The following is a 57,671-nucleotide window of genomic DNA, read 5'->3' on the forward strand; positions in this document are numbered from 1 at the left end:
AGACCGGTCTCCAAACCAGCGGACAGACCGCCACCCAGGCTCGCACCCGCATCAACTGCTCCGCCAAGACCGGTCTCCAAACCAGCGGACAGACCACCACCCAGGCTCGCACCCGCATCGACGGCCCCGCCCAGACCGGTCTCCAGGCCACCGGCCAGACCGGCACCCGCCTCGGCCCCGGCATCCAGCGCGCCACCGAAACCAGCGGCAAAATCACCGCCCAGGTCGGCACCGGCATCGACCGCACCGCCAAGACCGGTCTGGAGACCGCCGGTCAGACCGGCACCCGCATCCAGCGCACCATCGACATCGGCGACAAGACCACCGCCGAGGTTCGCGCCCGCATCGAACGCCCCACCCAGACCGGTCTGGAGACCGGCACCTACCTCAGCGCCTGCATCGAACGCGCCCTCGAGCCCACCGGCGACAGCACCAGCTCCGAGCGCACCCTCAACGCCCGCACCAAGATTCGCGCCCGCCTCGGCCCCACCGTTGAGTGCACCCCCGACACCGGCAGCGAAATCACCGCCGAGATTCGCACCCGCGTCGACCGCACCACCCAGACCGGCGCCAACTTCCGCGCCCGCGCCGACCGCACCTTCCAGACCCGCGCCCAGACCAGCACCCGTATTCAGCGCGCCACCGAGACCAGCGGCAAGATCGCCCCCCAGATTCGCACTCCCGTCGACCGCACCCTCAACGCCCGCAGCAAGATTCGCACCCGCCTCGGCCCCACCGTTCAGCGCACCACCGACACCGGCAGCGAAATCACCGCCGAGGTTCGCACCCGCGTCCACGGCACCGCCCAGACCCGCCTCCAGGCCTCCGCCGAGGCCAGCGCCCGCCTCGGCGCCGACGTCCAGCGCGCCACCGAGACCGGCCGACAGGTCACCGGCGAGTTCGGTACCCGCACCGAAGGCACCTTCGAGCCCTGCACCCAGGTCCGCGCCCGCACCCAGGCCGGTGTCCAGTGCACCGTCCAGACCCGCGCCTACGCCGGTCGCGAGATCGCCGCCCGCGGAAACAGCGCCACCCACACCGGTGGACAAATCGCCGCCGAACTCGGCACCCGCGCCGAGGCCCGCGTCCAGCGCACCTTCGAAGCCACCGGCAACGTCGCCACCGAACTCCGCACCCGCGCCCAGCGCACCATCCAGACCCGCACCGACACCGGCGGCCAGATCGCCACCCGCACCGATCGCAGAGTCGATTCCGGCGGAGAGATCGCCGCTCAGTCCCGTACCCGCACCGATCGCGCCTTCCAACCCGGCACCAAGGCCCGCACCCGCGCCGAGGCCCGCGTCCAGGGCACCTTCGAAACCACCGGCTACATCGCCGCCGAACTCCGCGCCTGCATCCAGCGCACCGTCCAGATCCGCACCAACACCGGTCGCGAAGTCGCCACCCACGCCGATCGCAGAGTTGATTCCGGCGGACAGATCACCGCCGAGCTCGACACCCGCGCCAACCGCACCTTCCAGCCCCGCACCAAGATTCGCGCCCGCACCGAGACCCGCGTCCAGCGCGCCTTCCAGACCGCCGGCCACATCACCACCGAACTCCGCGCCCGCATCCAGCGCACCGCCCAAGCCCGCACCCAGACCGGCACCCGCACCCAGGCCGGCGTCCAGCGCACCTTCGAAGCCACCCGCTACATCACCGCCGAACTCCGCACCCGCATCCAGCGCACCATCCAAGCCCGCACCCAGACCGGCACCCGCCTCTGCACCCGCACCGACCGCGCCGCCGAGACCAGCGGACAGATCGCCGCCCAATTCCGCGCCCGCACCGACTGCACCGTCCAGGCCCGCACCGACTCCGGTCGCGATGTCGCCGCCCGCGCCGATGGCGGTGTCGATTCCGGCGGACAGATCGCCGCCGAGCTCGGCGCCCGCGCCAACCGCGCCTCCCAGCCCCGCACCCAACGCACCTTCCAGTCCGGCACCAAGATTCGCGCCCGCGCCGAGGCCCGCGTCCAGCGCGCCGCCCAAACCGCCGGCCACGTCACCGCCCAATTCGGCTCCCGCGCCGAGCGCGCCGCCCAAGCCCGCGCCCAGACCGGCGCCCGCGTCGACCACACCACCGACACCGGCGGACAGATCGCCGCCGAGCTCGGCGCCGGTATCGATCGCGCCTCCCAGACCTGCACCGGCCTCGGCGCCCGCACCCACGGCGCCCTCCAAACCAGCGCCGAGCCCAGCACCGACGCCGAGCGCACCATCCAGTGCGCCGCCGAGACCGCCGGTCAAACCGGTGGTGAGATCGCCCACACCGTCCAATGCACCTCCGACGACACCCGTCAGACCGGCGCCTGCACCGAGCGCACCCTCCAGACCCGCGCCGACACCCGCATCCAGACCTCCGCCGACACCGGCGGCGATATCGGTGACCGCGCCGAGCGCGCCGCCGACACCCGCGCCCGCGCCGAGGACGCCGTCGAGGCCCGCGGTGAGGCTGCCGCCGAGATCGGCAACGGCCTGTGCGCCCGCGCCGACGGTCGTGCCAAGCGCGCCGCCCAGGTCGGCGGAGAGGTCGGTGCCCGCGTTCACGACGGCCCCCAAGCCCGCGCCGAGATCGAGGCCGGCGCCGAGATCGCCGTTCAGTCCGGTGTTCAGGCCGAGGCCGAGGTCGATGTCGGTGTTCACGTCGGTGTTCACGTCGGCGCCCAGGTCGACGCCTGCGTTCGCCGCCGCGCCGACCGCCGCGTTCGCGCCCGCCGAGGCGGCGGCGCCGACACCGGCGGCCGCACCGGCGCCTGCCGCGGCCGAGGTGCCCGCCGCGACGATCGCCGACAGCTGCGAGCCGCCCGCGACCAAAGCCGACTCGGCCACCATCGGGGCGACCGCGGCGATGTCCTCCGGCGTGACCGCGGAGAGTCCCGCGGCCGCCAGCGCGCCTTCCGGATTGGCGCAGTAACCTACCGCGGCCTCGCGGTCGCGCAGCAGGCCGAGGATGAACTCGAGAATCACGTTGGGGGTCATCGAGGATCGTCTCCTGGGATCGGCGGACCACGCGATCCGCACTCGTTGGAATGAATTTCACGCTAGGCACGCCTCGCGTTACGGGGGAACGGGGCGGACCCCTACCAATCTCGGGAGCGGCACGTTAGGGGCCGGACGGCCATTAGGGGAATTTCCCCGCACCTTCCCCCACCCGGTAACGGCGGCTCCCCAGCAACCGACAGATCTGACAGGTCGGCCGGATCACACGGCTATCTCGCACCACGAACAACCCAGCAGCGACTACCGGATCACACGGTTTTCCCTAACGAGGTCACCAATGACACAGCGTCTGGCGCTCGGCATCAAGGTCGGGGCGTCGAATTCGGTCGCCGTGGCGACGACGGGAGAGATCGGCGACACCCAGGCGGGCCCTGCCTCGGGTGGCATCGTCGCGAACCACCCGAGTGTGTTGCGCCTGAGCCCGGACGTCCCGCCTTCCTTCGGGAACGGCGCGCGGCGCACCGGACGACACTCCAGTGACGCGGTGCTGGAAGGGTTTCTGGCTCGCGTCGGCGATCCGGTCGACATCCTGGCCGAAAACGGTTCCGCGCATGCGGCGGAAGACTTGGTGGCCACGGCCGTCACCTGTCTGATCGACGAAATCGCCGACGGCACAGGGCAAGAGCCCGGCGCCGTCGTCGCCTGCCATCCGGCGTGGTGGTCGCGACACACGATCGACGTGCAGCGCAGCGCGTTCGACGCGGCGGGCCTGAACGATGTGACGCTCGTCCCAGAGCCGACGGCGGCGGTGCAGTGGCTGGAGGCCGCGCACGGTCCGCTCGGCGACGGCGCGCTGGTCGTCTACGACCTCGGCGCGACCGGGTGCACGGTCTCGGTGGTGCGCACCGGAAGTCAGACAGCACTGCTCGCCTCGCTGCGTTCCACCGACGTCGCCGGTTCGGAATTCGATCTGCTGACCATGCGTTACATGCTGGCTAACGCATTGCGTGGAAATGATTTCGATCCGTTCGACCCGGTCGTGGAACGCGAATTATCGGTATTGCGAGAGCGCTGCAAAAAAGCGAAAGAAGAGCTTTCCATAAATACCGCCACGGTCGTCCCGGTCCGGCTCGACCCTGCTTCCGGTGCGGGCGACCAGATCCGGCTGGTGCGCGGCGAACTGGAAGAACTGATCCGCGGCCCGCTGCTCACCTCCATCGACCTCATACGCGACACCGTGCACCGCGCGGGACTCGACGTCGGCGACATCGGCCGGGTTCTGTTGACGGGCGGCGGCGGCGCGATCCCGTTGGCCGGCGAGCTGATCTCGGGCGAGTTCGGTCTCCCGGTCGTCGCCGCGCCCGAGCCCGCCATCACCAGCGCTCGTGGGGCGGCCGCGCTGGCCGCGGATCTGATGGACAGTGCGATCGACACCGCCCCGGTCGCGGCGCTCGCCGAAGTCCCGGCGGCCGCCGTCGCACCGAAGACCAAGGAACTGCCCGCCCTCGACCGTCCCGGCCGCTCTGGCCGCGGTGCCGAGAACGAGCTGCCGAAGTCCCGGATCCGCAGGCTCACCGGCCGCCAGCGCGCCGCGATCGTCGCGGGTGCGGCCGTGGTGATCGGCCTGCTCGCCACCGGCACCGTCGCGATCGGCACCGGAGCGCAATCCCCGGCGAACTCGCCCGCTTCCGAGCAGTCCACGTCGCCGGGGCCCGCCGATGTGGCGGCGCCCGGCGCCACCGGCGCTCCTGCATCGGACGTTCCCGCGGCGGATCCCGGAACCGGCGCCACGCAACAGCCGAAACCCGGTGCACCACAGCCCGGTTCCGCGTCGAACTCGACCCCGGGCTCGAGCACGGTCGCGGTGGTGAACAGTCAGCCCGCGCCAGGACAGCCCACTCAGGGCCAGCCCGCCCCCGCTCCCGGGGAGCAGGCCGCGCCGCACCCGGTGCCGCAGCCGACACCTGGACCGAATCCTCCCGCCCCTCAACCACAACAACCTCAGCCGCACCAACCGCAGATGCCGAACGTCCCGACCGAAGTGCTGACCGAACCCCTTGGCGAGGTGGTGGACGGAGTCGGCGGCGCCGTCGGCACGGTACTGCGCGCGCCGGGCGAGATCCTCGGGGGCAACGGTGGCTGACACTGCGTTCGACACCCTGCCGAGCGCCCGTGACATCCTGCGCGAACTCGACAGTGCCGAGCAGGAACCCGCCGCCTACCTGATCCGCGGCCGCTCGGGCACCGGCAAGTCCACCCTGCTCTCGGTGATCCGCACGCGTCTGCGCGGCCGCGGTATCGCCTTGCAGGACAACGTTTCCGCGTTGGGATCGAAGGTGTCGACGAACGGCCGGGCGGAGAGCGTCGATCCGGATGCGCCCAGCCAAGCGCTGATCATCGACAACGCCCACACCCTAGGCGCGTCTGAACTCGAAACTCTCTGCACCGCAGTCGAATTCGGCAACTGCACGGTGGTGATCGCGGTGCAGCCGCGCCCGCACGCCCCGCAGCTGCGCGCCCTGGCCGAGGCGGTGGCCCGGCGCGGGCGCATCGTGGACCTGCGACCGCTCGGCGTCGCCGACATCCTGCCCTTCGCCAGGGAATTGGGGATGATGGTGCCGCGTCCCGTCGCGCAGCACATTCATCAGCAGACCGGCGGTATCCGCGGCGGCGTCGTCGCCGCGCTTTCCGCGGCCTGCGCGGCACGCCTGGACGCGGGGATCCGCGCCGTCGACGAGGCGGTGGCCGACTGGTCGCGCTCACAGCTGGACAACCTCGAACCCGATCTGCTCGAGACCCTCGTCGTCGCGACCACAGGAACCGGGCTGGATTCCAGCGAACTCACCGAAGTGCTCGGCGTCGAATCGGCTGCCGCGCAAGCGCTCATCGACCGGGCCCGCGCGACCGCCCTGGTGACCGACGCCGACCTGTTGCTCGCCCCCGCCGTCGCACCGCTGCGCACCATGCTCGGCGACCGCAGGTTCGTCGCGGTGCAGCGCAGGCTACTCACCGCCCGCCTGGACGCGGGCCTGCTACGTGACCACACCGCGTTGCTGCTCGCCGAATCCGGCGTTCGCGACCCGAGCCTCGCCGAATTCCTGTGCACCGCAGCCGAACACGCCGGGCGCGAGGCGGTCCGCTACTACGCCGCTGCCGCCGCGGCAGGCGCCGATCCGAACGAGATCGGGCTGCGCTGGGCCGAAGCCGCCGCGCACACCGGTGACGGCGAGACCGCAATGCGTCTGGCCGAACCAGTGCTGGCCAGGGCGGGCGTGGACGGATCCGATCTCGCCGACGCCGTGCGGATCTGCGCGGGCGTGCTGACTCGGCGCGGACTCGTCGGCCGCGCCGCCCAGCTCTACGGCTGGCTCGGCGCGCACCGCGTCGGCCCGGACTGGGCGGTGGGCGCGACGGTGCTGTATCTGGCGGGCAACGTGCCCGCCGCGACCGAACTGTCCGGCGCAGCGGGCAATTGGCCGCCGACCGAGGCGGGCTCGCACGCCCGGCTGATCGCGACCGCGCTCGCCAACTCCCTCGCCGATCACGGAAGCGGAACGCCCACCGCGGTTTCCGCGCTCATCCAGGCCGCGCACGCCGACTCCGGCGTCGATCGCTTCCTGCCGTGCACGGCCGTCTCTATCGCGACCCTGCTGTGCCTGAGCACCGGTGAGCCGCGCCGCGCGGGTGACGCGCTGCGCCGGGCCACCACCAGCGGGCTGCGCTGCCATCAACTCCAAGTACTCGCCGCGTGGGCCGCCATGCTCGGCGGCGACGAGCAGGCCGCGGCGAACACCGTCGCCGCCCTCGACTGGGACCAGCTCGACATCCGCGACCGGTTGCTCGCGCACGGCGTCGCGGTCGGTCTCGCGCGCCGCGGCGGCGACCACGCGGCGCTCACCCGCGCCTGGCAGGCCGCCTACCCGCTGTTCGACGACGTGGACGCCGATCTGCTCACGGTGCTGCCGATCGGCGAACTCTGGCTCGCGGGCATCCGGCTGCGTGACGAGCGCCGCGTCACGCCGCTGGTCGACGCGACGCTGAGCCTGCTGCATCGACTCGACCAGCCGCCCGCTTGGGCCAACGCCTTCCACTGGTACGGCGTGCAGGCGGCGATCGCCAACGAGAGCCCCGCGCAACTGCTGCCGCACGCGCGCCTGCTCAAGTCGGCGGCCGAGGCGGGCGACCGGCACGCGGCCGTGCTGGTGGACGCGGGCCGCACCTGGGTGCTCGTACTGCGCGGGCAGGTCGAGGTGAAACCGGTCGAGGTGGCCGTCAACGGACTGCGCGAGATCGGCCTCACCTGGGACGCGGCCAGGCTCGCCAGCGAGGCCGCCTTGTCCGCGGCCGATTCCGCGACCGCGACCGCGCTGCTCAAGCTGGCCCGCATGGTGCGGGCCGAGTCGAAACCGCAGGAGCAGCCGGTCCCGCAGTCCGCCGCCGCGCCGCGCGCGTCCAACGCGCCGGATCCCGCAGGGGACGGCGCCGCGATCCTGAGCGAACGGGAAAGGGAAGTCGCCGAACTGGTGCTGCTCGGACTGACCTACCGCGAGATCGGTGCGCGGCTGTACATCTCCGCGAAGACCGTGGAGCATCATGTCGCGCGGATCCGACGTCGGATCGGTGCGCGATCCCGCTCGGAGTTATTGTCAATGCTCCGCGCCATGGGACACGGCTCGTTGCTCGTGTGATCGCCCGGGGCGGGCCGATCGAATCCGAAACGAGGAATGTGATGGCCACAGGGGTGGGCCTGCGGATCGCCGACGAGGACTGCACCGCCGCGATCGTCACCGACTCGGGCGACTTGCACTACGTCGTCCGGGAGTCGGTGCTGCACATGTCCGACGACGGCGACACCGTCCTCGGCGGTGACGCGCCGAAGGACCACGCGCACTCCATCACCGGTTTCGTCGGGGCGGTCGGCAATCCCGCGGGTATCTCGGTCGACGACGGTGAGGCGTACCGCGCCGAGGACCTCGTCGCCACCGCCCTGTTCTGCCTGATCAACCTGACCACCGAACACCTCAGCGGCGCGGCGGAGTTCTACGCCACCCATCCCGGCGCCTGGCCCGCCGCGCAGGTGCAGTCGCTGCGCGAGGCGCTGGACTACCTCGGCCTGAAATCGGTGGTGCTGGTCAGCGAGGCCGATCTCCCCGCGGTCGACACGGCCGAACCGGGCAAGTCGTTCGCCTACGACGCCGCGCGGGCCGCACTGGCCTCCGTGCTCGCCACCCCCGCTGGCGCGACGCCGCCCGATCCGGGCGCGGCCGAGAACTCGACCGTGGTGACCGACGTGATTCCCGCGGTGCCCGCGGAAACGAAGGTGCAGGCCTACTCCGCGGCGATGCCGGCCGCGAAGCCGTTGCCGACCGAGGTGCTCACCGAAACGCCTGCCACCGAAACACCAACGCCCGCACCACGATCCGGCGACCGCCGCCGCGTCTCGGTGCTGATCGCGGTTGCGGCGCTGATCGGGCTCGCGCTCGGTGGCGTCGGCGTCGCCGTGCTCTTCCGCGGCGAGGAGTCCCCACCCGTTCCGTCGGTGCGCGACGCGCAGTCGGGCACGTCGAGCAGCGTCGCACCGCCGCCACCGCCGCCGGTCGCCGAGCCGCCGGTGGTGATCACCGAGTCCACCGAAGCGGAGCCGACCGTCGAGCCCTCGCCGACGCCCCCTCCGACGACCGAGCCGACCACCACGCCGCCCGCGGAGACCACGACGGCGCCCCCGCGTCCGACCACCGCCCGCAACACCAACCCGTGGTACCCGTACCCGTCCTACGACCCGTACGAATGGTGGAACCCGCAGTGGCAGACACCCGGTAACACACGGCCTCGCTGATTAGTCGCGAACGGAACGGGTTTGTGCCCTAGAGTGAAGCGCTGACCGGTTCGTCCGATGTATCGCGACAACAGGTCGGTCGCTGAACGAGGACTGTGCGCCAACGGGTTCGCCGCCGACGGCCCACGGATTTAGCTGGCACTTTCGTGCCGACGAAGGGACTTCATGCGCAAGTTGGTGGCGCGTCGCGCCGCGGTCAAGGCTGCCTCTCTCACGGCCGCGGCGACCGTTCTTCTGGCCCCCTTGTCCGGCACGGCGACAGCGGAACCCGCGCCGCCTCAGCTCGCCGCCGATACGCTGCCCGCGGAACTGGTGCAGGCGATCGCGCGCGATCTGAAGATGACGCCCACCGAATACCTCGACCGCGCGGCCCGCGCCCAGCAGCTTCGCGATTACGCCCGCGACTTCCGCTCCGAACGCCCGGATTCCTACGCGGGCGCGTGGATCGCCGCCGACGGCAAGGCCGTCGTCGCGGTGACCTCGCCCGACGCCGCCCGCATCGCCGCGGCCGACGGTTACCAGACCAGCATCGCCCCGGTCTCCGCGGACAGCCTGGAGAGTTCGCTGATGCAGCTCAACCAGTGGATCACCGCGCTACCGCGCGAACTGTCCGAAGCGATCAATTCGGTGGCCGTCGACTTCCTGAACAGCCAGCTGGTGCTCAGTGTCGCGAACACCCCCGCGGGCCACGTGCTGAACCTGCCGACCCTGATCGCCAACGTCAAGGTCATCCTTTCCCCCGGCGGCGGCGGTCCGGTCGAGCGCAGGCCGTTGGGCGGCGACACCTACATCAGCGCGCCCGGCTCGCTGCACGACTCCTCGCTGCGCAACGTCGACGTGTGCTCCTTCGGTTTCAACAGCGTGGATTCGGCGGGTAACGCGCTCAACATCAGCGCGGGCCACTGTGACCCGAACCTGGGCAAGGCGAACCAGCAGGCCGGTGTCTACCTGCCGAACCTGAAGGATCTGCCGAACAGCCCCGAGCTGGGCACCTTCGTCCAGGCCACGCTCGGCGGGCCGAACGCGCTGGACTACTCGGTGATCAAGCTCAACGACCGCGCCGTCCGGGCGGGCATGGACCAGCCTTCGGTGCGCGGCGCGAACGGCACCACACTGTCGATCACCGGCACCGCCGACCCGATCACCGGCGCACCGGTGTGCAAGTCGGGCCAGTCGTCCACGTTCACTTGCGGTTTCGTGGTCGCGGACCGGGTCGAGACGCAGCTCTACACCGCCGAGGGCGAGAGCAAGACCATCCGCGGCTTCGCCAGCTCCGCCTGCACCCTCGGCGGCGACAGCGGCGGCGCGATCGTCTCCGGCACCCTGGCGCTCGGCATCACCAGCGGCTCCAACGCGGCCGACGCACCGGACTGCAACGAGGCCAACGTCGCGCTCGCGCCGTACGGCGGCACGGCGACGCTCGGCATTCCGATCCGCGCGATCCTCGCCGAAATCGACGAGTCCGCGGGTGGCGGGCTCGGCAGCGGCATCCAGGTTCGGACCCGCCCGAACGCCGGATGACCGACGCGTCGCCGGATAAGTCCGAGTTGGGCAAAAATGAGGTCCCCGCTCGGGTGGGAATACCGGCCCGGACCCCATATAGTCTGGACATGCTCCTGCCACGTATGGGTCAACCCCGATCAGCTGCGCGACAGACCAAGTTCCGGAAGTCAGTAATCGCCGCCTCGGCGGCGATCATGCTGTTCGGACCGACGGCGGCAGTGGCGAATGCGGACCCCGCCCCGGCCCTGCCCGCGGATCTCATCGCCGCGGTCACCCGTGACCTGAAGATCTCGCCCGAGGAATACCTGCGCCGCGCCGAGCTCGGCCAGCAGGTCGCGGCCTTCGCCACCTCGGCGCAGCGCCAGTACCCGCAGGTGTTCGGCGGCGCCTGGCTCGACGACGCGGGCAAGGCCGTCGTCGCGGTGGCGCAGGGGCCCGGCGCGGACGAAGCACGCAAGGCGGCCGAGTCGGCCGGGTTCGAGGTGCGCAACGTCGCCAAGAGCGAAGCGGCGCTGCGCGGCGAGAAGAGCGCGTTCGAGCGGTGGCTGGAGAGTCAGCCCGAGGCGGTCACCGCCTTGGTGCGCGGCGCCGTCATCGACACGGTCAACAACAGCATCGCGGTGCGGGTGGACCAGGCAGGCCTGCCGATGCCCAGCTTCGTCGACCCGGCGCGGGTCATCGTCGTGGCGCCGCCGGTGGCGGGTGAGCAGCTGCCGCAGGGCACCGCCATCGCCGAGGGCGACAACCGGGCCGCGCTCGCGGGCGGCGACGGCTACGCCTCGGTGGGCGGCGGGAGCCAGCTGCGCTGCTCCTTCGGCTTCAACGGCACCGACCGCGCGGGCAACGTCGTGAACATTTCCGCGGGCCACTGCAACCCGGACCTCGGCAATGCGTCGGCCGTGCACGAGCTGCTGCCCCAGGAGCGGCGCGGCGCGCAGCTCGGCGTGTTCCAGAAGTCGGTGCTCGGCAACCAGGACTACTCGATCATCCGGATCAACGACCCCTTCGCGGATCGCTTCTCCAACAACAGCGTGCGGGTGCCCGGCGCCGCGCCGATCGCGGTCGACGGTGTGGCCACCCCGGTGGTCGGCGCCCCGGTCTGCAAGTCGGGTTCGCGCACCGGATTCAGCTGCGGCATCGTCAACGCCGTCGACCAGACCGTGCAGGTCGGCGATCGTGAACTGACGCAGAGCTTCTCGGCCAACATCTGCGCCCTGCCCGGCGACAGCGGCGGCCCGATCGTGACCGGACGTCTCGCACTGGGCATCTCCAGCGCCTCGTCGGTGGCCGACTACCCGATCTGCGAGATCCCCAACCTGATCGGCGCGCTCACCGGCAACACACCGCAGCTGTTCGCGCAGCCGGTCAGCGTGGTCCTCTCCGACAACCCGGGGCTGCGGATCCGCACCAACTGAGCATGTTTCCCCGAAAAGGCCGTCTGCGTTCGCGCGGGCGGCCTTTTCGCTGTCTCGCATCGCTTTTCCGCTGCCCTTTCCGATGACCGCGCGGGGCGTCTTCCGGCATTCTGGACCACATGTGTTTGGTGTTGATCGGTTGGCGCGCACACCCGGATTACCGGTTGATCGTGGCCGCCAACCGCGACGAGTTCTACACCCGGCCGACCGAATCGATGCGGTGGTGGCCGGAAGTGCCCGGACTGCTCGCGGGGCGCGACACGGGCGCGATCGGCAAGCTCGAGGGTGATCCGCCGGGCACCTGGCTGGGGATGACCGTGGCGGGCGCACACAATCGCTTCGCCGCGGTGACCAACGTCCGAAATCCGAACGACCAACGCGTGGACGCACGTTCACGCGGGGCGCTGCTGATGGATTTCCTGCGCGGCGGTGACGACAGGCAACCCTCCGGCGAATTCCCGAGCCCGGAGAAATACGCTCGCGAGGTCGCCGCGGCTCCGGACGACTACAACGGCTACAACCTGGTTGTCTCGGATCTGGCTGCGCTGTGGTGGCATTCGAATCGCAGTGCGAATCCACCGCAACCGCTCGCCCCCGGCTTCCACGGGCTGTCCAACGGCACTTTCGTCACCTCGGCCGAGGCGACGCCGGGCGCCGAACTCGAAGCGCCCCAGCGGATCTGGCCCAAGGTACGGGACGGCCTGACCGAACTGCGCAAGGTGGTGGAATCCGATCCCGGTGCGCTGGACCGGTATTTCGACGTGCTCTCCGATCGCACCGAGGCCCCCGACGATCAGCTGCCGCACACCGGCGTCCCGCTGGAGATGGAGCGGGCGCTGTCGGCGCGGTTCATCGCGAACAGGATGCACGGCACCAGGGCGAGCACGGTGCTGCTGGTCCGCGAGAACGGCACGTTCGAGATGGCGGAGCGGTCCTACGGTGAAGTGGGAACCCGCTTGGGGGAGGTCGCTTTCCACGGCTCGCTGGAGTTGCCGAGCTGAGCCGCTCGGCACCGCGTCCGGGGCGCTGGCGCTTCGGGCGCTGGGCGCCGCGGTCCGAGGCGGATGATGCTGGGGCGCTGGGACTCTACGACCCGAGGCGCGGCCGTAGGGTGCCCATCCAAGGCGCTCAGCGCCTGACTGCAGGCATGAATACCGCGAAACGACGACCGGCCCGCCCCCAGAAGGGAACGGGCCGGTCGTGCGCGAAGAGCAGGATCAGTTCGCGGCCTGCCCGGCCTTCGGCTTGTCGGCCCACTTGGTGGTGCCTTCCGGAGCCTGCAAGGTGTTGAGCAGGTCCATACCTGCGAGGGCCAGGGCTGGTCCGCCGAGCGCGATGGTACCCAGGATGCCTCCGATCCCAGCGAAGGCAGCGATCGTCGGAATCGCCGCGATGCAACCGACGATCGTAAGGCACTCGACGAGGCCAACCGCCACGCCGATCACGCCGCCGGCAACCACACCGAGAGCGGTGCCGAGGAAGCCACCGACGGCCGTCGCGATGCCGAACTGGCTAGCGAACTCGTTCTGCGCGCGCTGGTTCTCCATCGGGGAGGCGACCGGCTTGAGGGCCAAGCTCACCGAGTCGACCTTTGTGTTCTTCTTGTCGGCCGGGATGGCGTTCTGGTCCGGCGTCAGCTCGAGCACCTTGCCGTCGTTCTTGACCTCCGGCTTCACCGGCACCGGGATGTCGGCGACCTTGAAGTCGAGGGGCAACTCGATCACGGTGTTGCCCGCCTCGTCCTTGACGAGGTAGATGTCGTTTTCCTTGACATCATCGGACGACTTGGCCAGCTCGAAGGTCCCCCCCTTGAGCGTGGTCACCACCGTCTTGTCCACCAATTTGACCGAGTAGTTGATGGCATCGGCAGGTTCGGCGGGCTCGGCGTGAGCAGTACCCATACCGATGGTCATCGCGCCGATGACCAACGCGGCGGCCGCGGTGGTTCTGCGGAGATTCAATGCAGTTTTCCAATCCATCATCAGGGCTGTTGTCTGCTCGCCGCTTCGACACGCGAGAGCTCATTCAACCCGAAAGACGGTCGGCCCCTACGGATTCTCCCCGAGCGGGTGCGAAGACAGGCGTGGCAAACAGAACGACGTGAGCCTAATCGAACGAGCGCCCAGATGCGAGATCCCTAATGGAATCCGCCGAGTAAGCCTGTCCTTACCAATTGGTGCGGCTTGCTCGGTGTTTACGGTGGTTACCGGCCGATCTCACGACTAACCCTCGAGGGTGTCTGTGAGATTGATCACAGGTAAATTTCTGGTCAAGCCCCAGCAAGTGGGGTCGGACCTGAAATACCGATCGTACGATGGACACCAGAAGTTACCGGCGAGTAACTTACTGGCGGTTACGATACGAGCCAACCGGTACGGCAGGCCTGCCGTACCAGAACGCTCGTGTTGCCTCAAAGAAAGGTCGCGACATGAATGCCCTGACAGTGACGCTGGGCACGATTGGGGCGACGCTCAGCCTCCTGTGCTGGGCGTCGTTCTTCGGCGGCGTCAGGAACATCGCTCGCACCATCATGCTCGGACAGGGTGCGCCCGATCGGTGGCGACCGTTCTTCCCGCGCTTCAAGCAGATGTTCGTGGAGTTCATCGCGCACACGCGCATGAACAAGTTCCGCACCGTCGGCTGGGCGCACTGGCTGGTGATGATCGGCTTCCTCGCCGGCTTCATCCTGTGGTTCGAGGCGTACGGACAGACGTTCGACCCCGAGTTCCACTGGCCGGTCGTCGGCGGCTGGGCTATCTACCACCTGACGGACGAGATCCTCGGCATCGGCACCGTGGTCGGCATCGTGACGCTGATCGTCATCCGTCAGTTGAACCACCCGCGGGTGCCCGAGCGCCTTTCTCGCTTCGGCGGCTCGAAGTTCGCCCCGGCCTACATCATCGAGACGATCGTGCTGATGGAAGGCCTCGGCATGATCTTCGTGAAGGCCGGCAAGATCGCGACCTACCACCACTCCAACGCCGCGACCGACTTCTTCACCATGCAGGTGGCCAAGCTGCTGCCCGCCAGCCCGGTCATGGTGTCGATCTTCGCGTTCGTCAAGCTGATGTCGGGTATGGCGTTCCTGTACCTGGTCGGCCGCAACATCACCTGGGGCGTGGCCTGGCACCGTTTCTCGGCCTTCCCGAACATCTACTTCAAGCGCGAGGACGACGGCGGCGTCGCCCTCGGCGCGGCCAAGCCGATGATGTCGGGCGGCAAGGCGCTCGACATGGAGAACGTCGACCCCGACACCGACACCCTCGGTGCCGGCCGGATCGAGGACTTCTCGTGGAAGGGCATTCTCGACTTCACCACCTGCACCGAGTGTGGTCGCTGCCAGTCGCAGTGCCCCGCGTGGAACACCGGTAAGCCGCTGTCGCCGAAGTTGCTGATCATGTCGCTGCGTGACCACACCTACGCCAAGGCGCCGTACCTGCTGGCGGGCGGCCGCAAGGACATGGGCGGCGAGGAGGTCGGCCTGGTCGACGCCGACGGCAAGCCGGACGAGGCCGCGCTGGCCAAGATCTCCGACGCCGCCAGGGCCGAAGCGGCGCGTCCGCTGGTCGGCGGCGAGGACGTCGACGGCATCATCGATCCCGAGGTGCTGTGGTCCTGCACCACCTGTGGCGCGTGTGTGGAGCAGTGCCCGGTGGACATCGAGCATGTCGACCACATCATCGATATGCGCCGCTACCAGGTGCTCATCGAGTCGGAGTTCCCCTCCGAGCTGGCGGGTCTGTTCAAGAACCTGGAGAACAAGGGCAACCCCTGGGGTCAGAACGCCAAGGACCGCCTGAACTGGATCAACGAGCTCGACTTCCAGATCCCGGTCTTCGGCCGGGACGCGGACAGCTTCGAGGGCTACGAGTACCTGTTCTGGGTCGGTTGCGCCGGCGCCTATGAGGACCGCGCCAAGAAGACCACCAAGGCCGTGGCCGAGCTGCTGGCCACCGCGGGCACCAAGTTCATGGTGCTCGGTCAGGAGGAGACCTGCACCGGTGACTCGGCTCGCCGCGCGGGCAACGAGTTCCTGTTCCAGCAGCTCGCGGCGCAGAACATCGAGCTGCTGAACTCGGTGTTCGAGGGTGTGGATGATCGCAAGAAGAAGATCGTGGTCACCTGTGCGCACTGCTTCAACGCGCTCAACAACGAGTACCCGCAGGTCGGTGGCAGCTACGAGGTGGTCCACCACACCCAGCTGCTCAACCGTCTGGTGCGGCAGAAGAAGCTGGTGCCGGTCGCTTCGGTGACGCAGAACGTCACCTATCACGATCCCTGCTACCTGGGCCGACACAACAAGGTCTACAACGCGCCGCGTGAGCTGATGGAGGCCTCGGGTTCGACCCTGGTGGAGATGCCGCGGCACGGTGAACGCTCGATGTGCTGTGGTGCCGGTGGCGCGCGCATGTGGATGGAGGAGCAGCTCGGTAAGCGGATCAACATCGACCGGGTCGACGAGGGTCTGAGCACCCTGGCCGCGTCGAACGGTCGGGCGGGCTCGGCGCCGGGCAAGATCGCGACCGGCTGCCCGTTCTGCCGGGTGATGCTCAACGACGGTGTCACCGCGCGTCAGGAGAAGGGTGAGGGCGAAGGCGTCGAGGTCGTCGACGTGGCCCAGCTGATGCTCGATGCCATCGAGCGCGTCGAGCCGGCCACGCTGACCGAGAACCTGACCGTCATCCAGGAGCCCAAGGCCGAGCCCGAGCCGGAACCGGAGCCGGAACCCGTCGTCGTGGCGGCCGAGACCCCGGCGCCGGCCAAGGCGGCTGCGGCCGGTGGTGGCCTGGCCATGAAGGGCCCGGCCAAGGCTCCCGGCGGCCTGGGTATGAAGGGTGCGGCCAAGGCTCCCGGTGCGAAGGCGGAAGCGGCTCCGGCCGCGGAAGCAGCCGCGCCCGCCAAGGGCCTGGCCATGAAGGGTCCGGCCAAGGCTCCCGGCAAGGGTCTCGGTATGAAGGGCGCCGCCAAGGCACCCGGCGCCAAGGCGGAAGCGGCTCCGTCCGCGGAAGCTTCGGCCGTTCCTGCCGCGCCCGTCAAGGGTCTGGCCATGAAGGGTCCGGCCAAGGCTCCCGGCAAGGGTCTGGGCATGAAGGGCGCCGCGAAGGCGCCCGGTGCGAAGGCGGCGGCTCCGGCTGCCGATACCGCGCCTGCCGAAGCTCCCGCCGCGGAAGCGCCCGCCGCCCCGCCCGTCAAGGGACTGGGCATGAAGGGCGCGGCCAAGGCGCCCGGCGGCAAGGGTCTGGCGATGAAGGGTGCCGCCAAGGCTCCCGGCGCCAAGGCCGCGGTCCCAACCGCCGCGCCCGCGGAATCCACTGCGGAAACCCCGGCCGCGGAACCGGCTTCGACTTCGGCTCCTACCGAAACCAAGCCGACCGTCCCGGCCAAGGGCCTCGCCATGAAGTCCGGCTTCAAGCGCCCCGGGCCGAAGGCCCCCGGCGCCGCCGCGACCCCGGCTGCCGCCGCACCGGCCCCGGCCGAACCGGCCTCCGCTGAACCGGCTCCGGCCGCGGAAGCCCCCGCCGAAGCCCCGCAGCCCGCACCGGAACAGCCCACCAACGGCACCTCCGGCAACGGCGCAGCCGTCGCACCCCCGACCGCCAAGCCAGGCGGCCTCGGCTTCAAGACGGGCGCGAAGGCCCCGGGCCGCAAGAACTGACACGGCCCCTAACTGAACACAGCGCTCGGCCCGGGTTCGCTCCGAACCCGGGCCGAGCGCTATTCATGGCACATTGCTATGCACGGCACTGTCGTCCGATGCACGGTAGGAACGAAACCCCTTCGGAGCGAACCGGTTCCTTGCGGCACGCCCTACCGACCGAGGTACTCGCAGACCGCGACGAGCGCAAAATCAGCAGTACGAAGCGCTCGCCGCGACCTCGGTCGGACTCGACGACGACATAGAGGCTGTGCGCGCCCAGCTACGCCGGATCCGCAAGGAGGTCGCGCGAAGACGGCACGGCTGATGCTGCGCCCTACTCCGTCTCCTTGGGATGCTGTCAGAACTAGTTCTGATGTCACCGGAACAGCCGACTACGGCCTGGTCAGCTGTGCGTAGCGGGCGCGGTGGTAGTCGGTGGTGCCGAATTCGCGTTCCAGGGCGGTGAGGCGTTTGAAGTAGTGGCCGATGGCGAGTTCTTCCGTCATGCCCATGGCCCCGTGGAGTTGGACGGCGTTCTGGCCGATGAAGCGCGCGGCGCGGCCTACGGTGACCTTGGCGGCGGAGAGGGCGCGAGCACGGTCGACGGGGGCCGCGGAGAGGGCGTGGGCGGCGAGGTGGGACGCCGCGATGGCCTGCTCCAGTTCCATATACATGTCGACCATGCGGTGTTGCAGGGCTTGGAAACTGCCGATCGGGACCCCGAATTGCTGGCGCTGCTTGGCGTATTCGACGGTGTCGGCCAGCACTTTTCGCAGGCAGCCGACCGCTTCGGCGCAGATCGCGGCGATCGCCGCGTCCACGGTGGGTTCGATGACGTCCCAGGCCGCGCCCTCGGCGCCGAGCAATGCGTCGGCGGGGAGCCGGAATTCGGTGAAGACGAGGTCGGACCCGACGCGGTCGTCGATGGTGCGGTAGGAGTGCACCTCGACTCCGGCGGGCGGGTTCGCCGCGTCGAATTCGGTGAGGAACAAGGAGATTCCGGCCCGATCGCGCCGCTCACCCGAGGTGCGGGCGGTGACGAGCAGGTGGGTCGCGAGCGGCGCACTGGTCACCACGCACTTCGCCCCGTCGATCACCCACGAATCGCCGTCGCGCCGCGCCACGGCGCTGACGTCGTGCAGCGTCGGCCCGGATTCCAGCGCCGCGAACGCGGTGCGGACATCTCCCGCGACGATGCCACGCAGCACCTCGTCCGCACGCGAATCTCCCGACCGTTCCAGCAGACCGGCCCCCACGACGACGGTGTCGACGAACGGCTCGACCACCAGCGCCCGCCCCAATTCCTCAGCGATGACCATCAATTCGACGGCACCGCCGCCCATCCCGTCGACCCGCTCGGGCAGCGTTGCGCCGAGAATCCCGAGCTCGTCGGCGAATCCGCGCCAGACGGCGGGCTGCCAGCCCTGCGCCGTTTTGGCGGCGGCCCTGCTCTTCTCCAGGTCGTAGCGGACGCCGAGGAATCCGGCGACCGCGTCGCGCAGCAGCTGCTGCTCCTCGGTGAGTGTGAAGTCCATCAGAGCCCCAATGCTGCCTTGGCGAGGATGTTTCGCTGAATTTCGTTGCTGCCCGCGTAGATCGATCCGGCGCGGTCGTTGAAGTAGCGCAGCGGCGCGACGGCCTGCCAGTCCGCGCCGCTGTGGTAATTGTCGGCGGGCGGGGTGAATTCGGCGATCGGCCCGCCGGGCGCTGTGGCGTGCGGCTGGTAGACGCGTCCGACCGGACCCGCCGCGTCCAGCGCGAGTTCGGTGAGCTGCTGGCTGAGTTCGGTCGCCAGGATCTTCAGCATCGAGGACGCCGGACCAGGGTCCTTGCCTTGCGCCATCGCCGAAATCGTCCGGTACTCCAGCACTTCCAGTACGTCGGTGCGAATCCGCGCGTCGGCCAATCGCATGGCGAAGCCAGGGTCGTCGATCAGCGGGTTGCCGTCCGGGCCCGGCTGGCGCGCCGCCGCCTCGGCCAGCTCTTGGCCCATCACCTGCAACATCGGCGCCGCGGCACCGCCGCGTTCGTGCACGAGCAGGTACTTCGCGACCGTCCAGCCGTCATCGATGCGGCCGAGCACATTGCTCTTCGGCACCCGCACGTTGTCGAAGAACACCTGGTTCTGCACCTGCTCGCCCGAGGTCATCACCAGCGGACGGATCTCGATGCCCGGAGTGGTCATGTCGATGAGCAGGAACGTGATGCCCTGCTGCTTCTTGCCCGTGCGCGAGGTGCGCACCAGGCAGAAGATCCAGTTCGCCTCGGTGGCGTGGGTGGTCCAGATCTTGCTTCCGGTGCAAACGAGATCGTCGCCGTCGTCGACGGCCGCCATGCTGAGCGAGGCCAGGTCCGAGCCCGCCTCGGGTTCCGAATAGCCCTGGCAGAAGAAGATCTCACCGGTCAGGATGCGCGGCAGATAGAAGGCCTTCTGCTCCGGCGTGCCGAACGCGATGATCGCGGGCGCGACCATCCTGATCCCCATCGGCGAGAGCGTCGGCGCGCCCGCGAGCGTCGATTCCCTGCTGAAGATGTAGTGCTGGGTCAGGCTCCAGTCGCACCCGCCGTGCTCGACCGGCCAGTGTGGCGCGGCCCATCCGCGCTCGTGCAGAATCCGCTGCCACTCCATGCTGGCCTCGTGGTCCGGATACACACTCGTCGCCAGCCGCCCTGCCCGCCGCAGCTCCGGCGTCAGCTTCGCGTCCAGAAACCCCCGCACCTCGTCCCGAAAGGCCAGATCGGCCGCTGACCAGTCGTAATCCATCTGTCCTCCCGGCGGGGTATGCCACGGTGCACCACTATTGGCCGCAGGCCAACACGCCCTCAATGTAAGCCCACCCACCTGATGAAATCAAACTGAAGCACCCCGCCCGCAGTTACCCCGCACCTGCGATTCGCCCGTCCCCTCACAGACCTTCCACACGCTTCACAAGGGTTACAACGTCTGCGAACCGTATGGAGGGTCTGTGAGGCTCAGCGCTCGGGGTCGAGAGAGTCGGAGACAGCGGTGCTGCTGCGGTAAGCAGCGGTATTTACCTGCCAGGATCAGCAGTCTTCGAAGAAGGCCCTCGTATACCCCGCCGATTGGTAGACGTAGTCGTACGCCCAGCGCGCGATGGAGAGGTCGGGTTGCGGGTCGACGAAGAGAAGTTCTCCGTCCCAACACTTTCCGAGGATGTAGCGGGCGCGGGAGATGTGCGGGGTGAAGGTGACTACGATGACGCGGCGCCACCCTTCGGCGCGCGCCCTGCGGGCCAGTTCGCGTCCCTCGCCTCGGGTGGTGCGCGGCGCCGGGTCGAAGCAGATGACGTCGAAGCGGTAACCGCCGTGACAGATGCGGTTCATCGTCGCGCTGTACTCGTACGGGTCGGAGAAGAGCACCCGTGGCGCGTAGCCCGCCGCGGCCAGGCGCAGGCCGAGCTGCTCGCGACCGTCGCGCGCGCCGCCTAGAACCAGGATCGCGTCGGCCGTCGCGGGCGAGTCGGTGCGCGGCCGGACGTAGACCGGCCAGAGCGCGACCACCACGAGGACGAGCACCGCGGCAAGGCCGATCACGGCACGGGTCACCGAACGTCGTCGCACGACTTCCGATGGTATGCGGACACCGCATCACCGCAGGTCACCGCCGCCGACCCGGGGCTGTTTCCACCTGTACACCTGCTGTTGCCGTGACCCTTGCCTCGCTGACGTGGCGTGGCCATCGTCGGGGCTTACCAATCGATCATGCGATGCACAGTCTTCGGAACCGGGTACCTGGGGGCCACGCACGCCGCCTGTATGGCCGAACTCGGGCACGAGGTGATCGGGGTGGACGTCGATCCGGGCAAGGTGGCGAAGCTGTCCGACGGCGTGGTGCCGTTCTACGAGCCCGGCCTCGAGGAGGTGCTGCGCCGGAACCTGGACGCGGGCAGGCTGCGCTTCACCACGTCCTATCCGGAGGCCGCCGCCCACGCCGATGTGCACTTCCTCGGCGTCGGCACGCCGCAGAAGAAGGGCGAGTACGCAGCGGACCTGAAATACGTACACGCCGTGGTGGATACGCTCGCGCCGATGCTGGAGCGCCCTTCGGTGCTGGTCGGCAAGTCGACCGTTCCGGTGGGCACGGCCGCGGCCCTCGGCGAGCGGGCGCGGAAGCTGGCGGGCGCCGAGGTCGAGGTGGCGTGGAACCCGGAGTTCCTACGCGAGGGTTTCGCCGTGCAGGACACGCTGCGTCCCGACCGCTTGGTGCTCGGCGTGGATCGCGCGCGCGAGAACGCGGACTGGGTCGAGGATTTGGTTCGCGAGATCTACGCCGATCTCATCGCGGCGGAAGTCCCCTTCCTGCTGACCGATTTGGCCACCGCGGAATTGGTGAAGGTCTCCGCGAATGCCTTTCTCGCAACGAAGATCTCGTTCATCAACGCGGTCTCGGAGGTGTGCGAGGCGACCGGCGCCGACGTCACCGTGCTCGCCGACGCGCTCGGCTACGACGCGCGCATCGGTCGCCGATTCCTCAACGCGGGCTTGGGTTTCGGCGGCGGATGTCTGCCCAAGGACATCCGCGCCTTCATGGCGCGCTCCGGTGAGCTCGGCGCCGATCACGCCGTCGCGTTCCTGCGCGAGGTCGACAACATCAACATGCGCCGTCGCACCAAGGTGGTCGACATGGCAGCCAAGGCGTGCGGCGGCTCGCTGCTCGGGGCCAATGTCGCGGTGCTCGGCGCGGCCTTCAAACCGGAGTCCGACGACGTGCGCGATTCCCCCGCGCTGAACGTCGCAGGCATGATCCAGCTGCACGGCGCCGTGGTGACCGTGTACGACCCCAAGGCGCTGGAGAATTCGCGCCGGGTCTTCCCCACCCTCAACTACGCGACCTCGGTGGCCGAGGCGTGCGACCGCGCCGACGTCGTGCTAGTCCTCACCGAATGGGACGAGTTCACCGCGCTGCGTCCCGAGGATCTGGATCGGGTGGTGCGCGGCAGGTCGATCATCGACGGCCGCAACTGTCTCAATCGTGCCACCTGGAGAGCGGCGGGATGGGTGTACGCCGGACTCGGCACACCGTAGAGTTGCCTGACGAGGCCGCGCTGAACCACCCGGTTCCGCCTGCCTCGTGTGCGACTGAGCGCCGCCGGTAGGGTCCCGGGAGCGGGTCGCGTCATTGGCGACGTGATCTCGCATTGTCGTGAAGCGTGAAACGAGATGGGCAGCTGATGAGTTCGGTACTGGGGGTTTCGGTGGGGGCCGGCGCTGTCCGTATGGCGCGACCACTCGCCGGTAATCCCCCCGGTCATGTCACGCCGGATGCCTTCGAGCTGCAGACCATCCCGGTCACCGAGCACCGTACCGAGGAACTGGCCGCCGAGGCGGTCGGTGTCACCCTGGCGACCCATCAGATCGGCGCCACCGCGATCGCCTACCGCAGCGAACAGCAGGCCAGGGCGGTGCGCGCCGCGATGGCGCGTCAGCAGGTCACCAACTACGAGCTGGTGCCCGAGATCTTCGCCGCGCTCGAATTCGCCCAGGCCACCGGCGATATCCGCGGCATCTCCTCGCTTGTCGTCTACGACCTCGGCAGCACCGGGCTCTCTGTCAGCGTGGTCGACACCCAGACCAGGGAGATCAGGCACAGCGAGCGCACCAGCGACATCAGCGGCGACTACCTGGATTCGCTGATCCGCGAACAGCAGATCGCCTCGGGCCGCATCGCGCACCCGCAGGACCCGGCCGGCCTTGCCGCGCTGGACGCGCTGTGCCGCGAGGCCAAGGAACAGCTGTCCAGCAATACCGCGGTCGCGCTGCCAAGCGAGCAGGGCCTGGTGTTGTTGGCGCAGGAGAACTTCGAATCGCTGATCATGCTGGCCATCGAGTCGTCGGCGCGGATGACACGCGATGTGATCGTGCGCTCCGACCGCCCGGTGCACGGCGTGCTCGCGATCGGCGGCTGCGCGCGGATCCCGCTGATCGGCAAGGTGCTCGAGCGCTGGATGGGCGTGCCGGTCATCGTGCCGGAAAGCCCAGAGACGGTGATCGCGCGCGGCGCCGCGCTGCTCGCCCGGCCGGTCCGCCCCGCGGCCCCGGTCGCTCATCCCGGCCCGGCCCCGAACCAGGCACCCGCGGGCGGCTATGGCGACGAGGATCTCTCGCCCGCTTGGCTGTCCGCGCCGCCCAAGCGCCGCCCGAAGCGCCCGAAGGGCAAGGCGCAGCAGGACGACTTCGACGACGTCGACGGTCTCGCGCAGGACTGGCTGGCCGCCAATCCCCGCAGCCGCGAGAAGCGCGAACTGAACGGCGCCGTGCTGACCGTCAGCGCACTGACCGTGGTCGCCGCGATCGGCCTCGGCCTCGGCTACGGACCTCAAGTGCTGGAAAGGGATTCGCACAGCAGCGAGGGCTCGCCGTCGCTCTCGCCGACCGGCTTGCCGCGCACCACCACCCTCGATCCGCAGATCGCGGTGGCGCCCGCCACCACGACGGAGACCGAGGAGTCGATCGCCGCGCCGCCACCGCGCAGGCAGACGACCAGCTCGGCGCCGCCGCCCACCCCGGGCCCGAACACCTTTGTGGTCCCTGGTCTCCCGCCGATCGTGGTGCCGACCATCCCGCCCGAGGTCTTCCCCTTCCCGCCGCCGCCCCCGGGCTGAACGATCGGCGGTGCGCCCGCACGAGTCCGAGCGCGCAGTGCAGCCGATCGCACACCAAGCCCGGCCGATATCGGGGGCCAACGCGGCCCGAGCGACGATCTTCGTGCGCGCGAATACGGACTGTCGCATGCGGCGTCGACGCCCACCGAGCCTCCGTTCGGGAGAAGCGCACCGCCACGAGCGTGATTCGAGCCGACGACCTGCACCCGAGCAGTGCGGCTGTCACCCGTGGACGTCGCGCAGTACACCGACCCGCACGAACCGGCCACCCGTTGAGCAGCGCGTAACGCACTTGCGCGACGCCCGACGGTCAGCCGCGCACACGCCGAATCCGCGCGGCCCACGGCGCCCAGCACAACGCCCGATCAGACCTGCGAGAGCCGAGCGCCGAGGCGCCGGAGCCCACGAACCTCCGAACCGGGGCAAGCAGCACCGCGATACCCGTAGTCAACGGCACCGAGAAGGCAAGCCCGATACCGCCGACTACCGACCCCGCGCAGCCACAGCACCCGACGCAACGCCCGATCAGACCCGCGAGTGCCGAGCATGCCGAGGCGCCGGAGCCGGTGTCTTCGAACCACCGAACGGCCGGGCGAGCAGCACCGCGATACCCGTGGTCAACGGAACCGACAGGGCAAGCGCGATACCGCCGACCGACGAGCGCGCGATCTCGATGGCGACCGCGTCACCGGCGAGCACGTCGCGAATCGAGCGCCCCGCCACGCTGAACAGCAGCAGCAACGGCAGCGCGCCACCCGCGTAGGCGAGCACCAGCGTGTAGACGGTGCTGGCGATGTGGTCCCGGCCGACCCGCATGGTCGCGGCGAAAACCTGTCGACGTGAAGCGGATTCGTCCAGCGCGGCCAGCTCGAAGGCGGCCGATGCCTGGGTGATCGTGACGTCGTTGAGCACACCGAGCGAGCCGATGATGAAGCCCGCGAGCAACAGACCGGTGATGCTGACGTGCTCGAGGTAGGTGGCGACGTTGGTGTTCTGCTCCTCGGAAAGGCCGGTGAGCTGGGTCATCTCGATCGCCAGCCAGGACAGCACTGCGGCGAGCACCATCGAGGTCAGCGTGCCGAGCAGCGCCGAGCTGGTGCGGAGATTGACGCCGTGCGCCAGATACAGCACGGCGTAGAGGATCAGCGACCCGGACACCAGCGCGACCGGGATCGCGGGCTTGCCGTCCAGCAGCGCGGGCAGCAGGAACATCACCAGCACCGCGAACGCGAACCCCAGACCGAGCAGCGCGCGTAGACCGCGCCAGCGCGCCACCGCGATGATCACCACGACGAAGGCGATGACGATCAGGGTCAGCGGCATCCCGCGGGCGTAGTCCTCGAAGGAGTACAGCGGGGTCCCGTTCGGATCGGTCTGCCGGACCAGCCGGATCTCGTCACCGGCGCGCAGGTCGGGTTGTCCTGGGCCGGGCGCGATTTCGAGCAGCGTCTTGTTGCCCTGGTGCGGACCGGATTCGATGGTGATCAGGCTGCGCTGACAGGTGTAGGCGTTGGTGCGCGGCTGCTCGGGCTTGTCGGCGAACACCTTGCCGATGGAAGGACTGCCGCACGGCCCGATGTCCTGCGCGACGACCGTGCCCGCTTCGGTCTCCACCGCGCCGCCGCCCGCGTTCTGCATCGGCAGCGGGATCTCGACGTGCTGGCTGCTCGGCCACAGCACGATGGCGCCGATAACGGTCAGCACGCCGATGACGGTGAGCAGCCCAACCACGACGCGCGTCGCGGTGGCCCCGATCGCGATCGGGCCGGAGTGGTCGTGGTGGTGATGATGGTGGTCGGTCACCGGTCTCCTACTTGTCCGTCGTGGTCCCGGATGCTCGTGCCGGACGGCAGGAGCTGGCTCCTCCGAGGCAGCTACGCGGTGCCGAGCTTAAAGGATGTCGTTTTCAAGAGCAGTCCACCCAGCACCAACCAAACATCGAGACGCAACAACTGATCTCGCAAGAACCGGGTAACTCACCGGGTACGAGCCAACTCGCCCACCCACCCACCTACCGCCAGCCGCCAACGCAAAGCACCACGCACCTGAATCTGGCCTTATACGCGGAGAGGCGGGGCAGGCGGCGGAGAGCAGGGGGATGTCTCCGCCGCCCGCAGGCCGGCGGCCCAGGGGGGTAGGCGGCCGAACCCGAGGCCAGGTTGCCCAGGGGGGGTAGGCAACCCGACCGGGCACTCGAAGTGCCAAGAGCCACTGTACACAAAAGTCGCACTTTTGCGCTAGCGGGTCTTCAAAACGCGCCACTATCCATACATTCGGTATGTTTCAGGCCCGGAAGCAGGGCGATTAGGGTCCCGAGGCCCCGCGACGCACGTCACTGTCGATAGCTCGCCAGGAAGTTGCCGAAGCGCTCGATCGCGACCGCGAGGTCCCTGGCCCACGGCAACGTCACGATCCGCAGATGGTCGTGGTCGGGCCAGTTGAACCCGGTGCCCTGCACCATCAGGATCTTCTCCTGCAACAGCAGATCCAGGACGAGCTTCGAATCGTCGTAGATCTCGTACACATTCGGATCCAGCCGGGGGAACGCGTACAACGCACCCTTCGGCTTGACGCAGGACACACCCGGGATCATGTTCAGCCGCTCCCACGCCACATCGCGCTGTTCGAGCAGCCGCCCGCCGGGCAGGATCAGATCCTCGATGCTCTGATGTCCGCCGAGCGCGACCTGAATCGCGTGCTGCGCGGGCACATTCGGACACAGCCGGGAGGAGGCGAGCAAGTCGATGCCCTCCAGGAAGCCAGCGGCATGATCCTTCGGACCGGTGATGGCCAGCCAGCCCGAACGGTACCCGGCGACCCGGTAAGCCTTGGACAGACCGTTGAAGGTCAGGCACAGCAGGTCGGGCGCGAGGGTGGCCAACGAGATGTGCTTGGCGTCGTCGTAGAGGATCTTGTCGTAGATCTCGTCGGCGAGCAGCAGCAGCTGATGCTTGCGAGCCAGGTCGACCAGCTGCTGCAGCACCTCGGCCGAGTAGACCGCGCCGGTCGGGTTGTTCGGATTGATCACCAGCAGCGCCTTGGTCTTGTTGGTGATCTTGGCTTCGATGTCGGCGACGTCGGGCTGCCAGCCGTTGGACTCGTCACACAGGTAGTGCACCGGGGTGCCGCCCGCCAGGCTGGTCATCGCCGTCCACAGCGGATAGTCCGGCGCCGGGATCAGTACCTCGTCGCCGTTGTCGAGCAGCGCCTGCATGGTGATGGTGATCAGCTCGGAGACGCCGTTGCCAAGGTAGACGTAGTCCACGTCCAGTTCGGGGAAGCCGGCCACCAGCTCGTAGCGGGTCACGATCGCGCGCCGCGCCGACAGGATGCCCTTGGACTCGGAGTAACCCTGGGCATAGGGCAGCGCCGCGATGATGTCGCGCATGATCACGTCGGGCGCCTCGAAACCGAACGGCGCCGGATTGCCGATGTTCAGCTTGAGAATGCGGTGGCCCTCGGCCTCCAGCCGTGCCGCGTGCGCGTGTACCGGTCCACGAATCTCGTAGACGACGTTCTGCAGTTTCGTGGACTGCTCCAGAACGCGCGGCGGACGGTGGGGCAGATGGCTCGGGCTCACCCGTCCCATGGTGCCATCCCCTCGCAAGGCCTTATTCGGCACTGCCGGACGCAGTGCGTCGACAGCCGCGCATGGCCGTGGTGAAGGCGGAGGTTCGCCTGTTCGACCGCGTCAGGGTGTCGAATTCCCAGGTGGGATGCCCTTGGCGGCGGTCGCGCCGCAGAACTCCTCGATGCGCTCGTCCAGGAAACGGGCCTCGACGGCGTCGCGGAACACGGGCTGGGCGATCCGTCGGCGCACGCCGGTGAGCCGCTCCTCGAGCTGCGCGATGCGCTTGTCCTCGGCCAAGCCGAGCACCGGGTTCAGCGCCTCGGTCGCGCCGTCCAGGCTGCCGTTGATCAGATGCGCGGCCGCGCAGTCCACGCGCGCCAGCGCCTCGGCGCCGTAGGAGCGCTTCTCGGACGGGCCGTTGGCGTAGAGATGGATGGCGCGTTCGGTCGCGCTCAGCGCGGGCTCGGCCTGGCCTAGATGGATGTAGGTGGCGCCCGCGTAGTACTGGGCCTTGGCGTCGGGGAAACCGAAGACGCCGCCGACCTCGTCGTGCAGGTTGTCGGTGGCGGCCAGCTCGCGCGCGTCGTCGGCGGCGCGAATGCAGCGATCGGTGTCGGCGGCGCTGCCGATCTTGGACCAGATCCTGGCCTCGATATTGAGCAGCCGCACCTTCGCGGTCGCGGAATCGGCGAAATCCTGCCCGCTCTGCGCCAGCAGCACCGCCCGGCGCGGGCGCTCCGACCAGTATTCGATCAGCGCGTGCATGCCGCGGGTCCATGCGCGCAATCCGTTGTGGCCACATAGCTCGGCGTAGGCCCAGGCCGCTCTGGCCTGCTCACCCGCCGCGTCGAGGTAGCCGAGGTCGGTGCTCGCGTTCGCCAGCAGGCCCGACAGTGTGCCCGCGAGCAGATAGAGGTGGCTGGTGTCGGCCGGCCGCTGATGACCCTCCAGCAGTCGATACACCCGGCGCCGAACCCGAAGCATCTCCACCATCATCGGAACCGGCGGGATGTGCACGTAATCGTTCGCGATGCGCGTGACATCGGCGTCGAGCTGTTCCAACGTGGTCGTACCCACGTTGGTGCTCTCGGCCCGGCCTGCGTGTTCGCTGGCCTCGTGGGCAGCCGCCATGATCAGATCCCTCTCCGAAATCTCTGCTAACGCATCACCTCTCATCGCACCGGCGTCTATGAGAGCAAGAAGGTCCGCGTCGCTCGAATAACTGGCACGCGTCCCCGCCGCGGAACGCACGTCGAAACCGGCGGCAGGTCCATCGATCGGCGATTCGCCGATCAGCGCCGCAAACCGTGCCCGCACAACATCGTCGGACCTGGCAAGGGATGTGTCGAGCGCGGCCTGGTTGACGGGGCGCGGATGAACTCGGCTGCCCCCCGCCTCCCATTTGGACACCAGGCGTTCGTGGACACCGAGATGCGCCGCGAATTCCCGGATGCTCATCCGCTTGGCATCGCGAAGGGCGCGGGTCTCTTTACCTGACCAGTGCCGGACCACGATGTCATCCCTTCCGCACGAACCTTCATCCAGGGTACGAGGGCTTTGTGGCTAGGGCCACAGCTAATTCACTGTTGCTATAGGCTTTTCGCGCCTGGCGTACCCGCGCGAGCGGGCTTCTCCCGGTCAAAGGCAGCGGATTGGCAGTGGAAGGCGCGCATGGGGGCGATGCCGCGTCGCGGTCATTGGCCCGAACCTGGTAGCAGGGACGCAAGGAGTTGGCCGTGAACGTGGAGAAACTCAGGACAGTCGAGGATTGGGTGTCCTTCTACCGGCACGAGTACGGGCTACCCGTCACCGAGCGTGGCGGTTTCGTGATGTTGCCCATCAGCGGCCGGGTCTGTGTCATTCATCTTCCGACGGTCCGGGCCGAAAAGGTCAGGGCGGCACTGGAACAGCAGGGGACGAGGGGTCCCGTGCTGGCCAGGCAGATCCGCTGGAGCTTCCTGGCCGAGCCGGACAGCCGTCCCGGCGGACAGGTACTGGAGGTGCTGAATCGTCTCGATATCGGGATACCTGCCATCGGCAGTGCAGTGATGTTGCCGACGGGGCTCGGCCGATGGACCCGGGAAGGGTGCTTCTGGGTCACTCCGCCGAGCCGCGGCGACACGCTCCCTCCGCTATCCGCCGTGGTGACGACGGCGCTTGCGGTGGGAGCGGGCGGCGGGGACTGAATGCGTCGTCGGTCCCCCGTCGCCGACAGTGCGGCCGAATCCGCCTCTATTTCCTGGCAGTCGGCGGGGCGGATTCGGTCGTGGGTCGTCTTGCGCGCCAGGCTAATCGGCTACCGCGATTCGGCGGCGTCGACAACCTCGGCGGGCAGCGGGAAGTTCAGGTAGGACCGCGAAGGCGTAGGCCCGCGCTGGCCCTGGTATTTGGAACCCGCGACGGCGCTGCCGTACGGGTGCTCGGCGGGGCTTGTCAACCGGAGCAGGCACAGCTGGCCGATCTTCATCCCCGGCCACAAGGTGATCGGCAGGTTCGCGACGTTCGACAGTTCCAGCGTGATGTGGCCGCTGAATCCGGGGTCGATGAAACCCGCGGTCGAATGCGTGAGCAGACCCAAACGGCCGAGACTCGACTTGCCTTCCAACCGCCCGGCCAGATCGTCCGGCAGCGTGCACACCTCCAGCGTGGAGCCGAGCACGAACTCGCCGGGGTGCAGCACGAACGGCTCGCCCGGCGCGGGCTCGACCAGGCTGGTCAGCTCGTCCTGGCGCTGCGCGGGATCGATGTGGGTGTAGCGGGTGTTGTTGAAGACGCGGAACATCCGGTCCAGGCGAACGTCGATACTCGACGGCTGGATCAAGCTCTCCAGCAACGGCTCGACCCCGAGACGCCCAGCGGCGATCTCCGCGCGGAGGTCACGATCGGAAAGCAGCACGGCACGAGCGTAGCGTTCGGCGAATCGGGCCGTTCGGCCGCACGGGGAAGAGCCGGATCGACGACGCGCTCTTCACCGGCATTCAGTTAATTCTCAGCGCCAGCGGGCAACCTAGGACCAGTGACCTCGAAACCCCGCAGGACGGCGCCAACGGTCCTGACGCTCGCCGCGACGGGCGTGCTCCTCGCGGTATTCATCACCGTGCTGACCCGCAACGTTCTCGACAGCAGCGGGCTGACCTCGATGGATCCCGAGGTGTCCGGCTGGGCGGTCGAGAACCGCAACGGTGCGCTCACCCCCGCCGCACGCATGGTCAGCAACTGCGGGGACACCCTGTCCATGACGATCCTCACCGCGCTCGTCTGCGTGGCGCTGCTGCGCGTGCGCGACCGGATGCGCGCCGCGCTCGTCGTGGTGACCGCCCTCGGCGCCGGTCTCATCGTCGCGGTCGCGAAACGTTTGGTCGGCCGGGAACGCCCGCCGGTGGCCGAGCGACTCGCGGTCGAGAACAGCCTGTCCTACCCGTCCGGGCACAGCACCGGCACGTTCGTGGTCGTCGGGATCGTGGCCATCGTGCTCATCCCGATGCTCCGGCGGCCGATCGCCAGAGCGGGCGCGGCGCTGGTCGCCGTCCTGTTCGTCGCCGCGGTCGGCGCATCCCGTGTCTACCTGGGCGTGCACTGGCCCACCGACGTGCTCGCGGGCTGGTCCATCGGAGCGCTGTGGATCCTGCTGTGCCTGGCCGTCTTCCGCTACCCGACCTGGCGTTCGCGGGCCGCCGCTACAGTCGATCCGTGCCGCGAACAAAGCAAGTCTCCGACAGCGTCGTCGTCGCGATCGAACCGGTGACGGCCTACGACCGGGTCAGCGACGTCACCCAGATCCGCCGCTGGAGTCCGGAGAACACCGGCGCGGTACTGGCCGAGCCCGGCGCACCGGCCCGCGTCGGCCTGCGGTTCGTCGGCACCAATGTGCGCCGCGGCGTCCGCTGGTCCACGGGCTGCGAAATCACCGCCGCCGACCGCGGCGCACGCTTCGCCTTCGAAGTCCGGCGCTACGGCCTGCGCAAGCCGGTCCTCCCGGTCGCGATCGCCACCTGGGAATACCGCTTCGAGGCCGTTCCCGGGGGCACCCGGATCACCGAGATCTGGACCGACGACCGCCGCTGCTGGCCCGACCTGCCCACGCTGTGGTTCGACCGCCTCGTCACCGGAAGGCCCGGGTTCGCCGAGTTCCAGCGGGGAAACATCCGGCAGACGTTGGACCGGTTGAAAGCGGACCTCGAAAGCGCGGCCTGACCTCGCGCTGAACTCGCCCGCCACGCCCTCGCGGGCGGCCTGCCGACGTCGACCGAACACCAAGGCTCCTCGCAGACCTTTCACACGGTTCGCAGACGATAGAACCCCTGTGAGGCGTGTGAATTGTCTGCGAGGAGCCCATGTCGGGCATGTGTCGTTTGCGGACAGTCCGGGGGTCAGTCGGCGGATGCGATTCGATCCGATTGCACAGCGTGGATGCCCGCGAGGATGACGTGCAGACCCTCGGTGAACTCCGTGTCGGTGTCGCCGGAGAAGACGTCGGTCACCAGTTGCGCGGTGCGGGGGTAGCGCTGGGCGTCGACGAGACCTGCGAGGTGTTCGGGGAGATATGGGTTGCGGTCGCCGTATTCGCGGTCGGAGCGCGCCTGCTCCTCGATGACGAAGCCGACGGTGTAGTGCAGCAGGATCGGGAAGACCCGGGCGGCCCGGATTTTCGAGAAGCCCGCGTCCTCCAACGTGCGTAGCGTCAATTCGACTGTGCGCCACATTGCTTCGTCGCTGACATAGGTGCCCGCCAGCACCTTCGCCCCGTCACGGTAGCCGAGCATCGCCCGGCGCAACCGGCTCGCCAGCGCGATGAGCCAGTCCCGCCAGTCCTCGTCGCGTCGCGGCGCCTCGACGCCGTCGACCGCGGAGACGAAGACGGCCCGCGCCATCGCGTCGAGCAACTCGCGCTTGTTCGCGATGTGCCAGTACAACGCGGGCGCCTGCACGTTCAGCGCCGCGGCCACCTTGCGCATGGTCAGGCCGTCGAGCCCGACCTCGTCCAGCAGGGTAAGCGCCGCCTCGGCGATTACTTCGGCGTCCAGCTTGGCCTGACCGGATCTGTTCGACACCTTGACAGCTTAACAATGTTCTTGCTCTCCTTAACATCGTTAGGGATTTAACGTTGTTAAGGAGACGTCATGGACACGACCGATGTGGTGATCGCGGGCGCCGGACCAACCGGCCTCACGCTGGCGTGTGAACTGCGCATCCTCGGCCTCGAGGTCGCCGTGCTCGACGCATTGCCCGCGCGGACCGGCGAATCCAGGGCAGGCGGCATCCACGCCAGGACCATGGAGGTCCTCGACCAGCGCGGCATGCTCGATGGGCTTCTCGCGCAGGGCAATCCGCGGCAGGTCGGACACTTCGCCGCGATTCCAGTGGATTTCAGCGATCACGCGACCCGCTACCCGTTCACGCTCGTCATTCCACAGTCGCTGATCGAACGCGAACTCGAAAGCCGCGCAGCGGAACTCGGCGTCACGGTGCAATGGGACGCGCCGATCGTCGGCTACCGGCAGGACCCGTCCGGCGTCGAGATCGAGATCGGCGGCTCGAATGGAATCCGTCGCGTGCGCGCCGCATATCTCGTCGGCTGCGACGGCGGGCGCAGCGCGGTCCGCAAGCTCGCCGGGATCGGTTTCACAGGCACCGAGGCGACGATGACCGGCATGCTCGCCGACGTGGAGCTGACCGATCCGCCCGCCGAACAGTTCTTCGGTCGCCGCCGCGGGATGGGCGACTTCTCCGCCGTGCAGCTACAACCCGGCTGGTACCGGCTCGTCGTGCAGCGGCACGACCGGGTCCTCGAGCGCGGCGCGGCGCTCTCCTTCGCCGACTTCCGCGCCAACTTCACCGAGATCGCGGGCACAGACCTCGGCATGCACAGCCCCCGCTGGGTATCGCACTACGGCGACGCCGCACGGCATGCCGACCGGTACCGCGCCGGACGCGTGTTCCTGGCCGGCGACGCCGCCCACATCCACTACCCCGCGGGCGGACAGGGACTCAACCTCGGCGTGCAGGACGCCGTCAACCTGGGCTGGAAACTCGCGGCCGCGCTGCGCAACGACGCCGCCGCCGACGATCTGCTCGACACCTACGAGTCCGAACGCCGCCCGGTCGCCGCCCGCGTCCTGCACAACACCCGCGCGCAGACCGCACTTTCCCGCCCCGGCCCGCACACCGACGCCTTGCGCGACATCATGGGCGACCTGATCACCCTGGACGACGTCCGCCATCGACTCGGTCTCATGATCACCGCCCTCGACATCAACTACGACACCGCCTCCGGCCACCCGCTCGCCGGCCGCCGCGTCCCGGACGTCGACCTCGTCACCGCCGACGGTCCCACCCGCGTCCACGCGCTGCTCCGCCCCGCCCGGCCGGTCCTGCTCCGCCTCGACGACACGTCGCCGACCGCACCCGAGAACAACCTCGACAGCGTCCTCGCCCGCAGCAACGCCGCCCACTGGTCGGTGCCCGGAGTAGGCGACATCCCCCGCCCCACCGCCCTCCTCATCCGCCCCGACGGCTACACCGCCTGGGCGACCGACGACCCGAACACCACTCTCCCGGATACCTTCCGCAACTGGCTCGCCGCGACCGCCACCCACTGACCCCCGTCTGGGCGGCGCCGAGCCGCTCACAAACGGAGTCGACGAGGCAGTGTGGAAGTTGACCCGCCCAGGGCCCGGTCTGATAGAGTCGCGGACGCGTCTACGCGCAGGCCGATGTAGTTCAATGGTAGAACTTCTGCTTCCCAAGCAGACAGCGCGGGTTCGATTCCCGTCATCGGCTCTGACACACGAAAACCGCTGCCTCGCAGCGGTTTTCGTCGTTTCTGCGGTATTCGCGCCAGGGCCTCCGGCGCTACTCCGTCTGCGCCCACGCGGCGACGGGCAGTGAAAGGTAGATGCCGAAGTCGGTGAGTGGGGTGTGGTCGGTGATCGCACGATGCAGGTTGTCCACACGGGATTGGCGATCGGCGGCGCGGGAGTCGAAGTACTTCGAGCGGATTTCGATGACAGCGTCCAGGCCGGAACGGTCGTACGGGCCGAGCGGGCGGAAGCGGAGTTCGACGTCACCTGGTTGGAGGTCGCCGTCGTAGGGCTCCTCCGGGCACTCCACGGCGACCGAGACCAGGTGCGGGAGGTGCTCGGCCAGGGCGTGCAGTGTGGTCTCTGGGACGTGGGGGGCGTAGGTCACCTCGACTAGGGGCACCGGGCCAGGTTAGATGCCACGACGGTCAGCTCGCCATGTTGGTGATCTCGCTGGGTTCGACGTGCAGGCGGCGGAAGCGGCTGCCGTGGAAGACGAGCGGGTCGATGTCGTGGCGGGTGGCCACACGGTGGATGCGGAGGATGACGACGAGGTGATCGCCCGCGGGAACCTGGGCCTCGGGGCACCCTGGGCGATCCGGTCGAGGGTCGGCAGGAAGATCTGATCCAGATCGGAGTCCGGGGTGCGTGTCGCCTCGGTGGATGTCATCACCCCACGATGAACCCGATCGAGGGCGCGCTCACGGGTTGCGCGCACCGCGATCGAAACGATTTGTCGGTGCAGGGCATTAAGGTCGGCGCGTGGCTGGTTCGCGGTATTCGTTCACGGCGCGGGTGTGGGAGCACTCCGGCGAAGGCGCCTGGCATTTCGTGTCGCTGCCCGAGGAGATCGCCGACGACATCGAGGAGCGCTACGGGCACCGGGCCGGCGGGTTCGGAGCGGTCCGTGTGCACGTCAGGATCGGCGCCAGCAGCTGGTCGACCTCGCTGTTTCCGGACAAGAAGCGCGCCACCTACGTGTTGCCGGTGAAGAAGCCGGTCCGACTCGCCGAGAACCTCGTCGCGGGTTCGGATGCCGAGATCGATCTGACGATCGCGCTCTGAGCGAGCGTCAGAAGATGCACTCCTGCACCATCCGCCGGGTGGCGACGCCGACCCGCGTCTGGTCTTCGGCGCTCAACCCGAGCAGAACGGGGTCGACAGGACCGCTCAGATCCGCACCGAGAATCCTGCGCAACCCGTCCTGAGAGATCTTCTCCTCCACGTAGATTCGCGCGACGCACTCGGATTGGTTCGGTGGAAGCCCCTTGCCCGCCAGCACCGTGGCGATGTCGGCCTGGCTCAACTCCCCTGCGGGCAGTGCGACGGTGCCGGTCGCCGCCGTGGTGGACACGGCAGGGGTGGCCGATGTGGTCGACGAACCCGACTCCGTGCTCGAACCGTCCCCGCACCCCGCGAGCAGCGGCACGGCGATACACACCGCCGCGATCGTTCTTCTCATCCGAATCCCCTCGCTTCCAACGGTTCCCGTACGACCGGGACCGTACCCGCAGCGAGGCGTCCGCGTCACAAGTCCATCGCGGCGCGCAACGCGGTGTCCAACCGTTCCAGCACCTCGGACTCCATGTCATCGATGCGTTCGGCGAGCCAGCCGCGATAGATGCGGCCGATATTGCCCGCGTGCACCCAGCCGCGCCCTGGCACCTGGACCGCGAGGATGTCCTGCGGATCCTGGTCGAGCAGTTCGGCGGCGATCAGCCACTGGCGCGGCGATTCGTTGATGCCGTCGCTGCTGATGAGCACGACGGTACGACGCCGAAGCGAACCGTGCGGGTGATAGCTCCACAGTTCACCCCTGCGCACGCATCGCCTCCTCGGCGGCGGCCAGCTCCGCCTCGTCGGCCGCGGCCTCGGCCGCCACATCGGTCACGGGACCAACGCCCGTGCGCACCGCTTCCCGGCGCGCGGCCTTGGATATCCACGCCGACGGCGACATACCGGCCCGTGCCGCCGCCTGTTCCGCGAACGACCAGGCCGCCTCGTCCAGCGAGAGCGTGACCTTACGCGTTGCCATACCATTTATCGTACCCGCGAGCGAGCACTCTGCCAGCGGAAACGCGGACGTGCTGATATTATTGGCGCACTGCCAACAGATCTGACCCGAGGACGAGCATGACGACGTGGAACCATCATCGGGTCGGCGCGGGCGAACCGCTGGTTCTGCTGCACGGAGTCGGCAGCCGCTGGCAGATCTGGGAGCCGATCATCGACACCGTGGCCGCTTCCTTCGAGGTGATCGCCGTCGATCTGCCCGGCTTCGGCGGCTCGGATCCGCTGCCGCACACGACCGTCGACGAACTCACCGACGCGCTCGCCGACTGGCTGGCCGCGGAAGGCATCGAACGCCCGCACCTCGGCGGCAACTCGATGGGCGGGCTGATCAGCCTGAAACTGGGCGCGCGCGGGCTGGCCCGCTCGGTCACCGCGTACTCCCCGATCGGGTTCTGGGACACTGCGGGCCGGGTGTGGTGCCAGCAGTCGCTCGGCAAGTCGGTCACCCTGGCTCGCGCCTTGCGTCCGCAGCTGCCGAGAATTCTCGGCACCGCGGCGGGCCGCACGGCGTTCCTGTACCTGATCTTCGGCAAGCCGTGGGCGCTGGACGCGCAGTTCGCGATCGGCGTCGCCGAAGGAGCGGTCGACGCAACCGGTTTCGAGGAAGCACTGGCCTCCTTCGCCGACGCGCGGCTGCCCGAGATCGGCGCGCTGGCCGACATTCCCGTCACCGTCGCCTGGGGCAGTCGCGACGTTCTGCTCACCTACGCCACCCAGCATCGCAAGGCCCGCGCGGCACTGCCCAACGCTCGTCACGTCACCCTGCACGGCAGCGGGCACTCGCCGTTTCCGGACGATCCCCAGGGCTGCGCCCGGCTGCTGCTCGACCAGTTGACTACGGACCGCCGATAGCGGACCTGACCGGACGCCCACTGGCCGTGGCTCTACACCCGGACCGCCGGTAGCGGACCGGCCGGACGCACACGAGCCCACGCTCTACACCTGGACCGCCGGTAGCGCACCCACCCGCGCGGACTCACACGATTCGAGGCTCGAGATCGGAATCGCTGAAAGCGGACCGCCCCATGCCTACTCACACGAGCCGAGACTCGAGCAGGGTATCGGCTGGGGCCGTGCCGAGCAGCACCCTGACCGCATTTCCCCAGCGCTGCTGAAGGATTCGATTCCGCTCCACGTTCCCGGTCAGCAGCGCCCGCATGGCGAGCCCGGTCATGATCTCGATGGTGAACTCGGTGATCGTCGGCACCCGTGGATCGTCGGGGAACTCGGCGCGGAAGATGTCCCGAATGCTGGTGTGCATCAGCTCGAAGAGGCGTTGCTCCAGCGGCAGGAAGGCGGCGCGCAGCTCCTGATCGGTGCGCGCGCCGACCCAGATCTCCAGCGCGGCAAGGAAAGACGCACCGCTGAACATGCGCATGGTGAGATCGACCGCGGTCGCCAGCCGGTCGGCGTCCTCCGGGATCGCCGCGAATTCCGTTGTCAGCCGCTCCAATCGGCGCGCGGCCAGATGCTCGACCGCCCCGGCGAGCAGATCCGGTTTGGTCGGGAAATGGTGCTGCAACGTGCCGCGCGGGACGCCGGCGCGGTTCTGCACCTCGAGCGTCGTCGTCCCCGCGTAGCCGACCTCGACCAGGCTGTCGATCGCCGCGTCCAGGAGCCGCGTGCGCATTCGCGCGCGGCGCTGCGCCTGCGTCTCCCGGACGCGTTCCGGCATCGGGTCAGCGCCCCTGCCACTGCGGCTCGCGCTTCTGCGCGAACGCAAGCGCACCCTCGGCGGCGTCCTTGGAGAACAGCGCGGGCAGCGCGATCTCGCCCTGCTTGGCGAAGGACTCGGCCACCGACCAGTCCGGCGACTCGTCGATAATGCGCTTGCTCGCCGCGACCGAAAGCGGTGCGGCCGCGACGATTTCGGCGGCCAGTTCCAACGCGCTCGCCAGCGCGGCGCCCGGTTCGGTGACCCGGTTGACCAGGCCGAGCTGGTAGAGCCGCTCGGCGCCGATGCGTCCACCGGTCAACGCCAGCTCGGCCGCGATGGGCCGCGGCAGGCGCTGGGTCAGCCGCAGCACGCCGCCGCCCGCGGCCACCAATCCGCGCTTCACCTCGGGGATTCCGAATTGGGCGTCGCGCGCCGCGACGATCAGGTCGCCGGATAGCGCCAGCTCGAAGCCACCCGCGAGCGCGAAACCCTCGACGGCCGAGATCATCGGCTTGGCGGGCGGTTTCGCGGTGATGCCGAGCGGACCCCGCCGCTGCGTAATCGGCATCTCGCCTTTCGAGGCTGCGACGAGATCCATTCCCGCGCTGAAGGTTCCGCCCGCGCCGGTGAGCACGAGCACGCGCGCGTCGGCGTCGTCCTCGAAGGCGTCGACGGCCGCCTCGATGGCCTGTGCGGTGGCGAGATCGATGGCGTTGCGTGCCTCGGGGCGGTTGACGGTCAGCAGCGTGATCGCGTCGCGGCGTTCGACGAGTACCTGATCGGTCATCGGGGGGTCCTCTCGGTGCGCAGGGTGAGCTGGTCGGCGGCGGTGATCTCGGCGGTCGCGCCGAGCGGGTCGCCGTCGGTGAACGCCGCGATGGTCTCGGCGTCGGAAACCCGAACCAGTATGCGTGCACCAGCCGCGTTCAGCGCGCTGATCACCACCGCCTCGGGTTCGTCGGCGTGCTCCGGCGCGGGCCCCTTGCGATAGGCGACGGTGTAGGCCTCGACGGTCGCCGGGCCGGTGTAGCCGGGCGCGGTGTCGCGACGCGCGGTGGGGGCCACGACCTCGGCCGCGCGAAAGAGCTTGGCGGGCGGGCGCGCCGAGTAGACGCCGACGCCGTGTTTGGTGATGTACCAGCCGAGCGCGGTAGCCAGGCCATAGGAATCGGGGTCCGCACGCAGTCGCGCGGCGAGGGTGGCGATCGAGTGGGTGGCGTAGTTGTTGCCCGGCCCGCCTGCGAAGGTCAGACCACCGGTGACCGAGAGCGGCCGCGCGGGATCGTCGATCGGCAGGCCGAGCGCCTCCGCCGCGACCTGCACCGCGACCGGGAAGCAGGAGTACAGGTCGATGTGGGCGACATCGTCGATGCCGATACCCGCCGCGCCGAGCGCGGACTCACCCGCCGCCGCGATCGCGGGCGAGACGCTCATGTCGGCGCGCTCGGAGACGAACCAGACGTCCGTGGCCGTCGCGCCGCCGTGCGGGAAGACCCATCGGTCGCGCGGCACCCCGGCGGCGTCGGCGGCGGCCGCGCTGCACACGATCAGGCCCGCGCCGAGATCCACCGCGAGGTTCGCGACGAGCAGCTTCGGGTACGGGGTCGACACCAGCCGGTTGTTCGAGGAGGGCGTCGCCAGATCCACAGCCGACTGAGCCTTGGGCAGCCACGCGTACGGGTTGTCCGCGGCGACCGACGACAGCCGCGACCACAGCCCGCCGATACGCTCGCGGTGCTCGGCCTCGCTCAGGCCGAGCCTGCCGCGCAGCGCGGTTTCCATCAGCGCGTAGAAGTAGACCGGGCCCCACAGCCCGGCCGCGGTCTCCATCTCGGAGTTGGGCGCCTTGTCCGAACCGATCAGCTCGGTGGGCGCGGCATCCTCCGGCTGCTCGGGCCATTCGGGCCCGGCGCCCGCGCGAATCGCCGCGGTCCAGGAGGCCACGGACTCCGCCCCGGTGATGAGGGCGATCTCGGACTTTCCGTCGGCGATGGCCTGCGCGACCGTGTTGAGCAACCGCTGCGGCGCGTCGCCGCCGAATCGCACGGACTGCATCGTGCGCTTCGGCGCGGCTCCCAGCTCGGCGGCCACCAGCGCGCCGAGATCCGGGTACGGCTTGCTGACCGGGGCGACCGCGGCCACCAGATCGGCCGCCCGCAGCAGCCGGGCCCCTGAGCCGCTGTCCGCCCCCGCGCGGCGCAGCGATTCGGTGGCGAGTTCGACGGGGCCGGGCAGTCCCGGCTCGCCGGTTCGGTGCACCACCTGCCCGACGCCGACGAGCACCGGCGTTCGCGGATCCATTCCGGCTGGCAGCATTTTCCCTCCGCTCCGATCAAATTACCGTCAACATTGACGGTAATTTGGTTCGATTGAAGCAGACCGCTCCGACCAGGGCAATAGCCCATGGACAAGAACTGACTCGAGAGTAAGATCCGGGCATGGGATCCCCTATCGCGCTGCGGTTCGACGGCGACCGCGCTTACGTCACCCTGGACCGCCCGGACAAGCACAACGGCCTGACCATCGAGATGCTCGGCGACCTGGTCGACGCCGCGCACACCGTCGCGAAGCGCAAGGACGTGCGCGCGGTGATCCTGTCCGGCAACGGCCCCAGCTTCAGCAGCGGCCTGGATGTCGCCAAGGCGACCCGCGACCCGCTCGCGGGTGCACTGAACTTCGTGCCGCTGCCGTGGCGCGGCACCAACACCTTCCAGGAGGCCTGCTGGGCATGGCGGCGGTTGCAGGTCCCGGTCATCGCCGCGGTGCACGGCCGCTGTTTCGGCGGCGGACTCCAGATCGCGCTGGCCGCCGATATCCGCTTCGCGACACCCGACGCGGAGTTCTCCGTCATGGAGGCCAAGCACGGCCTGGTCCCCGATATGACCGGCGCGGCCACGCTGTCGCGATTGATCGGCATCGATAAAGCACTGCTACTGACCATGACCGCCGACGTCGTCGACGCCGCCTACGCCGAACGCATCGGCCTGGTCACCGAAGTGACCGACGACCCGATGGGGGCCGCCGAGAAACTCGCCGATCGCATCGCGTCTCGCTCGCCGCACGCCGTCGCCGGCGCCAAGCGGCTGTTCGAGCGGTCCTGGCACGCATCGGCCAGGCGCACCTTCAGAATCGAACGCGCCACACAACTGCCGCTGATCCTGCGCCTGGCCGCGAAACGAGATGGAGGATCACACAAAGAGGACTTCATTTCGTAGGGACAAGATCGCAAGCCCCCAATTTCCCCGGTTCGACTGCTAGCATTTCCGTCGATTTGCCAGCCATTCGAAATGTGCTTCGGGACACAATCGGGGGGGTGGTGTATCGAGGCCTGTTTCGGCGAGACCCGGAGGGCCCAACGACTTTGAACAAGACCGCAAAAATCCTGCTTTCGACTGTGGCGGGTGGCACGGCCTTGCTTCTCACGGCTACTACCCCCGCCACGGCAAACCCAAACGCGATCAACCCGATTCCGGTACTCAATGGCACTACCGGTCTGCCGAATCTGGCCGGTCGCAGCCGAGCGGTGTTCCAGGCGACCGGCATGGCGAGCCCCAACAACACCCAGACCTACAACGTGCTCGGCACCGATCTGGGCATCATGTGGGACAACGGCCATGGCGAGATGCTGACCGCGTTCGGCGACACCGCCGGACTCGGCTTCCCCAACCTGCTCGCGGGCAGTATGTGGGCGTGGCGCAGCAACATCCTGGTCCGCAGCAACACCAAGGACCCCGCCAACGGCATCTATTTCGACAGCGTGGTGCGCGATGTCTTCGGGCAGGCGCGCGATCTCATTCCGAGCCCGAAGATTCCGTTCCTGGAAATCAGCCGCATTCCCACCGCGGGCATCTCGGTCGACGGCGTGCAGTACATGAGCATGATGTCGGTGAAGACCTGGGACAACGTCGGCGAGTGGACCACCAACTACTCGGGCCTGGCCGCCTCCGCCGACAACGGGGAGACCTGGGCGGATCTCGGGCACACCCGGCGCCCGAACGAGGGCGGCGACGCCAACTTTCAGATGAACGCCTTCCTGAAGAGCGGCGGATACCTCTACGAGTACGGCACCCCCTCCGGGCGCGACAACACCGCCTACGTCGCGCGGGTGCGCGAGCACGACATCCAGAACTTGGGCGAGTACGAGTACTGGGACGGCGAGGGCTGGCGCAAGAACGACGTCAATGCCGCGGCCCCGATCATGTGGGGCGTCAGCGAACTGTCGGTCATGTGGAACGACTATCTGGGCCAATTCGTCTCGCTGACGACGGACCGGTTCAACTCGGTCGTGATGCGGCGAGCCTCCTCGCCCGTGGGTCCGTGGAGCGATCCGGAAGTCCTGATCGACGCCAGGGAACTGCCGACGGCTTACGCGCCCTCGATCTTCCCATTCCAGACCGGGCGCGACCTGTACTTCCTCACAACAGTGCACAGCCAGTACAACGTGGTGTTGATGCGTACCACGCTGTAACGGGCTCGCCTGCGGGCGCCCGCTTTCTTTTCCGGAGCGCTTGACCTCAACATTGCTTGATGTACGAGGCTGGCCGCAGCACGCGACCGACCCAGGAGGAACAGTGACTTCTACATCCAGCATCGCCCGCCCGTCCACCGAAGTGACGGCATGGCTACGCGCCGCCGCGCGCCCCGTGGCCGACACCGAGCCGGACTACGCGGGAAAGGATCTCGACGAGCTCGTCGAGACGCTCGGATCGGCGACGATCGTCGGGCTCGGCGAGTCGACCAGGTTCTCGCGGCAGACCTACGGCCTGCGGGAACGACTCTTCCGCGCCCTGGTCGGCGGGCACGGCTTCCGCGGGCTCGCGATTCAGGACAGCGCGCGCTCCGGCGAGCGCATCGACGAGTACGTCCGCACCGGGGCGGGCGATCCGGAAGCCGCGCTGGCCGAAGCGTGGCGACCGCTGCGGACCACCGAGATGGTGGAAACGCTGGCCTGGATCCGGCTGTTCAACGAGCGGCACCCGGACGACCCGATCCGCGTCTTCGGCGTCGAACCGCCGCGCGCCGAACCCTCCGACTACGACGCGGTGCTGGACTACCTGCGCCAGGCCGCGCCGGACCGGCTGGCGCACGCCGAATCCCATCTGAACCCGATCCGCACCGCGCACCGAATCGACGAGCACGTCCAGCGCCACCAGGGCATCCACCCCGGACGCCCGTTCGCCGAGCACGCTCGCGACGCGCTGGCCCTGCTCGACGGACTGCCCGACACCGCGGAGCACCGTCAGGCCCGCGCCCACGCGCGGCTGATCGCCGACTTCCACGAGCAGAGCGTCGCTGGGCAGGGCGGCTTCGCCCGCGACGAACGGCCTTCCGCCGAACGCGTCATCGAATGGCAGCGAGCGACCGGTGTGAAGATCGCGTACTGGGACGGCATCGCCCACGTCAGTGCCCAGGCGCTGGGCGTCGGCTCGGCCGCGGGCGAGTTCCGCGGAACGGGCTCCCACCTGCGCGACCACTTCGGCACGGACTACGTCGCGGTGGCCATCGGCTTCCACCACGGTGACCTCGGCATGGCTCAGGCGCCGCGGCCGCGACCGGAGCTGGTCGACGCGGCGCTCGGCGAGGTCGACCTGGCCGCGTTCTTCGTCGACTTGCGCACGGCGGCAACGGAATCGGTGGACTCGTGGCGTCGCGCGCCGGCCGAGCTGCGCACCATCAGCGGGATCTACGACCCGAGCAAGGACGCCGAAGCGCACCTCACCGTCCCGTCGCTGACGGGGGCGTTCGACGTCCTCGTGCACATCCGGGAAACGTCGCCCGTGCAGTGGCTTCCCATGGTCTCCGAGTGAGCACGGGGCGCGGTGCGTTGCGCTCGGGCACGACACTCGGGTGCACTCCGACACCGCGCCTCCGACGCACTCCAGCACAGTGCCGACCGTTTGCCCGAACGCAACGGTTCCTAGACTCGCCGGTATGGATGCGGCCGATTGGGACGCGCGCTACGCGCAGAGTGAATTGGTCTGGGGCGCACCGCCGAACAGCACCGTGGTGGAGCACGTCTACGGGCTGGACCGGCGCGCACCGCTGCGGCCCGACACCGCCGACGGCGAGGAACCCGGCCTGCCGCGGGCGCTCGACCTGGCCTGCGGCGAGGGCCGCAACGCCGTCTGGCTGGCCACGCACGGCTGGCAGGTGCATGCGGTCGACTATTCGCAAGTCGGCATCGACAAGGGGCGGACCGTGGCCACGCGGCTGTCCCGGTCGGTGCGCGTACGAATCACCTGGCAGTGCGCCGACGTCACCGATCTCGACGCCGCCGGGATCACCGGACCCTACGAGCTGGTGCTGATGGTCTTCCTGCATCTGCCCGCCGCACAGCGCCGCGCCGTGGTGCGCCGGGCCGCGGAGCTGCTCGCACCGGCGGGCACGTTGCTCGTCCTCGGGCACGACACACTGAACCTGACGGAGGGCTTCGGCGGACCGCAGGACCCCTCGATCCTCTTCACCCCCGACGACATCGTCGCCGACCTCGGTTCGGAGTCGGGCCTCGATATCCACATCGCGGACCGAGTGCTGCGCCCCACGGAGGGCCGCGACGCGATCGACGCGCTGGTCATCGCGACCAAACCCGCACCGGAACCCCTGGAAACCGACGCCTCCTCCTGATCCGGCGCAGCGTCACATCGACCGTGATCGACCGGCCGCCCCCAACGACCGACGCACCTACTCCGACCAGCGCCGCAACCACGGCTGCACGGTCGCCGCGATGGTGTCGAATCCGGCGCGGAACGAATGCGGCTGGCCGGGGATCACGCGAACCTCGGCGGCGTCGGCCGCGTCGGGCACGCCGAACGGGTCGCTCGCCCCGTTGATCACCACGACTTCGATGTCACCCGGCGCGAGCAACTCCTCGCGCCGCGATTTCTCCGGCTTACCCGGCGGATGCAGTGGAAAAGAGAGCGCGATCACGCCTCGCGCCCGCGCCGCGACCGCCGTGCGGCAGGCGACCCGCGCCCCGTTGCTGCGCCCGCCGAGGATGACAGGGACGCCGCGAACTTTCTTCCGCAAAGCCGCCACGATCTCCAGCCAGGCTGCATCCTGTTTGTCCGCCGAGCCGGGCGCCCTCCGCCCTGCGACGCGATAGGGCTGCGCTACCCTGGCCACTGCGCCGCCCAACTCCAGCGCCGAATCGCGAACGACCAAAAGATCTTTCGCCTCGACCCCGCCGCCTGCGCCGTGCGTGAGCAGCAGCAGGAACGGCGGCTTGCGCGGCCGGTCGAGCTCGATCTCGGCGGGACCCGCGCTCGTCTCGATCTGCACACCTCACCGTAGCCGCCGCCGGGCGGAGAGCACAGATGCCGCGCTCAGGGGCTGTTTATCGCGTCACATTGGCCGCCGCCGTCTTTGCCTGCCCCTTACCGACCGGTAATATGGCGCATAAGTTACCCGCGAGTAGCATGCGGAAAACCGGAAGACTACCCGGTGACGACAACGGGCGGGAACGGCAACCAAACCGACCGCACCAACTCAACGGAGAGTGAGTACAGACAATGGGTCACTACAAGAGCAACGTCCGCGACCTGGAGTTCAACCTCTTCGAGGTCCTCGGACTCGGCACCCTGCTCGACGCGGGCGCCTACGGCGACCTGGACAGCGACACCGTCAAGGAGATGCTCAACGAGGTGCGTCGCCTGGCCGAGGGTCCGCTGGCCGAGTCGTTCGTCGAGGGCGACCGCAACCCGCCGACCTTCGACCCCGAGACTCACGTCGTCACCCTGCCGGAAGCGTTCAAGAAGTCCTACCGCGCCCTCGAAGAGGGTGAGTGGATGAAGGTCGGCGTCCGCGAGGAGCTGGGCGGCCTCGGCGCGCCCGCCAGCGTCGTCTGGGCACTGAGCGAAATGATCCTCGGCGCCAACCCGCCCGCTCAGATGTACGGCGCGGGCCCGGGCTTCGCGCAGGTGTTCTACAACAACGGCACCGACGAGCAGAAGAAGTGGGCCCAGATCATCGCCGAGCGCAACTGGGGCGCCACCATGGTGCTGACCGAGCCGGACGCCGGCTCCGACGTCGGCGCGGGCCGCACCAAGGCGATCAAGCAGGAAGACGGCACCTGGCACATCGAGGGCGTCAAGCGCTTCATCACCTCGGGTGACTCCGACGACCTGTTCGAGAACATCATGCACCTGGTGCTGGCTCGCCCCGAGGGCGCAGGCCCGGGCACCAAGGGCCTGTCGCTGTTCTACGTGCCGAAGTACCACTTCGACTTCGAGACCCAGACCCTGGGTGACCGCAACGGTGTGTTCGTCACCAACGTCGAGCACAAGATGGGCATCAAGGTCTCGGCCACCTGTGAGGTCACCTTCGGCGGCCACGGCGTGCCCGCCAAGGGCTGGCTGGTCGGCGAGGTGCACAACGGCATCGCGCAGATGTTCGACGTCATCGAGAACGCCCGCATGATGGTCGGCACCAAGGCCATCGCGACCCTGTCGACCGGTTACCTGAACGCCCTCGACTACGCCAAGCAGCGCGTGCAGGGTGCGGACCTGACCCAGATGACCGACAAGGCGGCGCCGCGCGTCACCATCACCCACCACCCGGACGTGCGTCGTTCGCTGGCCCTGCAGAAGGCGTACGCCGAGGGCCTGCGCGCCATCTACCTCTACACCGCCGCGCACCAGAACGCCGACGTGGCGAACCTGGTCTCCGGCGCCGACGCGGACGTGGCCTTCCGGGTCAACGACCTGCTGCTGCCGATCGTCAAGGGTGTCGGTTCCGAGCGGGCCTACCAGTACCTGACCGAATCGCTGCAGACCTTCGGTGGCTCCGGCTTCCTGCAGGACTACCCGGTCGAGCAGTACATCCGCGACGCGAAGATCGACTCGCTGTACGAGGGCACCACCGCCATCCAGGCGCAGGACTTCTTCTTCCGCAAGATCGCTCGTGACCGCGGTGTCGCGCTGGCTCACGTGGCGGGCCAGGTGCAGAAGTTCATCGACTCGGAGGCGGGCAACGGCCGCCTGAAGGGCGAGCGCAAGCTGCTTGCCACCGCGCTCGAGGACGTCCAGGCCATGGCGGCCACCCTGACCGGCCACCTGATGGGCGCTCAGGAGCAGCCGGCCGAGCTGTACAAGGTCGGCCTCGGTTCGGTGCGCTTCCTGCTCGCCGTCGGTGATCTGCTCATCGGTTGGCAGCTGCTGCGCCAGGCCGAGGTCGCCATCGCGGCGCTCGACGCGGGCGCCGCCGGCTCGGATGTGGCCTTCTACAACGGCAAGATCGGTGTCGCGCAGTTCTTCGCGCGCAACGTCCTGCCCGAGCTGACCGCCACCCGCGCCGTCCTGGCCAACCTGGACAACGACATCATGGAGCTGGACGAGGCCGCCTTCTAAGGTCTCGCCGACACCGTCGAAACACCGCGAGAGCGGCCCGGATTCGTCCGGGCCGCTCTTTCGCGTCAGGGACGTGTCGGGTCACACAACGTCATTCACGCCCGAAACCAGATCGGGCATGCACAATGTTCGAGGCAGACCGCGCCACAGAAGGGATCCGTCCGGATGAACCGATCGCTGTCCGCACTCGCCAAAGCCGGGGCCATCGCCGCGGCCTGCACGGTCGTGCTTGCAGGCCCCGCCGCCGCCGACCCGAACAACGTGAATCCCATTCCGGTGCTCAACGGCTGGCGTGGACTACCGCAGCTGCCCGGCCCGACCAAGGCGGTCTTCCAGATGACCGGCATGGACAGCCCGAACCGCACGCAGAACGTGAACTTGCTCGGCACCGACCTCGGCATCATGTGGGACGACGGCAGCGGCCGGATGATCACCGCCTTCGGCGACAGCGCCGGGCTCGGAATCCCGAACCTGCTCGCGGGCAGCATGTGGGCCTGGACCTCGAACGTGCTGTTCCGTAGCACAACCAAGGATCCGTCCCGTGGCATCTTCTTCGACAGCGTCGTCCCGAATCCGCTGCCCAGCCCCAAGATTCCCGGCATCGAGATCAGTCTCATCCCGACAGCGGGCATTTCGGTGGGCGGCGTGCAGTACATGAGCCTGATGTCGGTGCGAGAGTGGGGTGATCACGGCAAGTGGAACACCAATTTCTCCACCCTCGCCGCCTCCCGTGACGGCGGTCAGACCTGGGCGCCGCTCACCAACACCCGCCGCGCGAATGTGGACGGGCACGAGCGCTTCCAGCAGAACGCCTTCCTGAAGCACGGCGGCTACGTCTACCGCTACGGCACCGCCGCGGGCCGCAACAACCCCGGGTTCGTCTCGCGAACAAGGGAAGCCGATATCGCCGATATCGACTCCTACGAGTACTGGGACGGCGGCGCGTGGAAGCCGAACGATCCCATCGCCTCGGCGCCGATCGTGGACGGCGTGGCCGAGCTTTCGGTGATGTGGAACGACCACCTCGGACAATTCGTCATGCTCACCACGGATCCGGCGAATTCCGTTGTGCTGCGGACGGCTTCGTCGCCGCAGGGCCCATGGAGCGCGCCGCGGGTGCTGATCGAGGCCCCGTCGCTGCCGACCGCGTACGCGCCGATGATCTTCCCGTATCAGACCGGGTCGGATCTGTACTTTCTGCTGACGGTGCACACGCAGTACAACGTGGTGCTCATGAAGACGCCGCTGTAAGGGACCGAAACGGCGAGAGCGGCCCGGGTTTTCCCGAGCCGCTCTCGTCACAGGGAAACGCTCGCGTGACTGCCTGCGGCGCAGTCGATTTCGCGCGGCCAGTTGCCCAGCCGAATCTGCCCGCCGCGGTCGGGGTCCTGCCGCGCCGACTCCGAGAAGGCAGCGACTAGCGACCGCTGGAACCGGTGCCGATCAGGTTGCCGAGGCCGACGAGCAGGTTGGAGGAACCGGCGCTCCAGCCGTCCAGCCAGGGGTTGACGTAGCCGTCCGCGACCGGAAGCGGCTTCACACCGCCGGAGCCGGTGGTCAGCAGCCGGGACAGGCCGGTCGCGAAGTTCGAAGAACCGGCAGCCGAACCGGTCGGAGCCTCACCCGAGGTCGGCAGCGGCTTCACACCGCCCGAACCGGTCGCCAGCAGGTTGGTCAGGCCGGTGGCGAAGTTGGACGAACCGGCGGCCGAACCGGTCGGGGTCTCCGCCGACGCCACACCGGAACCACCAAGGACGATACCGGCGGCGACCACAGCGATGCCGAGCACGCGAATCTTGCTCATGGAATTCTTCTCTTCCTCGAAAGCTCTCGTCGGCAACACACTGCGGCCGACGCGGCTATGTCTATCACGCAAGATTTGCGGGCCACGACGCGACGATGAACGCATCGCAAATGCTCAGTTACGAGTAGTTCACCTTCCGGGGTTCGGACGCGTGAACCGAGACTCGGGTGCCCCTGCCTGGATTTCCGCGCTGAAGTGCGGCGATGGCGGACCTGACGTGACATCGACTCCACGCCGATTGCCAGCTGTTCGGCAAATGCTTCCGCGCAGAAGTGATTTCGTAGGTGCGGATATTCGATCCCGCTGATTCGATGGGTTGTTCAGAGCGGTATCGCGAGTAGTGTTTCAGCTTCCCCGAAACGAAAAAATGCCCCGCCTCGATGAGGCGGGGCGTAGTCGAGCTATTCGCTCACTTCGTCAGGTCGAGGTTCGCCGAACCGGTGATGAGGCTCTCCAGCAGCTTGGTCGTCGACTCCGAGGAACCGGTGTCCGAGGTGGGCTTCGCCCCGGCTTCCCCGCCTGGGAATGACAAAACGCCCCGCCTCCCACCCGGGAGACGGGGCTGCCCCAGCGGCCCGGCGGCCGCTCAGAGTTCCTCTTGCAACGAAGGTGGGATCTCGTAGCGGGCCGCCGGAGGTTCCTGTCCGGGAACGTGCACGCGCAGGAAGCCGCGCAGCTCGTCGATGTGCTGTTGGAGGGCGCGGATCAGGCGGATCGCGTCGCGGAAGCGCTTCTTGTCGTCGACCGCCTGGCTCTCCAGAGTCTCGATCCGCGCACGCAGTTTCGCGACTTCACGCGCCTGCCAGGCGGTGACGGCGCCGATCACCGTGGCCGCGGCGGCGCCGAATGCCTGCACGAATTCCGGACTCAACCAGCTCTGCGCCATTCATCGTCCGCCGTCCTGCCGCCCGACCGGCGTGACCGCAGGTCGAATGACCGCGCCCGCGATCACGGGAGTGAGCAGGCTGTAGATCGTCAGTACCGACTCGATCCACGAGATATCGATCCGATGGCCGACGACGAAGGCGATCACTCCGGTGATCGCGACGAGCACCGAGCGGATCAGCGCGGGCTCGGGAAGTTTGGTGACGGACATCAGATTTTTCCTTCCATGGCGTCGAGCAGGCGGTCGATCTTGAGTTCGAGCGCCTTCAGACGCTGCTCGTTGCGGTAGTCGGCGGCGTCGGAATTGAGCACATAGCCGGCCACCGTGTCCCGGTACTCGGAATCGGCCACCCGAGACTGGAATCCGTACGTGAGCTCGAAGTGCACCCGGCGCAGCTTGTCGAGCAACTCGCGCTGCTCCAAATCGGAAAGTGCCAACAGCACATCGCCTTTCAATCTTTCCGCGACATCGGCGCGGAATTGGTCCATATCCATACCGCCGGGATCCCACTTGCCTTGTTTGGATCCGGCCCATTCCTTGTGGCCGATCACCCGATCAGCCCCGTGGCCTAGCCGACGCAGAATCGCCGCGCAGCAGCCCACATACGCGTCGTATTGCTCGCGCGACCAGCCCTCGGTGCCGTTGTTCACGGCTTCGATGCCGATGGTGTGGAAGTTCGCGTCGTCCTCGGGCAGCCCCGGCCAGCGCCCGACCCCGGCATGCCAGGCCACACCCGCGGCGACGACCGTGACGGTGCCGTCCCTGTCGAGGTGCAATTGCGACAACGGCCCCTCCAAATGCGCGAACCCGTAGGCGATTTCGGTCGACGGCGTGTTGGAACCGCCGGTGTGATGAGCGATGACGCCCCAGATCTCGCCGAAATCGCCGTGCCCGCGCTCGCGCCAGCCGGGAAATTCGACGACTCGCAAGCCCTCCTCGCGGAGAACATCCGCCAACCAGACGGGATCGCCGGTCCATGCCATGGCCGTCCTGCCTTTCCAATCGAAATTGCTGTGCGAGCGCGATATTCGCGCCCGCGAAGGCGTCGGCGACCCAGCACGCCGACGCCTTCGCGGCATGCTCGCTACGAGCCCGAGTTCGGCGGGAAGGCGTCGTACATGCTCTTCTTCCACCACAGGAGGTAGTTGGTGTTCATGAACGGGATCGCGCCCTGGAGACCGGATTCGACGTATTCGAACTCACTGGGTTCGCTTCCCGGCGACGTCGGATTGGTCCGCGAACCCTCGCGGATCAGATACCGCTCGACACCGAACGTGAAGTCCTCGGTACGCCAATAGGTGGCGATGCCGCTCGGAACACCGCCGCCACCACCACCAACGACGACCCCGCCGCCCGGCTCGGCCCACACGAGCTCGCCACCCGCGGGCACCTCGATGCTGCTCCACTCGGTGTTCGGGATAATGAGGATGCGAACAATTCTTGTCATGGAACAACTCCCATGATCAGGGCAGGTGCGAAACGCTCCCTGCCGAACTCACCACCGCGCGGTCGCGCGTGGTGCTTCGTCGGCGCACCCGTTCCACCGCAAATGGCGGTGCTTCGGGGCCATGCCGCTGAAGTCGTAGATGTCGCCCTGGGCGATGCCCGCCCGGGACTTCTCTCACGGTCGGCCGGCTCGAGGCCGCTGACCTCTCTCCGCGGTTCGCCGCGGAGACAATTGGTTCGTGATGCGTCGGCAGCCTTCGAGCGGCCGAGTTGAGGGATATGCGACGGCGCGGCCAATTCACCCGGAGCCCGAGGAACAGGCACATTCGGTGCAACCGATCACGGTGCCGATCCGGCTCCCCCTGGTCGAGGCGTGGCCGGAAAACAGCAGACGACACGATTCGCTCAGCGCCACATCCCCGAGTCTTCGCAGTTCGCGGCTGTGACGTTGCGCAATGGGTGGTATGTCGTGATCGACTACAAATCGAACCGTACGGCTGGCTTCGAAGACAGCTGTACTACAACAGCTTTCGACCTGCATGACCCAGCCGGATGTGGTCGGCCGCGACGGATTGTCCTACGGGTCCATCAGCTGGGCCGCCGGTGACGTTGACCGGACACCTCACCCGAGTTGTCGAGCGATCCAGTCCGGAAGCTGCGCGCCCCAGCCACGTGCCGCCGCCCGCCTCGCAGGACACCCGCTTGTGTTCGGTCTGCAAGTCCAACAACAATTTTGATAGGTGCAGGTTGTCCAACGACCCATCGGCCCGCTCGACTTGCACACCCGCAGCACCGTCGTCGCCGACCAGGGACACCCTCAGCGCCGCGAAGTTGCATCGTACTGTGATGGTGGCGTCATACAGACCGTAGATCCACGTCGACCAACCGTAGCCAACGGAGCTCTTTCGACTCCGCTGTCGGTCGCCTCGATATCCTGGACGGAGTAGACGAGCGCCATGTTTGCGGCCTCGACAGCGAGCCGAACCCCATCCAATCCAGGCAGTTGAAGAAATCCTGGTCGATAAATGAATTTTTCAACCGAAGATCGGTGCGCGGTGTGGCGGGGGGATCAACCCTGAGCACTACCGATGCGCTCCCTGACCCACACCGGCACTTCACCTGCTTCCCGCGGGTACATCGCCAACTCCTCGCGCAGATTGTCGTCCGTCGGCTGTGGCATCCACTCCGGAACGTCCGAGTTGGAAAATTGCGATCTGTAGATGTCCTCACCATTGATCAGGATTTGTCCGCTGATCCAGGTGCCGAGCCGGGAATCGGAGAAAGCACGCTTGTGTTCGGAGAGCAGCGCCAACAAGCCTTCGGAAGCTTGAACATTGACAATCGAACCGTCGTGACGCTCGACTTGAATACCGGCTGCTCCATCTCGCCCCATCAGAGTCACCCACATCAGTGCGATCTTCCATTCGGACCCCATCAGCCGGACGGACTCGTCGACCAGAGCTCTCTCAATTACTTCGATACCGAGGTCTTCCGAAGCAATGGATTCCCATGCCGCTCGGATGCCCTCCGTGGAAAGCTCATCGTTCACCCGTCCAATCAAACGAAGAACAGCTGCAGATGGATGCGTGCGACTGTACAGAACAATGTCGATACCGTTGACATTCTCGACACCGTTTTCGCGCGCGAGATGGTGCGCATGACCCGACCGGGCCGCATGTATGTACGAGTTGATCTTGTTGCGGAAGTCTTCATCTAAAACGTGCGAATCTTCGGGCCGATAGGGTCGTTCTTCGGACATGGCCAACACGAGCCGGCCCTCGGGGCTCACAAAGATTTGATCGATCCGATTATATTCGCTAACGCTCACGAACTTCCCTTCAGTACCAAACGGCAATCAACGGACTGGATTAGCGCACATGAGTGAGTGGAGCCCAGCCCTCCAGCGACTCGGACACATGCCCGAGCGGGAGTCTCACTGTCCGGACAGCTGGAGGCCGCGAGTTTATTCCACAAATCATCGACAACCGGCGGAGGCAACCGCGCGGTGCGGAACGCGCGTTTCAAGGCTGAAGAGCAAGCCTATGTATGGTCGGCAGTAACCCGGTTCATCGCCCCCGCGCACGCGCGTAACCTGGAAACTGCTGCCCCAGTGCGACATCGAATGCCGCCGCCTGTTCAAAGGAATCCCAAGCATGGAACTGGCTTTGATCGAGGTACCAACCCATAAGGGACGCAGCGTCTTCGACCCTGTCCGCGAGAACACTCAGAATGACACAGCCCCGAAGGCGCATCGGCTCCGGATTGACTTTGTCGAAATCCATTGGATGAGATGCTCTCGCCAGCACTGACAGTTTATCCACACTACTCCGCTGTTCGAACCAGCGGTATACTGGACCACGAACGAACCTCATGAACTGATTCACGGCGTAATCGAGATCAACCTCGTGGGACAGCGAAATTTTCCGAGACGCATCGAGGGGATTATCAAAATACCCGAATGGGATCGAATCGATCTCACCTCCGCTGAATGCCCCAACGGAGGAGTTCAGATCCCGACATGCCTCGAGCACCTCTTCAACGACCTGAGCGACTATGAAGGCGCGCCCACCAATTCGAAGTTCCCCCCGGTTGCCGCAGTCCACATGGGCCATGACCCCCGATGTCATACAACGGATACCACTGTCGGAAGCCGCGAACCATACTCTTCTCCATGCGGGTGACCGGGTGCCGGGCTCGGCCTCGCCTTCACCGTCGAGCGGGGGAACCGGAGCGAATCCCTCACCTGCAAGCCGATCGGTCAACCTCTGGATGAATTGAGTCATCAGCGTGGCTCGAGCACCCACTTGCATCCTCCTTGGTACAGATGTCGAGTTCACTCTAGAGCAGACCTGGATCACTGCGGGCGCTGCCCATGATCCGATCAGATCCGCAGATGCGCACCGTATGCCAGGACTCTCGACGACTCGATATGGTCACCAACGGCGCCCTCTCTCGACAGGTCTATGTTTATTGACAACGACTGATTCTGTACCCGAAAAACTGATGGCCGTCGAAAAGGCCGGGAGATGGATTCAACATGCGGGTCGGACATCATTTCCTGCAGTCCTAGATATGCCGGGGCGGCCTGCGATCGCGCCATCCCGGAGAGATCTAGGGGTGAGCTGATGTCGTGCGGCGTCGCTCGACCAGAGATCGGAATCGGCAAATCGGGAAGCAACAACCCCAATTCCGGGACAAATGCTGAAAGCAACGTATCTTGCAGGAATTGCTGGTCGCCAGGCATCGTCCGAGCCCACTCGATAGCTTGCCTCCTCGACTGGTAGTAGAAGGCCATCGCCCAGTTTTCAGAGTTTGTGGCACGTTTGGCTGCCTCTCCATTCAATTCGGCGTACGCACTCAGAGCCGAGTCTCTCCATTGCGGATCACTCTTCGTCCCACGTATCAGGTCACCGAACCCCGGATCATTGGCAGCCTGATACACAACCTCATCCGATGGCACCCATTCCTTATTCCATCGGTAGGTCTCGACCCCTTTGACCACCGCATCACTCGGGTTGATGCGGCGGTCGAGTAGCGCGGTTTCGATCGTTTTGTTCGCAGAAACATCGATTTGAAGAACCCGTTCCCCGAGAGCATATTGCGGATACCCGAAAAGCTGGCCGAGTTCATACGTCGAATCATTGAACTTCGATTCGATCAGGATAAGCTTGCCATCAACAGGATCCCGCACAATAAAATCTGGCTTGAAATATCTCGGCGGCCACGTTCCTGGAATCGGAATCTTGGCGTCCTCGCCAGCTGCGATAATATCGTAGCCGTTCAGCTTCAGCCTGGCCCTGGTAAGAGCGTCACCGATAAAACCGCCGATAGGCGATCTTTTCGGATTCCTCGAGAGGTCGAATGTGTTCGGCGGGTGCGTTTGCCCTGCAGAATCGCTCCAAGGAGTATCGTGCGCCGGCTCCATGCCATCCCGATCGCGAGGAGGAGTCATGGCCTCTACCTCAGGCTGAGTGAGCTTGGGCTGCTGCCGCAGCGGCTTGGGCGTGCCGCCCCGAGGACGCCTCCCGTGTGTACCCGGTGCGCGCTCAGGAAGCATGGGGCGTGGCCGGGGTTTGAAGTTGGACGGCACGAGGCCGGGATCGTCAATCGTTGGCCCAGCTATACCGGCGGGATCCACCACACCGCCGCCGGGATACGACTGGGGCGCACTCAGGCCGCTATCGATCTCATTCGCGGAGTCCGGCTTGCCCAACGGCACTGGATCCGGTGTAGCGCCGTTTCGTCCCGCCAGACTTGGCCAAGGCTGGTCGGGTACGGCGGCACGGACTCCTGCTTCGCCGAGGCCTTCGGGGACGCGGACGCCTCTGCCGAGGGCACTCAGGCCCTTTGGGCCTGGGACAAGGAAGGTTCCGATGCCGAAGGCGGCGGTGCCGAGTGTTTCGAGGGGTTTGTCTGGAAACTGGCTCCAGTCGGTGCCGATGACGGCGATCGACAGGTCGTGGTAGAAGTTCAGTGTTGCGTGCTGCTGGTCGAGCTTGCCGTCGGGACTGTAGATCGGATTTCCGTTGGCGTCCTTGAAGGTTCCACTTAGGTAGAGATATTCCTTCGCCAGGTTCTTGCCGGTATCGACGAGGCCGTCGAAGGCTTGCTCCTGCGTCGGCAGATTCAGCGGCACCGATACTTCGTCCCACAACCCGGCCATGGCGCCGAGCCCGACGAGTGCATGGACGCCCGCCTTGTTTCCGCCTTTGGCGATGGGGTTCCAGAAGAAGACGGTGTCGATGACTTTATCGGCGATACCCAGGGTGTCGATGGTGCCAGGGGCGACCTTGGGTTCACCTTCGAGGATGTTGCCGTCGGTGTCGTAGACAGTGACACCGAGGTGCACATCCAGGCGGGTGATCGTCGTCTTGCCTTCGGCATCGGTGGCGATCGTGTCGCGGTACCACTGACCAGGCTTGTTACCGCGGAATTCGTGGGTGATCTTGCCGCTCTCGTCCATGCGGTACAGATGCACACCTTTGTCGGTATCTTCCGTGCGTGTTAGGACCGGCTTGCCCTGACTGTCCGGGGAAACCTGCCATGGCTTGTCGCCCACAAGCTTCCAGCCGTAGCCGTCGCTGTCGATCTGACCGGTGAATGTGCTCACCAGCCCGCCTTTTTCGTCTCGGGCGGTAGCGGAGAACGTCTTGTTGCCGTAGTTGTCGACGTGAACGTTGTCGTAGAGGCCGTTCTGGTTCGCGACACCTATGTCGGTGCCGATCCTGTTGCCCTGCTGGTCATATGAGGCGGTGGCCGTGGTCTTGTAATCGGATGACATTCCGAATTCGTGACTCGGCCCACCCGAGGTCGATGTTCCTGGATTGAAGTGCTGGCCGTAGACCTCGCCATTTTGTGTGTCTTTGCCGGCATATGAGGAGGTGCCGGTGGAATCGTCGTTCCACCGTTGCCACCCGCCCAGTCCGTTGCCCGCAACCCGCGAGTTCGTCTTGCTGCCATCAGGATTGGTAATGACCTGGTCGACAGTCTGACTACCGTTTCCAGGAGGAATCGTGTTCACTACGGTTCGCCCGTCGGGCAGCGTGGTGGTCCACGTATCGCCCTCCTTGCGGCCAGTGGTGTCGGGCAGGCCGTAGATATCTGTCACGGCTCATCGCCTCCTCAAAGGCTTCAGGCGCGCCGAATCCGACTCGAAATGCTGTGAGAGGCAGCCGTTCTCAGATGGGCTGCTGTAGTGCGCAATTCGGCCTGATGATCACGCGGTAAGAACGATTGACCGGCCCTGTGACGAGCCGAAAAGTGGCGTGCTCGTCGGTATGCCACCGACTCCGGGCGTTCTCGGTCCAGCTGATCCCGCCGCTATCGGTTCCGCACGTGGAACGATGGCGGGGAGCCGAGCTCCGGTGTGACCGTTACCGACAGACCGGCAGAATCTGGACGCGGTCATTGGAGACGGCCCATCGCCTCTGATCAGGGGGCGGCTCCGCCGAGCAGACGTCGGCTGCCGAAACTGCGGCGATCGCACAGGTGCGTCATTCGGCAGGCTTGGACGAGAACTGCGGCATGCCGAAGTAGGACAGTGAGTGGTAGCGGGCCGGTCAGGTGATCCGCAGGTAGGTATTCACCGCGTTGATCGTGGCCTGGGAGTATGGGGCCCATCCGCTGCCATCGC

Annotated in this window: 49 protein-coding genes, 1 tRNA gene and 1 pseudogene (1 of these 51 only partly in view); 22 read left to right on the top strand and 29 right to left on the bottom strand. The window is 67.7% G+C overall.

Annotation, left to right across the window (positions count from 1 at the left end):
* Positions 1 to 2,981 (bottom strand): IniB N-terminal domain-containing protein (locus AB0H50_RS06890; RefSeq protein ID WP_357449339.1); only part of this gene is annotated, 2,981 nt, incomplete at its 3' end.
* A gap of 298 nt (positions 2,982 to 3,279) precedes the next feature.
* Here AB0H50_RS06890 and AB0H50_RS06895 point away from each other — a divergent pair.
* The 6 genes from AB0H50_RS06895 (at position 3,280) to AB0H50_RS06920 (ending at position 12,697) form a co-directional block, all read left to right on the top strand.
* A complete protein-coding gene (locus AB0H50_RS06895) occupies positions 3,280 to 5,085 on the top strand; it encodes an Hsp70 family protein (protein WP_357448050.1) in 1,806 nt (601 codons plus the stop codon).
* Positions 5,078 to 7,630, top strand: a complete 2,553-nt coding sequence (locus tag AB0H50_RS06900; protein ID WP_357448052.1) for a LuxR C-terminal-related transcriptional regulator — start codon at positions 5,078 to 5,080, stop codon at positions 7,628 to 7,630. The genes AB0H50_RS06895 and AB0H50_RS06900 overlap by 8 nt, the downstream gene beginning before the upstream one ends.
* A gap of 41 nt (positions 7,631 to 7,671) precedes the next feature.
* Complete coding sequence (locus AB0H50_RS06905) at positions 7,672 to 8,778, top strand: hypothetical protein (RefSeq protein ID WP_357448054.1); 1,107 nt, start codon at positions 7,672 to 7,674, stop codon at positions 8,776 to 8,778.
* Between the two features lie 165 nt (positions 8,779 to 8,943).
* On the top strand, positions 8,944 to 10,299 hold the full coding sequence (locus AB0H50_RS06910; protein ID WP_357448056.1) for a S1 family peptidase: 1,356 nt from the start codon (positions 8,944 to 8,946) through the stop codon (positions 10,297 to 10,299).
* Positions 10,300 to 10,475: 176 nt separating this feature from the next.
* Complete coding sequence (locus tag AB0H50_RS06915) at positions 10,476 to 11,696, top strand: S1 family peptidase (RefSeq protein WP_357448058.1); 1,221 nt, start codon at positions 10,476 to 10,478, stop codon at positions 11,694 to 11,696.
* Positions 11,697 to 11,815: 119 nt separating this feature from the next.
* Positions 11,816 to 12,697: an NRDE family protein gene (locus AB0H50_RS06920; protein WP_357448060.1), complete on the top strand. Its 882-nt coding sequence runs from the start codon at positions 11,816 to 11,818 to the stop codon at positions 12,695 to 12,697.
* Between the two features lie 216 nt (positions 12,698 to 12,913).
* Here the strand turns inward: AB0H50_RS06920 and AB0H50_RS06925 are convergent, their stop codons facing one another.
* Complete coding sequence (locus AB0H50_RS06925) at positions 12,914 to 13,678, bottom strand: hypothetical protein (protein WP_357448062.1); 765 nt, start codon at positions 13,676 to 13,678, stop codon at positions 12,914 to 12,916.
* Between the two features lie 446 nt (positions 13,679 to 14,124).
* Here AB0H50_RS06925 and AB0H50_RS06930 point away from each other — a divergent pair, with 446 nt between their 5' ends.
* Entirely contained in the window at positions 14,125 to 17,352 is a 3,228-nt protein-coding gene (locus tag AB0H50_RS06930; RefSeq protein WP_357448064.1) for a heterodisulfide reductase-related iron-sulfur binding cluster, read from the top strand.
* 374 nt (positions 17,353 to 17,726) lie between these two features.
* Here the strand turns inward: AB0H50_RS06930 and AB0H50_RS06935 are convergent, their stop codons facing one another.
* The 3 genes from AB0H50_RS06935 to AB0H50_RS06945 form a co-directional block, all read right to left on the bottom strand.
* Positions 17,727 to 18,869: an acyl-CoA dehydrogenase family protein gene (locus tag AB0H50_RS06935; protein WP_357448066.1), complete on the bottom strand. Its 1,143-nt coding sequence runs from the start codon at positions 18,867 to 18,869 to the stop codon at positions 17,727 to 17,729.
* Entirely contained in the window at positions 18,869 to 20,098 is a 1,230-nt protein-coding gene (locus AB0H50_RS06940; protein ID WP_357448068.1) for an acyl-CoA dehydrogenase family protein, read from the bottom strand. The genes AB0H50_RS06935 and AB0H50_RS06940 overlap by 1 nt, the downstream gene beginning before the upstream one ends.
* 281 nt (positions 20,099 to 20,379) lie before the next feature.
* Entirely contained in the window at positions 20,380 to 20,916 is a 537-nt protein-coding gene (locus AB0H50_RS06945; protein ID WP_357448070.1) for a YdcF family protein, read from the bottom strand.
* A 141-nt stretch (positions 20,917 to 21,057) separates the two neighbouring features.
* On the opposite strand from AB0H50_RS06945, the gene AB0H50_RS06950 reads away from it, so the two are divergent.
* Both AB0H50_RS06950 and AB0H50_RS06955 read left to right on the top strand, forming a co-directional pair.
* On the top strand, positions 21,058 to 22,380 hold the full coding sequence (locus AB0H50_RS06950; RefSeq protein WP_357448072.1) for a UDP-glucose/GDP-mannose dehydrogenase family protein: 1,323 nt from the start codon (positions 21,058 to 21,060) through the stop codon (positions 22,378 to 22,380).
* 146 nt (positions 22,381 to 22,526) lie between these two features.
* The gene (locus tag AB0H50_RS06955; protein WP_357448074.1) at positions 22,527 to 23,957 is read left to right on the top strand and encodes an Hsp70 family protein; all 1,431 of its coding nucleotides are present in this window, start codon (positions 22,527 to 22,529) and stop codon (positions 23,955 to 23,957) included.
* A 525-nt stretch (positions 23,958 to 24,482) separates the two neighbouring features.
* Here the strand turns inward: AB0H50_RS06955 and AB0H50_RS06960 are convergent.
* The 3 genes from AB0H50_RS06960 to AB0H50_RS06970 form a co-directional block, all read right to left on the bottom strand.
* Entirely contained in the window at positions 24,483 to 25,760 is a 1,278-nt protein-coding gene (locus tag AB0H50_RS06960) for a YibE/F family protein (protein ID WP_357448076.1), read from the bottom strand.
* Between the two features lie 529 nt (positions 25,761 to 26,289).
* Positions 26,290 to 27,546 carry a pyridoxal phosphate-dependent aminotransferase gene (locus AB0H50_RS06965; RefSeq protein WP_357448078.1) on the bottom strand — a complete coding sequence of 419 codons (1,257 nt, stop codon included), beginning with the start codon at positions 27,544 to 27,546 and terminating at the stop codon, positions 26,290 to 26,292.
* A gap of 102 nt (positions 27,547 to 27,648) precedes the next feature.
* A complete protein-coding gene (locus AB0H50_RS06970; protein ID WP_357448080.1) occupies positions 27,649 to 28,659 on the bottom strand; it encodes an XRE family transcriptional regulator in 1,011 nt (336 codons plus the stop codon).
* Positions 28,660 to 29,264: 605 nt separating this feature from the next.
* Here AB0H50_RS06970 and AB0H50_RS06975 point away from each other — a divergent pair.
* Positions 29,265 to 29,714 carry a hypothetical protein gene (locus tag AB0H50_RS06975; RefSeq protein ID WP_357448082.1) on the top strand — a complete coding sequence of 150 codons (450 nt, stop codon included), beginning with the start codon at positions 29,265 to 29,267 and terminating at the stop codon, positions 29,712 to 29,714.
* 110 nt (positions 29,715 to 29,824) lie between these two features.
* Here AB0H50_RS06975 and dcd read toward each other — a convergent pair whose 3' ends face one another.
* Positions 29,825 to 30,424: a dCTP deaminase gene (dcd, locus tag AB0H50_RS06980; protein ID WP_357448084.1), complete on the bottom strand. Its 600-nt coding sequence runs from the start codon at positions 30,422 to 30,424 to the stop codon at positions 29,825 to 29,827.
* Positions 30,425 to 30,544: 120 nt separating this feature from the next.
* Here dcd and AB0H50_RS06985 point away from each other — a divergent pair, with 120 nt between their 5' ends.
* Both AB0H50_RS06985 and AB0H50_RS06990 read left to right on the top strand, forming a co-directional pair.
* Complete coding sequence (locus AB0H50_RS06985) at positions 30,545 to 31,273, top strand: phosphatase PAP2 family protein (protein WP_357448086.1); 729 nt, start codon at positions 30,545 to 30,547, stop codon at positions 31,271 to 31,273.
* Positions 31,219 to 31,722 carry an SRPBCC family protein gene (locus tag AB0H50_RS06990; RefSeq protein ID WP_357448087.1) on the top strand — a complete coding sequence of 168 codons (504 nt, stop codon included), beginning with the start codon at positions 31,219 to 31,221 and terminating at the stop codon, positions 31,720 to 31,722. The genes AB0H50_RS06985 and AB0H50_RS06990 overlap by 55 nt, the downstream gene beginning before the upstream one ends.
* Before the next feature lie 176 nt (positions 31,723 to 31,898).
* Here the strand turns inward: AB0H50_RS06990 and AB0H50_RS06995 are convergent, their stop codons facing one another.
* Positions 31,899 to 32,579: a TetR/AcrR family transcriptional regulator C-terminal domain-containing protein gene (locus AB0H50_RS06995; protein WP_357448089.1), complete on the bottom strand. Its 681-nt coding sequence runs from the start codon at positions 32,577 to 32,579 to the stop codon at positions 31,899 to 31,901.
* Positions 32,580 to 32,648: 69 nt separating this feature from the next.
* On the opposite strand from AB0H50_RS06995, the gene AB0H50_RS07000 reads away from it, so the two are divergent.
* Both AB0H50_RS07000 and AB0H50_RS07005 read left to right on the top strand, forming a co-directional pair.
* Positions 32,649 to 34,127 (top strand): FAD-dependent monooxygenase, encoded by a 1,479-nt coding sequence (locus AB0H50_RS07000; protein ID WP_357448091.1) that lies wholly within the window; start codon positions 32,649 to 32,651, stop codon positions 34,125 to 34,127.
* 110 nt (positions 34,128 to 34,237) lie between these two features.
* Positions 34,238 to 34,308, top strand: a tRNA-Gly gene (locus AB0H50_RS07005).
* Positions 34,309 to 34,380: 72 nt separating this feature from the next.
* Here AB0H50_RS07005 and AB0H50_RS07010 read toward each other — a convergent pair.
* Positions 34,381 to 34,731 carry a hypothetical protein gene (locus AB0H50_RS07010; RefSeq protein WP_357448093.1) on the bottom strand — a complete coding sequence of 117 codons (351 nt, stop codon included), beginning with the start codon at positions 34,729 to 34,731 and terminating at the stop codon, positions 34,381 to 34,383.
* 25 nt (positions 34,732 to 34,756) lie between these two features.
* Positions 34,757 to 34,909 (bottom strand): annotated as a pseudogene (locus tag AB0H50_RS07015) (flavin reductase family protein); the annotation flags it as partial.
* Positions 34,910 to 35,090: 181 nt separating this feature from the next.
* On the opposite strand from AB0H50_RS07015, the gene AB0H50_RS07020 reads away from it, so the two are divergent.
* Positions 35,091 to 35,393, top strand: a complete 303-nt coding sequence (locus AB0H50_RS07020) for a DUF1905 domain-containing protein (protein WP_357448095.1) — start codon at positions 35,091 to 35,093, stop codon at positions 35,391 to 35,393.
* A gap of 7 nt (positions 35,394 to 35,400) precedes the next feature.
* Here AB0H50_RS07020 and AB0H50_RS07025 read toward each other — a convergent pair whose 3' ends face one another.
* The 3 genes from AB0H50_RS07025 to AB0H50_RS07035 form a co-directional block, all read right to left on the bottom strand.
* Positions 35,401 to 35,790 (bottom strand): hypothetical protein, encoded by a 390-nt coding sequence (locus AB0H50_RS07025; RefSeq protein ID WP_357448097.1) that lies wholly within the window; start codon positions 35,788 to 35,790, stop codon positions 35,401 to 35,403.
* 65 nt (positions 35,791 to 35,855) lie between these two features.
* On the bottom strand, positions 35,856 to 36,152 hold the full coding sequence (locus AB0H50_RS07030) for a hypothetical protein (protein ID WP_357448099.1): 297 nt from the start codon (positions 36,150 to 36,152) through the stop codon (positions 35,856 to 35,858).
* On the bottom strand, positions 36,139 to 36,363 hold the full coding sequence (locus tag AB0H50_RS07035) for a hypothetical protein (RefSeq protein ID WP_067787098.1): 225 nt from the start codon (positions 36,361 to 36,363) through the stop codon (positions 36,139 to 36,141). Before AB0H50_RS07035 ends, AB0H50_RS07030 begins: the two co-directional genes overlap by 14 nt.
* A gap of 98 nt (positions 36,364 to 36,461) precedes the next feature.
* On the opposite strand from AB0H50_RS07035, the gene AB0H50_RS07040 reads away from it, so the two are divergent.
* Positions 36,462 to 37,253, top strand: coding sequence for an alpha/beta hydrolase (locus AB0H50_RS07040; RefSeq protein WP_357448102.1), 792 nt, complete (start codon positions 36,462 to 36,464; stop codon positions 37,251 to 37,253).
* A gap of 181 nt (positions 37,254 to 37,434) precedes the next feature.
* Here AB0H50_RS07040 and AB0H50_RS07045 read toward each other — a convergent pair whose 3' ends face one another.
* From AB0H50_RS07045 to AB0H50_RS07055, 3 genes are read right to left on the bottom strand one after another with little or no spacing between them, the layout of a single operon-like run.
* Positions 37,435 to 38,076, bottom strand: a complete 642-nt coding sequence (locus AB0H50_RS07045) for a TetR/AcrR family transcriptional regulator (protein WP_357448104.1) — start codon at positions 38,074 to 38,076, stop codon at positions 37,435 to 37,437.
* 4 nt (positions 38,077 to 38,080) lie between these two features.
* A complete protein-coding gene (locus tag AB0H50_RS07050) occupies positions 38,081 to 38,845 on the bottom strand; it encodes a crotonase/enoyl-CoA hydratase family protein (RefSeq protein WP_357448106.1) in 765 nt (254 codons plus the stop codon).
* Positions 38,842 to 40,374, bottom strand: coding sequence for an acetyl-CoA acetyltransferase (locus tag AB0H50_RS07055; RefSeq protein WP_357448108.1), 1,533 nt, complete (start codon positions 40,372 to 40,374; stop codon positions 38,842 to 38,844). The genes AB0H50_RS07050 and AB0H50_RS07055 overlap by 4 nt, the downstream gene beginning before the upstream one ends.
* A 122-nt stretch (positions 40,375 to 40,496) precedes the next feature.
* Between AB0H50_RS07055 and AB0H50_RS07060 the strand changes: the two genes are divergently transcribed.
* From AB0H50_RS07060 to AB0H50_RS07075, 4 genes are all read left to right on the top strand, one after another.
* Entirely contained in the window at positions 40,497 to 41,273 is a 777-nt protein-coding gene (locus AB0H50_RS07060; RefSeq protein ID WP_357448110.1) for a crotonase/enoyl-CoA hydratase family protein, read from the top strand.
* 179 nt (positions 41,274 to 41,452) lie between these two features.
* Entirely contained in the window at positions 41,453 to 42,526 is a 1,074-nt protein-coding gene (locus AB0H50_RS07065) for a DUF4185 domain-containing protein (protein ID WP_357449341.1), read from the top strand.
* A gap of 103 nt (positions 42,527 to 42,629) precedes the next feature.
* On the top strand, positions 42,630 to 43,865 hold the full coding sequence (locus AB0H50_RS07070; protein ID WP_357448112.1) for an erythromycin esterase family protein: 1,236 nt from the start codon (positions 42,630 to 42,632) through the stop codon (positions 43,863 to 43,865).
* Positions 43,866 to 43,989: 124 nt separating this feature from the next.
* Positions 43,990 to 44,682 carry a class I SAM-dependent methyltransferase gene (locus tag AB0H50_RS07075; RefSeq protein WP_357448114.1) on the top strand — a complete coding sequence of 231 codons (693 nt, stop codon included), beginning with the start codon at positions 43,990 to 43,992 and terminating at the stop codon, positions 44,680 to 44,682.
* A gap of 57 nt (positions 44,683 to 44,739) precedes the next feature.
* Here AB0H50_RS07075 and AB0H50_RS07080 read toward each other — a convergent pair whose 3' ends face one another.
* A complete protein-coding gene (locus AB0H50_RS07080; protein ID WP_357448116.1) occupies positions 44,740 to 45,336 on the bottom strand; it encodes an alpha/beta family hydrolase in 597 nt (198 codons plus the stop codon).
* 230 nt (positions 45,337 to 45,566) lie between these two features.
* Here AB0H50_RS07080 and AB0H50_RS07085 point away from each other — a divergent pair, with 230 nt between their 5' ends.
* Together AB0H50_RS07085 and AB0H50_RS07090 are read left to right on the top strand one after the other, a co-directional pair.
* A complete protein-coding gene (locus tag AB0H50_RS07085) occupies positions 45,567 to 47,402 on the top strand; it encodes an acyl-CoA dehydrogenase (protein ID WP_357448118.1) in 1,836 nt (611 codons plus the stop codon).
* A gap of 165 nt (positions 47,403 to 47,567) precedes the next feature.
* Complete coding sequence (locus tag AB0H50_RS07090; protein ID WP_357448120.1) at positions 47,568 to 48,653, top strand: DUF4185 domain-containing protein; 1,086 nt, start codon at positions 47,568 to 47,570, stop codon at positions 48,651 to 48,653.
* 166 nt (positions 48,654 to 48,819) lie between these two features.
* On the opposite strand, the gene AB0H50_RS07095 is transcribed toward AB0H50_RS07090, so the two are convergent.
* The 10 genes from AB0H50_RS07095 to AB0H50_RS07140 all read right to left on the bottom strand — a co-directional run.
* Positions 48,820 to 49,206, bottom strand: a complete 387-nt coding sequence (locus AB0H50_RS07095; RefSeq protein ID WP_357448122.1) for a hypothetical protein — start codon at positions 49,204 to 49,206, stop codon at positions 48,820 to 48,822.
* A gap of 409 nt (positions 49,207 to 49,615) precedes the next feature.
* Entirely contained in the window at positions 49,616 to 49,738 is a 123-nt protein-coding gene (locus tag AB0H50_RS07100; RefSeq protein WP_357448124.1) for a hypothetical protein, read from the bottom strand.
* A 54-nt stretch (positions 49,739 to 49,792) separates the two neighbouring features.
* On the bottom strand, positions 49,793 to 50,092 hold the full coding sequence (locus AB0H50_RS07105) for a hypothetical protein (RefSeq protein ID WP_357448126.1): 300 nt from the start codon (positions 50,090 to 50,092) through the stop codon (positions 49,793 to 49,795).
* Positions 50,093 to 50,302 (bottom strand): hypothetical protein, encoded by a 210-nt coding sequence (locus tag AB0H50_RS07110; protein WP_357448128.1) that lies wholly within the window; start codon positions 50,300 to 50,302, stop codon positions 50,093 to 50,095.
* Positions 50,302 to 51,075 (bottom strand): N-acetylmuramoyl-L-alanine amidase, encoded by a 774-nt coding sequence (locus AB0H50_RS07115; RefSeq protein WP_357448130.1) that lies wholly within the window; start codon positions 51,073 to 51,075, stop codon positions 50,302 to 50,304. Before AB0H50_RS07115 ends, AB0H50_RS07110 begins: the two co-directional genes overlap by 1 nt.
* A gap of 101 nt (positions 51,076 to 51,176) precedes the next feature.
* Entirely contained in the window at positions 51,177 to 51,539 is a 363-nt protein-coding gene (locus tag AB0H50_RS07120) for a hypothetical protein (RefSeq protein WP_357448132.1), read from the bottom strand.
* A gap of 1,068 nt (positions 51,540 to 52,607) precedes the next feature.
* Complete coding sequence (locus AB0H50_RS07125; RefSeq protein WP_357448133.1) at positions 52,608 to 53,366, bottom strand: DUF6572 domain-containing protein; 759 nt, start codon at positions 53,364 to 53,366, stop codon at positions 52,608 to 52,610.
* Between the two features lie 238 nt (positions 53,367 to 53,604).
* A complete protein-coding gene (locus tag AB0H50_RS07130) occupies positions 53,605 to 54,342 on the bottom strand; it encodes a hypothetical protein (RefSeq protein WP_357448135.1) in 738 nt (245 codons plus the stop codon).
* A 77-nt stretch (positions 54,343 to 54,419) separates the two neighbouring features.
* A complete protein-coding gene (locus AB0H50_RS07135; RefSeq protein WP_357448137.1) occupies positions 54,420 to 57,146 on the bottom strand; it encodes a hypothetical protein in 2,727 nt (908 codons plus the stop codon).
* A 451-nt stretch (positions 57,147 to 57,597) separates the two neighbouring features.
* A protein-coding gene (locus AB0H50_RS07140; RefSeq protein WP_357448139.1) for a hypothetical protein crosses the window boundary here: on the bottom strand, positions 57,598 to 57,671 show its 3' end. Its footprint extends 745 nt past the window's final position; only the last 74 of its 819 coding nucleotides appear in the window; the start codon falls outside the window, past its right edge; its stop codon occupies positions 57,598 to 57,600.

Origin of the sequence: Nocardia sp. NPDC050793, from assembly GCF_040654065.1 — a bacterium.
GTDB lineage: Bacteria > Actinomycetota > Actinomycetes > Mycobacteriales > Mycobacteriaceae > Nocardia.

Excerpts from the sequence above, each read along its gene's own strand:
- AB0H50_RS06895 (WP_357448050.1), top strand. The coding sequence starts at position 3,280 with ATGACACAGCGTCTGGCGCTCGGCATCAAGGTCGGGGCGTCGAATTCG.
- AB0H50_RS06905 (WP_357448054.1), top strand. The coding sequence starts at position 7,672 with ATGGCCACAGGGGTGGGCCTGCGGATCGCCGACGAGGACTGCACCGCC.
- AB0H50_RS06910 (WP_357448056.1), top strand. The coding sequence starts at position 8,944 with ATGCGCAAGTTGGTGGCGCGTCGCGCCGCGGTCAAGGCTGCCTCTCTC.
- AB0H50_RS06915 (WP_357448058.1), top strand. The coding sequence starts at position 10,476 with ATGCTGTTCGGACCGACGGCGGCAGTGGCGAATGCGGACCCCGCCCCG.
- AB0H50_RS06920 (WP_357448060.1), top strand. The coding sequence starts at position 11,816 with ATGTGTTTGGTGTTGATCGGTTGGCGCGCACACCCGGATTACCGGTTG.
- AB0H50_RS06925 (WP_357448062.1), bottom strand. The coding sequence starts at position 13,678 with ATGATGGATTGGAAAACTGCATTGAATCTCCGCAGAACCACCGCGGCC.
- AB0H50_RS06930 (WP_357448064.1), top strand. The coding sequence starts at position 14,125 with ATGAATGCCCTGACAGTGACGCTGGGCACGATTGGGGCGACGCTCAGC.
- AB0H50_RS06935 (WP_357448066.1), bottom strand. The coding sequence starts at position 18,869 with ATGGACTTCACACTCACCGAGGAGCAGCAGCTGCTGCGCGACGCGGTC.
- AB0H50_RS06940 (WP_357448068.1), bottom strand. The coding sequence starts at position 20,098 with ATGGATTACGACTGGTCAGCGGCCGATCTGGCCTTTCGGGACGAGGTG.
- AB0H50_RS06950 (WP_357448072.1), top strand. The coding sequence starts at position 21,058 with ATGCGATGCACAGTCTTCGGAACCGGGTACCTGGGGGCCACGCACGCC.
- AB0H50_RS06955 (WP_357448074.1), top strand. The coding sequence starts at position 22,527 with ATGAGTTCGGTACTGGGGGTTTCGGTGGGGGCCGGCGCTGTCCGTATG.
- AB0H50_RS06965 (WP_357448078.1), bottom strand. The coding sequence starts at position 27,546 with ATGGGACGGGTGAGCCCGAGCCATCTGCCCCACCGTCCGCCGCGCGTT.
- AB0H50_RS06970 (WP_357448080.1), bottom strand. The coding sequence starts at position 28,659 with ATGGCGGCTGCCCACGAGGCCAGCGAACACGCAGGCCGGGCCGAGAGC.
- AB0H50_RS07000 (WP_357448091.1), top strand. The coding sequence starts at position 32,649 with ATGGACACGACCGATGTGGTGATCGCGGGCGCCGGACCAACCGGCCTC.
- AB0H50_RS07025 (WP_357448097.1), bottom strand. The coding sequence starts at position 35,790 with ATGAGAAGAACGATCGCGGCGGTGTGTATCGCCGTGCCGCTGCTCGCG.
- AB0H50_RS07035 (WP_067787098.1), bottom strand. The coding sequence starts at position 36,363 with ATGGCAACGCGTAAGGTCACGCTCTCGCTGGACGAGGCGGCCTGGTCG.
- AB0H50_RS07040 (WP_357448102.1), top strand. The coding sequence starts at position 36,462 with ATGACGACGTGGAACCATCATCGGGTCGGCGCGGGCGAACCGCTGGTT.
- AB0H50_RS07045 (WP_357448104.1), bottom strand. The coding sequence starts at position 38,076 with ATGCCGGAACGCGTCCGGGAGACGCAGGCGCAGCGCCGCGCGCGAATG.
- AB0H50_RS07050 (WP_357448106.1), bottom strand. The coding sequence starts at position 38,845 with ATGACCGATCAGGTACTCGTCGAACGCCGCGACGCGATCACGCTGCTG.
- AB0H50_RS07055 (WP_357448108.1), bottom strand. The coding sequence starts at position 40,374 with ATGCTGCCAGCCGGAATGGATCCGCGAACGCCGGTGCTCGTCGGCGTC.
- AB0H50_RS07060 (WP_357448110.1), top strand. The coding sequence starts at position 40,497 with ATGGGATCCCCTATCGCGCTGCGGTTCGACGGCGACCGCGCTTACGTC.
- AB0H50_RS07075 (WP_357448114.1), top strand. The coding sequence starts at position 43,990 with ATGGATGCGGCCGATTGGGACGCGCGCTACGCGCAGAGTGAATTGGTC.
- AB0H50_RS07085 (WP_357448118.1), top strand. The coding sequence starts at position 45,567 with ATGGGTCACTACAAGAGCAACGTCCGCGACCTGGAGTTCAACCTCTTC.
- AB0H50_RS07090 (WP_357448120.1), top strand. The coding sequence starts at position 47,568 with ATGAACCGATCGCTGTCCGCACTCGCCAAAGCCGGGGCCATCGCCGCG.
- AB0H50_RS07095 (WP_357448122.1), bottom strand. The coding sequence starts at position 49,206 with ATGAGCAAGATTCGCGTGCTCGGCATCGCTGTGGTCGCCGCCGGTATC.
- AB0H50_RS07105 (WP_357448126.1), bottom strand. The coding sequence starts at position 50,092 with ATGGCGCAGAGCTGGTTGAGTCCGGAATTCGTGCAGGCATTCGGCGCC.
- AB0H50_RS07110 (WP_357448128.1), bottom strand. The coding sequence starts at position 50,302 with ATGTCCGTCACCAAACTTCCCGAGCCCGCGCTGATCCGCTCGGTGCTC.
- AB0H50_RS07115 (WP_357448130.1), bottom strand. The coding sequence starts at position 51,075 with ATGGCATGGACCGGCGATCCCGTCTGGTTGGCGGATGTTCTCCGCGAG.
- AB0H50_RS07120 (WP_357448132.1), bottom strand. The coding sequence starts at position 51,539 with ATGACAAGAATTGTTCGCATCCTCATTATCCCGAACACCGAGTGGAGC.